The organism is Amycolatopsis sp. (assembly GCF_025464955.1).
GTDB lineage: Bacteria > Actinomycetota > Actinomycetes > Mycobacteriales > Pseudonocardiaceae > Amycolatopsis.
On record NZ_JAODNM010000168.1, the window covers coordinates 1 to 55,863 of the forward strand.

A 55,863-nucleotide genomic window follows, 5' to 3' on the forward strand; every position below is an offset into this window, starting at 1 on the left:
AAATCAGGTTCGACTTCGTCACCAACCCAGCCTCACGAGCCGCCGTGATCACCGACAACGACCGCGCATAACGGAAACCAGGACGAATCCGCTTAAAAATCCGCGGCACCGTCTCCACATTATGCGCAAGCACCTCGGGCCGGGAAGAAAATACCTCCCCGAGCTGCTCGGGGTCCGCGTTGAAGTCCGGAATCAACAGTTCGACACCAGTGCCCGGGTTGAGCCCGTGAATCTGACGCACAGTCTCCGCGTAGAGCCACGCACCACCGTCATCGAGATCATCACGCGCGACACCAGTCACCGTCGAATACCGCAGACCCATCGCCTGAACAGACTCAGCCACCTTCCGCGGCTCAGTACGGTCCAGCGCATCCGGCTTACCCGTGTCAATCTGGCAGAAATCACACCGACGCGTGCACTGGCTACCACCGATCAAGAAGGTGGCCTCGCGGTCTTCCCAACACTCGTAAATGTTCGGACAACCAGCCTCTTCACAGACCGTGTGGAGGCCTTCGCGCTTGACCAGGCTCTTCAGCTCGGTGAACTCAGGGCCCATCCGCGCTTTGGTCTTGATCCACGGCGGTTTCTTCTCAATCGGCGTCTCGGCGTTGCGGACTTCAAGTCGCAGCAACTTACGCCCATCCGGTGCGGCACTCACGTTTGAAAGCCTACGCCCGCGCGACCTGGCAGGGCCTTTCACGCGGGGTCCGGCGTGACGCCCGTCATCTGCGCGGTCATCTCCCACAACGCGCTCGCCTGACGTGCGTTCAGTGCCGCCCGCACCGGACCGACCTTCTTCGGGTGCCCGTACACGCCGGCGGGGCCGCGCGGGCCGTAGTAGTCGCCACCGGCGACGTCTGGCATGGTCGCGGCGTAGAGCGCCGGAAGCGCACCGATCCGGGGACTCTGCCCGAACGTGGGCATCCCGAAGTTGAGGAACCCGCTGAGCAGCGGGTTGGACCACGCCTTCGCCATGTTCGCGCCGAGGCTGGAGCTGACGAAGCCGGGGTGTGCCGCGACGCTGATCACAGTCTCGTCTGCCGCGCGAAGGTGCCGGTCCAGCTCGAGGGCGAAGATCTGGTTCGCCAGCTTCGACTGGGCATATCCGCTCGCGGCGTTGTACCGCCTGCGCTCGAAGTTCGGGTCGTCGAACGCGATTCGGCCGCCGTGGGCGGCGATGCTCGACATCGTGACCACCCGCCCGCGCGCCGAACCGCGCAGCGCGGGCATCAGCAGCCAGGTCAACGCGGCGTGGCCGAGGTGGTTGGTGCCGAACTGGGTCTCGAAGCCGTCCTTGGTGGTGCCCCTCGGCGGCGCCATCACGCCGGCGTTGTTGATCAGCACGTCGAGCGAGTCCTCGGTGAGCTCGCGGACCGCGTCAGCGGCCATGCGGACCGAGTCCAGGTCACCGAGGTCCAGGCTCACCAGTTCGGGCGCGGTGCCGGCCGCCACAGCGGCGACGGAACGCAGCGCTTCCTGTCCACGCTCGGGCGACCGGCAGCCGAGTAGCACCCGCGCGCCCTTCTGGGCCAGTACCTTGCTGTCCTGCAGACCGATACCGGAGTTCGCGCCGGTGATCAGCATGGTTCGTCCGGTCATGTCCGGGATCTCGTCCTCGGACCACTTACCATGCTGAATCATTGCGCAAGCTAACTACAGTCACGCACTGGGCGCGAGCATCCGCAGCAGGTGGCTTACTGGACTACGCCGACGCGCGGGCCTCGCTGGGCCGTGGCGGAGTAACGCGTCCAGCACGACGCCGATCTTGGTGATGTCGGCGGTGGGCTCGGACTGCTCGGCCATGCCGGCCGTGACGGCGAGCATGCGCAGCTCGGCTTGGTGGACCGAGTGCAGCGACGGATACCGGTCGGCGTGGGCGTCGAGCACGGCTCGCAAAGTCTCGTTCGCGGACGTCGTCTTCTGCCAGGCGCGCGACACGGCGTCAACCTGGTCGAGTTCACCGGCTTCGGCGCGGGCGTCGTCGGGGCACGCGGACTCCGCGCGCAACTGCCCGCTCAGCAGCTGGTTCCACTTGTACTGCAGCGCCAGCAGCAGGCTTTCTTCGGTGCCGAAGAGTTCCTCGGCACCCGGGATCCCGGCGAAGGGCAGTTCGCCCGCCGGGTTTCGCCGCGCGCGGTCCAGGACGGTGCCCATGACCTCGCGGCGTCGGTAGAAGTCGTTCCAGCTCATGGCCTGTCTCCCCTTCCGTGGTCCAGGTCATACCGCAGGTTTGCGGCATACTCCCGGTACGGACCTGACGCGTTGAACATACCATGAGTATGGTGAACGAAACTGGAGTAAGGTTGTGAGTGTGGCGACAATGAGGTCGAGACGACTGGACTATTCCGAATCCACCCGCTCAGCGTTGGTGTCCAGCGCGGTCGAACTGTTCACGAAGCGTGGTTACGCGGGCACTTCCCTCGATGAGGTCGCGAAGCGGGCGCGGGTGACAAAAGGCGCGCTGTACCACCACTTCAGCGGTAAACAGGCCCTCTTCGAGGCGGCTTTCGAGGCGGTGGAAAGCCTGGTGTTCGACCGCCTCGAAAAGATAATGAACGGCCCGGAAACGCCGTGGGAACGCGCGTTGAGCGGAGTGCGCGCATTCATCAAAAGCTGCCTGGATCCGGCATACCAGCGCATCGCCATTCACGAAGCCCCGGTCGTCATGGGCTGGGAGCGCTGGCGCGAGGCCGAGGACAGGTGCAGTTTCGGCCTGATCCGCGCGAGCCTCGAGGCGCTGATCGCGTCGGGCGACGTCGACGACGTGCCGGTGGAGATCACCGCCCGGCTGCTGTTCGGCGCGTTGTCCAGCGCCGCGACGGAGATCGCGAGCTCGGCCGACCCGAAGAAGGTCGGCGCGCAGATCGAAGGCGTCATCGTCCAGCTGCTGGAGCGAGTCCGCCTTCCGGTGGCCGTCGAGCAACCGGTCGTTCCCGAGCAGGCGCGCTAGCCTCGGCGCTACCATCGATCTTGTGGACTTGAGGATCTTTACCGAGCCCCAGCAAGGGGCCAGTTACGACGACCTGCTGCGAGTCGCGAAGGCGACGGAAGACGCCGGTTTCGACGCGTTCTTCCGCAGTGACCACTATCTGAAGATGGGAGACGTTTCCGGGCTCCCCGGGCCGACCGACGCTTGGATCACCCTCGCCGGTCTCGCCCGCGAGACCAGCCGCATCCGCCTCGGCACCCTCGTCACCGCCGCCACCTTCCGGCACCCGTCGGTGCTGGCGATCTCGGCGGCGCAGGTCGACCAGATGTCCGGCGGCCGGATCGAGCTCGGCCTCGGCGCCGGCTGGTTCGACGGCGAGCACGAGGCGCTGGGCCTGGACCTGCCTCCGCTCAAGGAGCGGTTCGAGCGCTACACCGAGCAACTCGAGGTCGTTACGGGCCTGTGGGAGACGCCGGACGGCGAGACGTTCTCCTACGACGGCAAGCACTACAAGCTGGTGGACTCACCCGCGCTGCCGAAGCCGGCCCAGCGGCCGAAGCCCCCGGTGATCATCGGTGGCGGCGGCAAGAAGAAGACGCCGATGCTCGCCGCGCGGTTCGCGAACGAGTTCAACCTGCCGTCAGCCAACATGCAGGGCTCGATCGAGCAGTTCGGCCGAGTCGACGCCGCGTGCAAGGAGATCGGCCGCGACCCGGCGGAGATCACCCGCTCGGTCTGGCTGACCGCCGCTGTCGGCCGCGACGACGCCGAAATCGCGAAACGCGCCGAAGCCGCGGGCCGCGATCTCGACTGGCTGCGCAACGAGGCTCTCGGCGGCACGCCCGCCCAGGTCGTCGACAAGCTCGGCCGCTGGCGTGAGGAAGCCGGGGTCACCCGGTTCTACGTGCAGATCCTCGACCTTTCGGACCTGGACCAGCTGGATCTCATCGCCAGCGAGGTAGCGCCCCAGCTTTAAAGCTCGTGAGTGTTCCGGCCGCCTACTGTGCCCCGCGGGACACCCGCACCCGGGCGGGCCGGAACACTCACGAGTCCCTACGACAGGGCGAAGGTCACACCGGGGGCCGACGGCGCCGGGCGGGGCAGCCAGTGGTCGTCGGTGACGGGAAGGTCGCCTTCGAGGGCGGCCAGGACAGCGTCGCGGGCCAGCGGCAGGGCCTCGGCGACGGTCACTTCGCGTTCCAGCTCGTACGACAGCGACGTCACGCCCGCGTCGCGGATGCCGCACGGGACGATCTTGTCGAACGCGGAGAGGTCGGCGTTGCAGTTGAGCTCGAAGCCGTGCATGGTGACGCCGCGCTGCACGCGGATGCCGATGGCGGCGATCTTGCGTTCGATTCCGCGTTCGTCGGCGGGGATCCACACGCCGCTGCGGCCTTCCACGCGTCCGGTGCGCACCCCGAGCTGCGCGCACGCCGTGATCAGCGCCTCTTCGAGCCGCCGGACGTAGTGCACGACGTCGATCGGGTCGGCGAGCTTGATGATCGGGTAGCCGACCAGCTGACCAGGCCCGTGCCAGGTGATCTTGCCGCCGCGGTCGACGTCGATGACCTGGGTGCCGTCGGACGGCCTGTCCTCGGGCTCGGTGCGCTTGCCCGCCGTGTACACCGACGGGTGTTCCAGCAGGAGCATCGTGTCCGGGCCCTCGCCGTCGGCGCGGGCGACGGCCAAGCCGCGTTGCAGCTCCCACGCCTCGAGGTAGTCGATCGTGCCGACCGGGCGGACGTCGACGGGTTCGGTGGTGGCGCGGCAGGTAACGGTGGAGGAACTCACTCCAGCGAGATTACGCCGTTTCGGTTGAGGTGGGCACGCGGTCCCGCGGCCCGGGAAGCAGCCGGAGCGCGACGGCCGCGATGAGCCCGATGCCGGTGACGGCGAGCACCGCGCCGACGGTGTCGGTCAGCCAGTGCACGCCGAGCACGATGCGGCACGCGGCGCTCAACACCGTCGCCGCGACGGCGATCGCGACCACTCGGCGCACCAGCCTTGGCGCGAGCCAGAGACACACCAGCGCCGCGGCGAGACCGGTGCTCGCGACCGACACGACGTGCCCGCTCGGGTAGCTCAGATCCGGGTACGCGCGAGGCCGCTGGCGGACGAAGACCGGCTTGAACACCGTGCTCGTCACGCGGCACAACACGAGGACGACGACGATCCGCAGCAGCACGCTCGCGTGGTCGCGCCACCGGATCGCGGCAAGCAGCAGACCCGCGCCGAGCACCACGGGCAGTACCGGCCCGAAGACGTCGGTCACGACTCCGGCGACCCGGCCCAGCGGCCGCGCGTACTGACCGCGCAGCGCGTCGGCGATCACGACGTCGATCTTCAACGGCTGCTTGCTCACCAGCAGTCCGAGGCCGACGAACGCGGCGAGCATCAAGACACCCGCTGCCGCCCAGCGTGTCCGGGTCATACGGCGTTGGACATTGCTTCGGCGATGTCGGTGTGCCGGAATTCGAAACCGGCCTTCTCGAGTTCGCGGGGGACGGCACGCTGACCGAACAGGGCCATCTCCTCGCCGGCCTGGCCGAGTAGGAGCTTCAGCGCGAAACCAGGCACCCGCAACGCGGCAGGGCGGTGAAGCGCCTGGGCGAACGCCTTGGTGAATTCGATGTTCGTCACCGGCTGCGGCGCACTGAGGTTCACCGGCCCGGACACAGCGTCGTTCTCCAGCGCGAAAACGATCGCGCGGACCTCGTCTTCGAGGGAGATCCACGGCATGTACTGCTTTCCGCTGCCAAGCCGCGAACCCAGCGCCAGCCAGAACAGCGGCTTCAACGTCGCGAGCAGGCCGCCTTCCTTGGCGAGCACGAGCCCGGTGCGGATCGACACGACCCGCGCCCCGGCGACGGTGGCGGGCGTCGTCGCCGCTTCCCACGCGACGCACAGTTCGGCGAGAAAGCCTTCGCCTGACGTCGTTTTCTCGTCCACGACGGCCGAGCCGGGATTGCCGTAGTAACCGACCGCCGACGCATTGACGAGCACCGGGATCCCGTGCTCCGCAACGGCTTCGGCCAGCACGTCGGTCGGTTCGACGCGGCTGTCGAGCAGTACCTGCTTGCGCGCGCCGCTCCAGCGGCTCGGGAACAGTGGCGCGCCACAGAGGTTGACCACCGCGTCGACGTCGTCGAGCGCGCCCGCCGCGATCTTGCCCGCCGGCGGGTCCCAGCGCTGCTCGTCCGGCGTCGCCGGGTCCCGGCGCACCAGCTTGCGCACCTCATGCCCGGTTTCCCGGAGCCGGGCGCTCAGAGCGTCACCGATGAGCCCGCTTGCGCCCGCGATCAAAACTCGCATACGCCTGATCGTTGCCTATCCAAGTGTGCGCCGCACGTTCGCCCCCGCAATCGAATCAGGGGACCCCTGGTACGAATGATTCGTACCAGGGGTCCCCTGATTCAGAAAGGCGGAGCCGCTACAGACCGAGCTCGGCTTCGAAGTTGCCCTCTTCGAGGCGCTGCTTGATCGTGGTGAGGAAGCGACCGGCGTCGGCCCCGTCCACCAGGCGGTGGTCGTAGGTCAGCGGCAGGTACACCATCGACCGGACGGCGATCGTGTCGTTGCCGTCGGCGTCGGCCACCACGACCGGGCGCTTCACGACCGCGCCGGTACCGAGCATGCCGGACTGCGGCTGCACGATGATCGGCGTGTCGAACAGGGCACCGTTGCTGCCCAGGTTCGTGATCGTGAACGTCCCGCCGGTGAGCTCGTCCGGCTTGATGTGGTTGTCACGGGCACGGGCCGCCAGGTCGGCGATCCGGTGCGCGAGACCGGCGATGCTCAGCTCACCCGCGTCGTGGATGACCACCGAGAGCAGACCGCGATCGGTGTCCACCGCGATGCCCAGGTGCACGGCGCCGTGGTAGGTGATCTCCTTGGTGGCCTCGTTGTACGACGCGTTGACGTTCGGGTGCTGCTTGAGCGCCTCGACCGTCGCCTTCGCGAAGAACGGCAGGAACGTCAGGTTGACGCCCTCGCGCTCCTTGAAGGCCGCCTTCGCCCGCTGGCGCAGCCGCGCGACCTTCGTGACGTCGACCTCGTGGACCTGTGTGAGCTGCGCGGACTCCTGCAGCGACTCGCGGGTCTTGGTGGCCGTGATCTGCCGGATCCGGCTGGCCTTCTGCACGGTGCCGCGCAGTGCCGCCAGCTCAGGCGACGGGCCGGCCTGCTTCGGCGCGGAAGGAGCTGCCGCCGGAGCCCTGGTCGGGGCGGGAGCCGCCGCGACCGGGGCAGGAGCCTGCTTCTTCTGCTTCGCTTCGGCCGCCGCGAGGACGTCCTGTTTGCGAATCCGGCCGCCGACCCCGCTGCCGGTGAGCGACGACAGGTTGATGCCGTGCTCGGTGGCGAGCTTGCGCACGAGCGGCGTCACGTACGGGCCGTCGTCGGAGCTCTCGGCCGCGGCGGGCGCGGCCGCGGCGACGGGCTGAGGTGCCGCCGGTGCCGGGGTGGGCGCCGGAGCCGGAGTCGGAGTCGGCGCGGGTGCCGCCTGCCGGACGGGTTCGGGTGTCGGCTCGGGCTTGGGTTCCGGCTTGGGTGCCACCGGAGCCTCGGCCTTGGCCGGCGCCGCGCTGGCGTCACCGATCACCGCGAGCTGACCGCCGACCTCGACGGTCTCGTCCTCGGCCACGCTGATCTTGAGGACGGTGCCGGCGACCGGGGACGGAACCTCGGTGTCGACCTTGTCCGTGGAGATCTCCAGCAGCGGCTCGTCGACCTCGACCGAATCGCCGACCTGCTTGAGCCAGCGCGTGACGGTGCCCTCGGTGACGCTCTCACCGAGTTCGGGCAGCGTGACGGACGTGCCCTCGATCGAGTTGCCCGCGGACTGCTGGGCAGCGGGGGCGGCCGCAGCCGGCTCCGGTGCCGCTTCGGGCTGGGACTCCTCGACCGCCGGAGCGGCCGCGGCGGGTGCTTCCGCCACCCCGCCGGTGCCGTCGTCGATGACGGCGAGCTCGCCGCCGACCTCGACGGTGTCGTCTTCCTTGACGCTGATCTTGAGGACGGTGCCGGCCACCGGAGAGGGCACCTCGGTGTCGACCTTGTCGGTGGAGATCTCCAGCAGGGGCTCGTCGACCTCGACGCGGTCGCCTTCCTGCTTCAACCACCGGGTGACGGTGCCCTCGGTGACGCTCTCACCGAGCTCCGGCAACGTGACGGAGTAGGCCATCGTTCGCTGACTCCCTTTGATATGTGGTGCTTGGGTCTGGTTTTTCGAAGGTGACGTCAGCTGTGCACGTGCAGCGGCTTGCCCGCGAGGGCAAGGAATGCTTCGCCGAGGGCCTCGGTCTGGGTGGGGTGGGCGTGGATGAGCGGGGCGACGTCCTCGGGGAACGCCTCCCAGCTGTAGATCAACTGCGCTTCGCCGATCAGTTCACCGACGCGGTCACCGACCATGTGTACGCCGACGACCGGCCCGTCCGGCGCCTTGACCAGCTTGACGCCGCCGGAGGTCTTGAGGATCTGGCTCTTGCCGTTGCCGCCGAGGTCGTAGGTGAACGTGGTCACGTCCGAACCGTACTTCTCCTTGGCCTGGGACTCGGTGAGCCCGACCGAGGCGACCTCGGGGTGCGAGTAGGTCACCCGCGGGATGCCCTTTTCGTCGATCACGCGCGGGGCGAGCCCGGCGATCTCCTCGGCGACGAAGATGCCCTGCTGGAACCCGCGGTGCGCGAGCTGCAGGCCGGGCACGATGTCGCCGACGGCGTAGACGTTGGGGAGGTTGGTCTGCAGACGGTCGTTCGTCAGCACGAAGCCGCGGTCGATCCGGACGCCCGCTTCCTCGTACCCGTGGCCTGCCGAGTTCGGGCCGCGGCCGACGGCGACGAGCAGCAGGTCGGCTTCGAGGGTCTCGCCGGACTCCAGCGACACGCTCACGCCGGTGTCGTTCTGCTTGGCGCCGGTGAACCGCACGCCGGTCTTGAAGGCGATCTTGCGCTTGCGGAACGCGCGCTCGAGCTGCTTGGAGGCGAACTCGTCCTCGTTCGGGACCAGCCGGGGCAGTGCCTCGACGATGGTCACGTCGGTGCCGAAGGAGGCCCAGACGCTGGCGAACTCGACGCCGATCACGCCGCCGCCGAGGACGACGACCTTCTCGGGCACGTAGTCCAGCGACAGCGCCTGCTCGCTGGCGATGATGCGGCCGCCGAGCTCGAGGCCGGGCAGCGACCGGGAGTACGAACCGGTCGCGAGGATCACGTTCTTGCCGGTGTAGCGGGTGACGTCGACCTCGACGGTGGTGCCGCCGGCGAAGGTGCCGGTGCCTTCCACCAGGGTCACCTTGTGGGCCTTGGCCAAGCCCTGGAGCCCCTTGTAGAGGCGGGCGACGATGCCGTCCTTGTACTTGTTGACCCCGGCCATGTCGATGCCCTCGAACACGGCTTTGACACCGACGGACTCGGCTCCGCGGGTTTCGTCGGCCACCTCGGCCGCGTGCAGGAGCGCTTTCGTCGGGATGCAGCCTCGGTGGAGGCAGGTCCCGCCCAGCTTGTCCTTCTCGATCAGGATGACGGAAAGGCCCAGCTCGGCCGCGCGGAACGCCGCGGCATAGCCGCCCGATCCGCCACCAAGGATCACAAGGTCGGCGGAGGTGTCGGTCACTTCAAAAACTCCTCGGCAAGCATCGGTGATGAAGCTCTTCGCGCCTCGCGGCGCGATCTCCACGCGCGCGGCATACGCCATCTTGTCACTACGTCGTGTTGGGTTGCGACCTAGCCGGGTGTCCCGCTCCGAGCATGGCGGTTTGCCGGGATAATGGAAGGCGAACGCGAGTGAGAGGTGAGGTGGTCGAGGTGGGTCTCTTCGACTCGCTGCGCAGGCGCGGCAAGGGCGGCCAAAAGGCCGGTACGCTGCGCAAAGCCAGCTCCGGCGACACTCGGCATCTTGAGGAGTGGGCCGCCGTGCGGCACGGCGTCGAGGCTTTCGTGGAGCCCAAGACGACAGTGACCCAGACGACCGTGGTGTTGATCGCACACGATGGTGAATGGACCCGCCGGCGCATCGACAGCCTCGAAGCGGCCCAGCAGTTCGGCAAGAAGCGGTCGATCCCCGTCTACGAAGTCGCCCGGATCGGGTACCCCAAGCGGATGCGGGAGTACACCGAACGCCAGAAGCGCCGCCCCGGGCAGGCCTGAGCATGAGGACTCGTGAGTGTTCCGGCCCGCCCGGGTGCGGGTGTCCCGCAGAGGACAGTAGGCGGCTGGAACACTCACGAGGCTTTAAAGCTGCACCAGCAGGCGGAGGTGTTCGTCGAGCAGGTGCCGGAAGGTGCGGTGGGTGGTGGTGCCCAGGTCGGGGTCCCACTCCACGGTCCGCCACCCCAGGCCGACCGGCGTCAGCAGGATGACGCCGTGCGCCGTCCGCTCACTGATCACGACGACTCCCTTCTCCGCGGGCGAGAGTTCGCCGCAGCTCAGCAGCCGAGGGAAGACGTCGTCGGCAAGTAGGCCGTCGCAGGTGAGCAGGAACTCGCGATAGTCGTCGGGCAGGGCCGCGCCGAGGCGTTGTTCGGCCTCAGCCAGCGCAGTCGCCGAGGCCGGCGCTGGCTTCGAGCAGCCGCGACGCTGGATGATCGCGTCAACGAGCTGTGACATTCCGCTCAGCTTCGCGGTGACCGGGTAGCGGGTTCGCAATGCCGCGAGCAGGTCTCCGACGCAGCGTCGGAGCCACTCCTCGCCGAGGTCGAGCGGATCGGCTCCGGCGACCAGGAGCGGCGCGACGCTCCGGCAAGCGGTGAGCGAGGCGACGTCCGGCCGGAAGGAGTTGCGCGCCAGTTCGGCCCAAGCGGGCAGCGCGGGCGCTCCGAGCACTTCGACGTCGGCGGCGGCCAACCTGATCCGGTCGGTGCGGGACATGCCGTCGAGGTTCTCGGCCAGCGCGGACACGATTTTCGCCGTCGCCGAGTCGCCGAGTAGCCCAGGTGGGACCACCGAGTCACGAGTGCGCAGGTAGCGGGCGTGCGCGCGTTCCTCGGCGTCGAGGTCGAGGGGGATGAGCGGAGCGGCCCAAGACGGCACGGCGCCGCGTGCATCGAACAGCATCGCGAACGCCCGAGCCCGTACGCCGTCGGCTGCGAGCAGGCCGACGGGGCGCTCGGTGAGGCTATGCCAGGTCGACACCAGCCCGTCCGATTCCTTGACGGCGCCGGCCGACGCGAGCAGCAGAGCCGCGTAGCCGACGACGTCGTCGACATGGGTGTCGGCGGCGGTGAGCACGTCACGCACCGCCGACTCCAGGTACTCCTGGGGTACCCAGCCCACGATCGGCTCAGCCGTTGTCGGCGATGTCCGCGAGGACCGCGGCGATGGTGCGCACCGGGATCCCGGTGCCGCCCTTGCCGGTGTAGCCCCACGGGCCGCCGGTGTTGAACGACGGGCCGGCGATGTCGATGTGCACCCAGGTCAGGCCCTCGGCGACGAACTCGCGCAGGAAGACGCCCGCGGCGAGCATGCCGCCCCAGCGGTTCCCCGTGACGTTCGCGAGGTCGGCCAGGCGCGAGTCGAGCTCGGCCCGCAGCTCGTCGGGCAGCGGCATCGCCCAGCCGCCTTCGCCGGTAGCCCGGGCGATCCCGGCGACGCGGTCGCGGAACTCGTCGGTGCCCATGATCCCGGCCGTCCGGTTGCCCAGCGCCACGACCTGCGCGCCGGTCAGCGTCGAGGTCTCGATCAGGTAGTCCGGGTTCTCCTCGCCGGCCCGCACGATCGCGTCGGCCAGCACCAGGCGGCCCTCGGCGTCGGTGTTGAGCACCTCGACGGTCTTGCCGCCGTACATGCTGAGCACGTCACCCGGGCGGTACGAAGTCCCGGACGGCAGGTTCTCCGCGAGCGGGATGTGGGCGACGACCTCGAGCGGGTACTTGAGCTTCGCGGCCAGCACGACCGACGCGAGCACGCCGGCGGCGCCGGACATGTCGGAGGTCATGTGGTCCATGCCGGCGGCGGGCTTGATCGAGATGCCGCCCGAGTCGAACGTGATGCCCTTGCCGACCAGCGCGATCTTCTTGCTCGCCTTCGCGGGCTTGTAGCCGATGCGCAGGAGGCGCGGCTGCCGCGCAGAGCCGACACCGACTCCCAGGATGCCGCCGAAACCCTTGCGCTTCAACGCCTTCTCGTCGAGCACCTCGAACTCGAGGCCGTTCTCCTCGGCCAGCTTCTTCGCGCGCTCGGCGAAGGAGGCGGGGTACAGGTCGTTCGGCGGGGTGTTGATCAGGTCGCGCGCGATGATGACCGACTCGGCGATCGCGGTCGCGGCCTTCAGCGTCGCGCGGTGGTCCTTGACCGTGCCCTCGGCGGGAGAAGCCAGGTCCACCTTGGCCACCGGCGCGGCACCCGGCTCCGAGCGGTACTCGGTGAAGACGTACGCGCCGAGCGCGGTGCCTTCGACAGCGGCCTGCAGGTCGATCGCCGACAGCGTGGTGAACACGCGGTCGGTGCCGGCGAGCGCGCGGGCGGCGGCACCGGAAGCGCGGCGAACCTGCTCGGCAGTGACCTTGCCGTCGGCGTCGGCCTTGCCCAGCCCGACCGCGAGGACGACGCCTGCGCCGATCTTGCCCAGCGTCGGCAGCTTCACGATCTCTTCGGCCTTGCCGCCGGCGCCGACCGTGGTGAGCACCTCAGCGAGCTTGCCGTCGAACGCAGCGTCGGCCACCTCGGAGCCAGGGGCCAGCTCGGGGCCGTCGGTGCCCTCGATGGTGCCGACTACCAGGACTTCGGCGCGGGTTTTGCTCAGCGCCGATTCCGAGTTCTCGGAAAGGGCAAGCTTCGGCACGGTCACTTCTGGCTCCTCGCGCGGTCACGTCGGTGGGGACCGGGCGGGTGCACCCGGTTGATCGTGAGCCATGCTAATGACAACGGCGGACCAGTGGGCTCGGCGGGTCGGAGAGGCAGGTGGCGGGCGTGCGGCTCGGTGCTGGTTTCCTGATCGCCCTCGCGGTGGGCGCCGCGGCGGCGGGGACCTGGGTTCTTGTCGCGATCGCCGTCGCCGGAGCGCTCGCCGCCGTCGCCCGGTGGGCTGTCCCCGCCGGGCAAACCAGGGAGGTCCGCGCGCTCGCGACCGCGGCCGGCCTGGCGCGGGTGGCGGTCTTCGGCGAGGTGTTCGGGGTCTACCTCTTCCCGCTCCACCGCGGGATCGCGGCGGCCGTGCTCGTGCTGGCCGTCGCCGCGGCCGACCTCGCCGGGCTGCGGCTGCCCGAGTGGCCGCGAAAATGGATCACCGGGGCGTTGGCGCTGGCCGCGTTGGTGCTGGTCGCGCTGTGTGTCGCGATCCCGCCGGTCTCGTCGTCGAGTGGCATGTCGTCGAGCGGCCTGTCGGCGGGCGGTGTACTGCTGGCCGTCGTGGTGATGTTCCCGTGGTTGCTCCCTGACCGGCCGGAGCACAGCCTCCGGCGGGTCGCGGGGGCGACCGCCATAGCGCTGGTCGTCGCCGGCGCGGCGCTCTACCAGCTGGGGCCGATACGGCTCGGGCTGTCGACGGATTCGATGCGCGACCTCCTGGCTGCCGCGGATGCCGAGTCGCTCGCGCCGGTCCTGGCCGTCGTGGTTGTCCTAGCGACCGTCTCCGCGGCTCTCGGTACTTTCGGCGACGCCCGAACGGAGTCCGGCGGTGACACCGTGACGCTCGTGGTGTGTGCCGTCGTGACCGCGGCGGTCGCCGGTTTCGCCACTCCTGTCGCCGCGCTCGTCCTGGCCGCCGGACTGGCCGTCGCGCGGGTTCTGGTGGAGCTGCCGGCTCGGTACCGTGTCGGGCGTGACTGAGCAGCGGTGGACGCCGGGGCAGGACGTGGTCGAGCGGTTCCTCCGGCCCGACGGCACGATCGGCCAGCACTATCCACTGCGGGTGGTTTCCGACGACGGCCGGTCCCTGCTCGGCTGGCTTCCGGCGGGCACCCCGATCGTGGGGAGCCGGCTCGTCGACGGGCGGTCGATGCGGGAGCTGCCGCTCGATCAGCGGTTCCGCCTGCCGCGTGCGCAGTTTCGCGACCGCTGGCGGGACACCTCGACACTGCGGCTCATCACCGATGGGCAGTGGTCGTCGGTGTGGTGGTTCTTCGGCCCGGCGGGGGAGTTCACGGGCTGGTACGCCAACCTCGAGATCCCGCTCGGCCGGACCGAAACAGGCCCGGACCGCATCGACGGCATCCTCGACCTGGTGGTCGGTCGTGACGGGGAGTGGAGCTGGAAGGACGAAGACGAGGCGGACGCGGCCGTCGACGCGGGACGGCTGACCGTCGAGCACCTCGACACCCTGCGCGCCGAAGGTGAGCGGCTGATCGGGCTGGCCGAAGCCGGCGCCTTCCCCTTCGACGGGACATGGACGGACTTCCGCCCCGATCCGGCGTGGCCCGCGCCGAGCCTGCCGCCCGCGTTGCTGGACGGGCTTTAGCGGGACAGGCCTTTAGCGGGCCAGGAAGAACAGGATGACGCCGAGTACGACGTCGGCGACCAGCAGGACGGCCAGCGACTTGCCCGGGATCACGGTCGGGAAGGCCTTGCCGTTCACCTTGGACCACCAGACGACGCCGAAAACCCCGGCGACGAGGCCGAGGAAACCGCCGAAGACCCCGTTCAGCAGCGCGTAGCCGATGAACGCGAGCAAGCCGACCCCGAAGGTCAGCAGCACCGCGGTGGCGAACGTCTTGACGTCGGCGCCGACTCCGGCACCGTCCGTCCGGGCGGGCTCAGCTGCGTTATAGGTCACCTACCCATACTAGGCGAGACCGCCCACCAGGCGAAAACGGTGGACGTCCGACTAACGCCCGTCCGAGTAAGAGTTATCGTTTAAGCATGACGACCTCGACGCAGTTCCACCACATCCCGAACTCGAACCCCGCGAGCCCGGAGCGCGTCGCGGAAGTACTGGTAAAGCCCGGTTTCGGTACCTATTTCACCGACCACATGGTGACCGTGAAATGGACCAACGGAACCGGTTGGCACGACCCGCAGGTCGGCCCGTACGCCCCGTTCATCCTCGACCCCGCGACCTCGGTGCTCCACTACGGACAGGCGATTTTCGAAGGGCTGAAAGCCTACCGGCAGCCGGACGGTTCGATCGCGTCGTTCCGCCCGACGGCCAACGCCGAGCGGTTCCAGACCTCGGCCGAGCGCCTCGCGATGCCGAAACTGCCCGTGGAGACCTTCGTCGATTCGCTGCGCGAGCTGATCGCCGTCGACGAGCGCTGGGTGCCGACGAAGCAGGGCGAGTCGCTTTACCTGCGCCCCTTCATGATCTCGACTTCGGCCGGGCTCGGCGTCAACAGCCCCGCGAGCGAGTACGTGTACTCGGTCATCGCGTCCCCGGCCGGGCCGTACTTCTCCGGTGGGGTGAAGCCGGTCAGCGTGTGGCTGTCCACTGAGTACGTTCGCGCCGCACCGGGCGGCACCGGTTTCGCCAAGTGCGCCGGCAACTACGCGGCCTCGTTCGTCGCGCAGGCGCAGGCCGTGGAAAAGGGTTGCGACCAGGTCGTCTGGCTCGACGCGGTGGAGCGGCGGTGGGTCGAGGAGATGGGCGGGATGAACCTGTTCTTCGTCTTCGGTTCCGGCGCGGACGCCCGCGTCGTCACCCCGGAGCTGACCGGCTCGCTGCTGCCCGGTGTGACGCGGAAGTCGTTGCTGCAGCTGGCTTCCGACTTCGGACACACCGTCGAAGAGCGTCGCATCTCCACCGAGGAGTGGGAAAAGTCCGCCGCTTCGGGTGAACTCACCGAGGTGTTCGCCTGCGGCACGGCCGCGGTCATCACTCCGGTCGGCCACGTCAAGCACGCCGAAGGCGAGTTCTCCGTGGCCGGCGGTCAGCCTGGCGAGCTCACCATGAAGCTGCGCGAAGCCCTCACCGGTATCCAGGAAGGCACCCGCCCCGACCCCCACAACTGGATGACGCCCCTGCGCTAAGGCCTAGGACTCGTGAGTGTTCCGGCTTCGCCCGGGTGCGGGTGTCCCGCAGGACACAGAACCGGCCGGAGCACTCACGAGTCCTTCGGCCCTGTCACGCCGGCTTGGTCGTGGGTGGACATCTCCGCCAGGATTCGCGTGGCCATGAACAGCAGCGGCAGGGCGGCGACGGCGCCGGTGCCCTCGCCGAGGCGGATGTCGAGGTCGAGGATCGGCTCCAGGTCGAGCTGGTCCAGCAGCAGCGCGTGTGCGGGTTCGCCGGTGCGCTGACCCGCCACCCACCACGACCGCGCACCCGGCGCCAGCTCCTCGGCCACCAGTGCGGCGGCGCCGGCCACAAGTCCGTCGAGGACGACCGGCGTGCGGCGCACGGCGGCTTGGGCGAGGAAACCGGTGATCGCGGCCAGGTCGGCGCCACCCGCCGTCCGCAGGACCGCGATCGGGTCGGCGAGCACCTTGCGTGCGCGGCGCAGGGCGTCACGCACGGCGGTGGCCTTGCGCATCCACGCGTTGTCGTCGATGCCGGAGCCGCGGCCGACGACGGCCACCGGCTCGCTCCCGGTCATCGCGGCAACCAGTACCGAGGCCGGGGTGGTGTTCCCGATGCCGAGGTCGCCCGCGATGAGCAGGTCGGCGCCACCGTCCACCTCGGCGTCGGCGATCGTCATCCCGGCCCGGATGGCGGCCCGCACCTCGTCGTCGGTCAGGGCGTCCTCGACGTCGATCGAGCCCGAACCGCGGCGCACCTTGAACTCGCCGATGGACGGGGTCGCGGGGGCGGGGGAGTCGACCCCCATGTCGACCACGCGCACGCTCGCGCCGGCCGACGCGGCCAGCACGTTGATCGCGGCACCGCCGGTGAGCAGGCTGCCGACCAGCTGGGCGGTCACCTCAGCCGGGTACGCGGACACGCCCTTCGCGGCGATGCCGTGGTCGGCGGCGAACACCACCACCCGCGGTCGCGTGAACGGCCGCGGGGGCGACTGGCCCTGGCAGGCGGCGATCCACACGCCGAGCTCTTCGAGCCTGCCGAGCGAGCCGTCGGGCTTGATCAGCTTGCCGTGCAGTTCGATCGCCGCGGAGCGGGCGTGCTCGTCCGGTTGCCCGATTTCGGCAAACTCGATGACGGTTTCCGAGTCCACGCCTGGCCTTTCGTCGTCGCGTTTCCGCACCGCTCAGCGGCGCCCCACTCAACTTACTCGGCTGGTGATCACCGCCTGCCCCGGCGGCGATGGTTAGGGTTCCCTCGTGGCGGAACGAGCAGGTGCGGCCGGAGTGGTGCTGGCGAGCGGAGCCGGGACCAGGGTCGGTGCCGGGGTCAACAAGGTCTACCTGCCGCTGTCCGGGCGACGGCTGCTGTGCTGGTCGCTCGACGCGTTCGGGCGAACGCCGGGCATCGGCACGCTGGTGCTGGTAATCCGGCCGCAGGACGCCGCCCTGGCCGCCGAGGTGCTCGAGACGTACTCCAGGGAGGTGCCGGTCGAGGTCGTCCACGGCGGCGGGACACGGCAGGCGTCGGAGCTCAACGCGTTGCGGCACCTCGCGCCGAGGATTTCGGACGGACAGGTCGACACTGTCCTGCTGCACGACGCGGCCAGGCCGCTGGTCGGCCCGGACCTGATCGCGGCCGTGCTCACGTCGGCGCGGGAGTTCGGGGGAGCGGTGCCGGGGCTGGCCGCGGACGACGTCGTCGCAGTCGGCGAGGGCGGGACGCACTTGAGCGGACACGCGGTGGTCGGCGCGGTGCGGGTGCAGACTCCGCAGGGCTTTCGCGCGGAGCCGCTGCTCGCGGCCTACGAACAGGCTGATCAGGAGGGTTTTCTCGGGACGGACACGGCGTCGGTCATGGAGCGGTTCTCCTCGCTGCCGGTGCACTGGGTGCCCGGCAGCGAGGAGAACTTCAAGATCACCTACCCCCACGACCTGGTGGTCGCGGAGCAGGTTGTCAGGGGCTCCGCGTCAGCGACGCGTCACGCTCGATGACGCCGTCCAGCGCGTCGTCGATGGCGGACAGCACCTCGGCGTCCAGCTTGACGCCGGCGGCCTTGACGTTCTCGTGCACCTGCTCCGGGCGGGACGCGCCGACGATGGCCGAGGCCACGTTCGGGTTCTGCAGGACCCACGCCACGGCCAGCTGAGCCAGCGAAAGGCCCGCTTCGGCGGCGATCGGCTCCAGCTTGGCGACCTTCTCCAGCGTCGTATCCGACAGGAAGCGCTTGACCATATTCGCGCCGCCCTTCTCGTCGGTGGCGCGGGAGCCCGCGGGCAGCGGCTGGCCGGCCTTGTACTTGCCGGTCAGCACGCCCTGCGCGATCGGGGACCAGACGATCTGGCTGATGCCTTCACGCTCGGAAGCCGGGACGACCTGGGATTCGATGACCCGCCACAGCGCGTTGTACTGCGGCTGGTTGGAGATGAGCGGCACGTTCAGCTCGCGGGCGATCGCGGCGCCGCGGGTGATCTGCTCCGCGTTCCACTCCGAGACGCCGATGTAGAGCACCTTGCCCTGGCGGATCAGGTCGGAGAAGGCGAGGAAGGTCTCCTCGAGCGGCACCGTCCGGTCGAACCGGTGCGCCTGGTAGAGGTCGATGTAGTCGGTCTTGAGCCGCTTCAGCGACCCGTTCGCCGACTCCATGATGTGCTTGCGGCCGAGTCCCTTGTCGTTGGGACCTCCGGGACCGGTCTGCCAGTAGACCTTGGTGAAGATTTCCAGGCTCTCCCGGCGCTGACCCTCCAGCGCGCGGCCCAGCACGGACTCCGCCGCGGTGTTGGCGTAGGCGTCGGCGGTGTCGAAGGTGGTGATGCCCGCTTCGAGCGCTGCCTTGACGCAGGCCTGGGCCTGGTCCTCTTCGACCTGGGAACCGTGGGTCAGCCAGTTGCCGTACGAGATCTCACTGATGTTCAGGCCGCTACGGCCGAGACGACGAAATTCCATAGTCGCCATCGTAGTCCCGAACCCTTCGCCTTGCTAACGACCTGGAGTTGCTCCACCTGGTCGTGGAGGCCAGTCCTGGGCGTCCTCGTACCAGGGCCGGAGCAGGTCGAGCAGCGGTTTCCCGCGAACGGTGACGTCGACCTCGGGAACCTGCGTCAGCAGGGCGGCGCCGTGGGCCGGTGGCCGCGCCGGCAGAACCAGCGTGCCGGCCGGTTGGAAGTAGCGGTCGAGGCATTCGGTCAGCGGTGTGACGAGCGACTCGTGCGATTCCCGGTCGGAAGCCGGGACTCCGGCGTCGCGGATGGCCTGAAGGTTGCCGAGCAGGTCGTCGCGGGAACGCCCGCGCCAGCCGAGAATCGTGAACGGGTCATCGTCGAATTGCTCCGCGAGGAGATAACACACCGCGGCGAGGTGTTTGCACGGCACTTCATAGTCCGGGCAGGAGCAGTCCATCTGCAAATCCCGGAAATCGCCGGGGAACAGTGACAGTCCGACGGCCGCGAAAACGTCCTCGATGTCCTCGGGCATTTCCCCGGCCAGCAGTTTCGCGGTGTACCAAGCCCGCTCCGCGAGGGCGTGTTCCACTTCCGCCCACTTGGTCTTTCCGAATACCTTGACCTTGATCCGCACCCCGTACGGCCGCGGACTGGTGCCCTGCACGCGCGCGGTCACCGAACCCGCCTGCACCTTCAACTCGGTCACCTGGCCTGCGCGGGCGTAGTTGCGGCCGCGCTGAAGCCGTCCGCCGACACCGATCGATTCGAGTACCCCGATGAACCTGTTCGACCACCAGGTCTGCGCGATCGCGCCCCGTTTGCTGCGAGCCTTGATCCCGTCGGCGGCCAGCCGCGGCTTTGCCGGTGGATAGAATCCCCTAGTCAACGCCGGCCTCCGACAAGGTGAACATTTCGCGCAGGGTGTCGGTCGACAGTTCGGTCAGCCAGCCTTCACCGTCGCTGATGACCAGATCCGCCAACGCCTTCTTTTCTTCGATCATCTCGTCGATCTTTTCTTCGAGCGTACCGACGCAGATGAACTTACGTACCTGGACGTTGCGCTTCTGGCCGATGCGGAACGCCCGGTCGGTCGCCTGGTTCTCCACCGCGGGGTTCCACCACCGGTCGAGATGCACCACGTGGTTCGCCGCGGTCAGGTTCAGCCCGGTCCCGCCCGCTTTGAGCGAGAGCAGGAAGATCCCCGGCCCGGATTCCGACTGGAACCGGGTCACCATGTCGTCGCGGCGCTTCTTCGTGACACCGCCGTGCAGGAACAGCACCTCCTGGTCGAATTTCGCCGACAGGTGCGGTAGCAGCATTTCGGAGAATTCGGTGTACTGCGAAAAGAGCAGCACTTTTTCGCCCTGGTCGAGGATCTCGGTGAGGATTTCTTCCAGCCGGATCACCTTGCCCGAACGCACGCCGACCGGAGACCTGTCGTGGAGCAACTGCCCGGGGTGGTTGCAGACCTGCTTGAGCTTCGTCATCGCGGCCAGTACGTTGCCGCGGCGCTGGATTCCGTCAGAATCCTCGATCTTCTCCATCATTTCGTCCGCGACCGCGCGGTACAGCGAAGCCTGCTCGGTGGTGAGCTGGCAGTACTGCTTCATTTCGATCTTCTCAGGCAGGTCGTCGATGATCTGCGGATCGGTCTTGAGCCGGCGCAGCAGGTACGGCCGGGTGATTTTGCGAAGGCGTTCGACGGGTTCGGAAAGCCCGTCGCGTTCCACCGGGATGGCATACCGCTTGCGGAAGCTTTGTGACGTCGACAGAATCCCCGGATTGATGAAGTCCATCACGGACCACAGCTCGGCAAGCCTGTTCTCCATCGGTGTGCCGGTGAGCGCGATCCGCTGCCCGGCCTGGAGCTTGCGCACCGCGACCGACGAACGAGCCAGGTTGTTCTTGACCGCCTGCGCCTCGTCCAGCACCACCCGCTGCCACTCGTACGCGGCCAGTTCGTCGATGTCCCTGGTCGCCGTCGCATAGGTGGTGACGATGACGTCGGTTTCGGCGAGCCTGTCGCGCAGCTCGTCGCCGTGCAACCGTTCGCGACCGTGATGGGCGTAGAACCGCAGCTCGGGGGTGAATTTCGCGGCCTCGCGCTGCCAGTTGCCGACGAGTGACATCGGGCAGAGCAGCAACGTCGGCAGGCTAGCTTCGTCGGCGCCGCGGTGCATGACCTCTAGTGCCAGCAGCTGAATCGTCTTTCCGAGGCCCATGTCGTCGGCGAGGCAGGCGCCCAGCCCGAGCCGGGACAGGAAGGCCAGCCAGGCGAGGCCTCGTTCCTGATAGGGCCTCAACTCGGCGTGGAGACCGGGTGGTGCGGGTTCCGGGCGCAACGACTGCTCGACCGTGCCGTCCAGGAAGTCGCCCAGCCAGCCGGTTGCCTGCAGCGCGTTCAGTTGCAGCGGCAACTCCGAGTCGTCCGGATGGGTGGCCGCCAACCGCAGCAGTTCGGCGGCCGGTTTGCGCCCAGACGGCTTGCGGCGCAGGAACTCCATGCCTTTGCGGAGCCGTTCGGCATCGACCGCGACCCACTGGCCGCGAATCTGCACGAGCGGGGCCTTGGCGGCCGCGAGCGCGGTGAGCTCCTCCTCGGTGAGTGCTTTGTCACCGATTGCCAGCTGCCACTCGAAGTTGACGAGCTGGTCCCGGCCGAACTTGCTCTTTTTGGCCACCACACCGTCTGTCGGCGTACTGCTCGCCGACAGGACCAGTCCGAGCTTGTCCCGTCGTTCCCACCAGGACGGCAGCATGACCCCGAAACCGGCCTCGTCGAGAAGCTCGGCCCCGCCCGCCAGAAACCGGTAGGCGCCGTCGGCGTCCAGCTCGAGCGAGTCCGGCCGGGCCTGGTTCAGCGCCGACGCCAGCTCGGGGAACACGCGCGCGGCGCGGACCAGTTCGCTGAGCAGCAGTTCTTCCGGTCGGTCCAGCCAACGTCGGAGGGCTCCATCCTGGGTCCACACCTGACCCGCGGGGACCTGCAGGCTCGGATCCTCCACGGACTGCACCAGGAACTCGAGTCGCCAGGCCTGCTCGGCGAGGTCGTCGGAACCGGCCGATTCGGCCAGGCGGAAGACCAGCTTGGCCGCACCGATCTCGCCGGCCCCGACCCCGGCCCACCCGGACAGTTCGCGCTCCAACACGTCCAGTTCGGCGCGGTCGGCCTCGAACCGGCCGCCGAAGACGGTGTCCGCCAGGGAGATCAGCCACGCTTCCGCTGCCGGGAGCTGCCGTGAGCTGCGTCCTTTTCGCGGCGGCAGGACGCTGATGTCGAGGCTGCCCAACCGTCGGCGCTGCGCCGCGTCGACCAGGTCGACCAGCACAGTGGTGACGATGCTGTCCGGACGTACTCCGGTGAGGTCGCCCACCTCCGCCGTCTCCGCACGGCAAACCGGCGGCATCGCGGCTACCAGCGCGTGCGCGGTCACGGCGTCCTGGCCTTGCAGTACAGGCCGCCAGCACGCGATGGGCCCGGCCTCGCCCCAGACGAGGTCCGGCAGCACCCGGCGTCGCTCGACGAGATCGTCGGCGAACTCGGCGAGGGTGGTGAGGAACCTCACCGAGGCCCCGAGGCGAAAGTCTTCCGTGACCGCGTCTTCGTGCTCCGTGAACAGGTCCGCGAGCGTGGCCGCGGCCAGTTCCGGAGCGACCCAGGTGGTCGGCACGGACCAGGGGAACAGTGTGGGTGCCGTGGTGGCGGCCGGGCGGGGGGCGACGCGGACCAGCTCAGGCGAGTCGAGGGGCGCCGACCGCAGTGACGGCAGCAGCAACGTCACCGTTCCCGTCTTGCCGACCTGCCCGACGACGGACTCGGGCACCGGCGCGGCGAACGGATGCGGCCGCGCGCTGCGCATCGCCTGGCTCGGGCTTTTGACCTTCAGCTCGGAATCCTCGGACCACAAGCCCAGACCGTGTTCGGCGGACCACAGCGCATGCACCACGAACATGCCGGTGAGGGTACTGCCTGGCGACCACGACGAGTGAGTGGCTAGACCGGTTCTAACCGGTCTAGCCACTCACTAGTCCTCTACGCGAGGGCGGACAGGAAGGCCCGCATGGTGGTCGCGGTGAGGGCGAGGACGGGGCCGTCGGCTCCGAGTTTGGAGTCGCGCACCCCGATCCAGCCGTCCACTGTGGCCAGTTCCACACACTGACCCTGGTCGGCGCTGCGGCTGCTCTTGATCCAAAGAGCGTCCGCGAAGTCCGGGTTTGGCACGTCGGCGATCCCTTCTGTGCACTACGTGTAACGCGCCGCCACCTCCCGGATGAAGTCGATGGACTCAGCCGGTCCCAACGCGGCGGCGGTCATGCGGCGCCATTGACTGGCGTAGCTCCGCACTACGTCCTTTTCGTCGATATAGCTGGCGTCGTCATATGTTTCCACATAGGCGATGTCCAGTGGCGAGGCCAATCCGGGCGCACCCAGCGTGAGTAGCGTGAAGGCGAACGGGACCCCGCGTACGTAGGTCTTCGTCTTGTAGGGCAGAACCTGAATCTGCACATGTTTGAGCTGCGCCAGCGTTGTCAGGTGGTCCAGCTGCGCGCGCATGACGTCGGCGCCGCCGATCTCCCGGTGCAGGCACGATTCCGAAAGCACGAACGACGCACCCGGGGCGCTGTCGCCGAGCAGGTGTTGCTGCCGTCCGATCCGAGTTCGGATTTGGTTCTCGACAGTCTCCGGCTCGCTCGCTGCGGCGAGGGCTTCCGCGTGGATGGCTCGGGTGTAGTCCTCGGTCTGCAGTAGCCCGGGGATCAGCTCCGCCTGGACCCAGCGGATCTCCTCGGCGCCCGATTCGAGGTCGACGTACATCCGGAACCACTCGGGGATCGACGCGCGATACCCGTCCCATCGGCCGCGCTGGTTCGCGCCCCGTGCCAGCGTGAGCAGGCCTTCGACCTGCTCGGGAGCGTATTCGTAGAACTCCAGCAGCATCTTGACTTCGGGCATCGACACGCGGGTCTGACCGAGTTCGAGGCGGCTGATCTTGCTGACCTTCGCGCCGATGTGGTCGGCGGCCTCGTCCTGGTTAAAGCCCTTCTGCTCCCGGGCGTGGCGCAGCTCGTTGCCGATGAGTTTCCGGCACACGGTCTGGTTCGTGGACATGCGCAGACAGTAGCCGTAACTCACTGGCTGTGTCGCCTCACCCGTTCGATGGGTTCCTTAAACCATGATTCTCAATCTATGGGTTCCCATGTTAGTTGATCGCAGGGGAGTGGGATGAACGCCGTCGAGTTGGCCGGACTGGTCTTCGGCAGTGTGGTGACCGGGCTGTTCGTCGTGGTGATCGGCGTCTGGGCGGTGTCGCAGCTTGTCGAGGAACACCGTCGACGGAGTTTTCGCGGCGCCGAGTTGGCTTCGCTCATCGCGGACTGCGAACGGGACTCCACGCGGCGGGACGAGGGCGCTCCGCCTCCGCGCGTGGTCGGTAGGGCGGGAGGGACGAGCGCCGATCGAACGATCCGCGATCGCCACCCGCCGGTCGGCCCGGACGATCGGCGCCCCAACGCCGCCACGATCGTCCGGGCCGGCCCTTGCCGGAGCAGGCGAGATGATGGAGTTCGGTTGGGCCAGCGGGTTCGTGAAACCCGGTGTCTGCCACATCCGGACGGTCTATCCCGGCGGCGAACGCAGCACCTGCTTCGAAGGCACTCGCGTATTCGTCGCGATCTGTGGCGCCTGGCTCGGCCCTGAGCCTGATGTCGTCACCGAGGACGACCTACCCCGGTGCGCAGCTTGCGAGCTCAGCCTCAGGCCGTTGCCGACGTTCGATTGAACAGGCCGGCGTGCGTGACTTCCTGGCAGTGCACGATGACGTCGAACCATTCGGCGAGCGAGCCGCCGGACAGGTGGTAGGCGGCATCGCCTGCCGCGGTGGTCGGCCACGTTGACGATGCGGACCGGGTCGGCCGGGTGCTGCTGGTTGTGTCGGTGCAACCAGCTGACGGCGTCGAGGAGTTCCCTGGTCCGCCAGAATGACCGGGCGTTGGCCAGCAACGTTTGTGGGTCACCGGCTCCCGTGCGTACGTACTCGTCGAGCAGGATGCTCGTCGCGTCGTCGCCTTCGACCGCCAGAGAACGGAATCCCAGTTCCTCAACGAGAAACCTCAGTATCCGGTGAGAGGCGCCCGCAAGCTCGTGCGTGTCGCGGGCTGAGACACCGAGGACCACGAGGCGTGCGTTAGGCGCCATGTCGCGCAGTGGTTCGAGGTCGGTGAGTGGCTTGTCGGGATCGAGGGTGGTGAGCGGGTGGGCGTGGCGTTTGATCCATTGCGTCGGGGTGTCAATCGTTGAAGTCGTCACGCGATCACTACCAGCAGATCCGGGACCGGCTCGTCGAGGTCATCGCCGAGGGTGTGCTGACCGAGGGCAGCCCGTTGCCGCCCGCCCGGGCACTCGCCGCGGAGTTCGGGATCAACCTCCACACCGTGAACAAGGCCTACGACCTGCTGCGCAGGCAGGGCTTGATCCGGCTCAACCGCAAGACCGGCGCCGTGGTGACCCTGACAGTCGCGGGTCCGCCGTTCCACGCGGAATGGACCGCGAGAGCACGGACCCTGCTCGCCGAGGCTGTCGCCAGAGGATTACCGGCCGACGAAGCTCTCACGATCTGTCGGTCTGTGCTCGATTCATTCGCCGCCACGCAGTCAGAGGACACGCCATGACCGTTGCCATCTCCGTGAGTTCGGGGTTGTCAGCATTGGTGCTCGTACTCGCCCTGGTGCTCCCCTCGATCTCCAGCCCGACTGTGCCCTTCGGGGTTCGCATACCGGCCCAGCGTGCCTGTAACGCTGCGATGAGTCACTCGGCATATCCCCAACGCGTCCGGACACCGATTCAAGTCCAAGTGCCGGGCGCACGGCACTGAGCCGACCGCGTGATGTTGGTCAACGTCGGTGCTCGCGCGACGTTGACGGGGTCATGCTGTTGCCGTGAACCGTTACCTGCTCGACAACCGCCGTCCGGAAGCGGGCGAAAGGTTCGCAGCGCTCGCCGAACTGTTCGATCCATGGACGTTTCGCCACCTCGACGACTTAGGGCTTGGCGAAGGATGGCGGTGTTGGGAGGTCGGTGCCGGCGGCGTCTCGGTACCGCACGGCCTGGCAGAGCGCGTGGGACCCAGCGGCCGGGTGCTGGCCACCGACATCGACGTGTCGTGGACCGAGCCCGCAGCAGGCGGTGTACTGGAAGTACGTCGGCACGACGTGATAGGCGACCCGCCGCCGGCGGAGAAGTTCGACCTGGTCCACGCCCGACTGGTGCTGGTCCACCTGAAGGATCGCGCGGCCGCACTGCGGATCCTGATCGATGCGCTCCGGCCTGGCGGATGGCTGGTGATCGAGGATGCGGACCCTTCGCTGCAGCCGCTTGCCTGTCCGGACGAGCGCGGCCCCGCCGAGGAGTTGGCGAACCGCCTGCGCGCCCGAATCCGCACGCTGATGGCCGAGCGCGGCGCAGACCTCGCGTATGGTCGCAAGCTGCCCAGGCTGCTGCGTGAGTCAGACCTGGAGGACGTCAGTGCGGAGGCCTACTTCCCGATCGGATCACGCGCCTGCGTCATCCTGGAAGCGGCCACGATCCAGCACGTTCGCGACCAGTTGCTGGCCGCGGAACTGGCGACCCCCGAGGAGATCGAAACACACCTCGCGAACCTCTCCGGCGGCGACCTACACCTCATGCTCGCACCGATGATCACCGCATGGGGCCGCAAGCCGGCCTAACTCTCCGATCCATCAAGGAAGACCGTTTTCCGTGATGTGCACGCTCGTCGCCCACCGGCCTTCACCGAATGCCCGTATCCCCATACCGCGGTCCAGGTGAGAACACGCCTGTCGCGGAGATCGCGGCAATCGCACGACGTTCAGCGGGTTCTGGGCTCGCACTCCGACTGCGATGCAGCGGCCGGCGACATCCCGGAGATCCCGCAACTGCCTAATCTCCTCGACGGCGTCACCAGCGCAGTACACGGCACCGACTGTCCGCTCGACACTGTCGCGTGGACAGTCAGGTGGTCCATTCAGGTCTCGGGGGCAAGGTAGGCGTGCTGCTCGCCCGCGCCCGCTGTGGCGTGAGCCCATTGCTGGTCGAAGATGCCGAGGCTGAGCAGCCAGAGGGCCATTCGGGTCAGGGAGACGTGTACGCGGTAGCTGCCGCCTTCCTCAGCCCGCCGGATCAGTGCGCGGGTGATGCCCATCGTGGTCAGCCAGGGGACGATGTAGTCGTTGACGACCATGATGGGAGGCAGGCGGCGGTTGTGGTAAAAGACGTCCGCATCTCGCAGCAGTTCGGAGAGCCGCTCTCGGCCGTCGTCGCTGTGCGGGTCCAGCAGCGCCGATCGAACCCCCACATTCGCGCTGTAGTAGACCGTCTCGTGTTCGAGCTCGGTGGGGCGCCACAGGTTGAGCACGTCGGCACCGTGCAGCGCCAGCGCGCGACCGATCCCCGCTCCCGCGATGACCTTGCCCATGCCGAGCGCGCGGATTCCGTCGAACGGCTGTGTCGCGTTGGCGGGGAACGGCTCGGGGGCACTGTCGCCGATCTTCTCGATTTCGACGAGTGGCAGGTCCGCGAGGACAGTGCGGTACTGGGATGGCGGCGCCGACCGCGGATTTGGTGTCGTGGGTGGCGAGCAGCTCGAGGGCCGTGGTGCGCATGGCCGGGTACATGTTCTGCGGCAGCACCCACCGTTCGTCGGCGGTGCGGTAAAAGGTGAACGACATCGGGCTCCGCGGGTCCGCGGTGGAGAACGGCGGAAACCCGCTGAGCAGTTCCCAACGCTTGTCGTAGAACGGGCACAACCGGTGCGGCGCGGTACGCAGGTCCATCGTGATGTCCTGGCCGGGGCCGCCGCGATGGCGCCACAGCGCGGCGACCGCCACGGACTTCGCCACCAGCCCGAATCCCGCAGCGCTGGCGAGCCGCAGGGTGCTGGGCACGATCGGGTCGGCTCCCGTGAAGGTGATGGTGCCGCTGCTATCCCAGGGGTCGAAACCGGCCTGAGCGAGTACGTCCGCCAAGGCTCCATATACATCGAAGTCACGCTGGTCACCCACTCTGTCCGGAATCTCTTGCCGATCCGGTCCTCGGCCGGCATCAACGTGCCCGTGCTCGCGATCAACGGGGCCGACGACCCGTTCTTCTGCGGCCTGCTGGCTGCGGACTGCCGAACCGGGACCACGCTCGCGAACTTCGAACTCCCCTTCTTCGGTCCACGCGCCACCGTCGAAGGCTATGTCGTCCCAAACACCGGCCACGGCCTCAACATCGAACGCACAGCGCCGCGGACGTACACCGCGATGATCGACTTCCTCGATCGGCACGTCGGACACTGAAGACGGCCCCCGGCTCAGCCTTGGACACCCGCTGGGAAAGCTGATGCCCACTCGTCCGCTTCTCAGCGCGCCCTCAGCGGCATGAGCGGATGTTCGACGCCGACATGTGCGGGGGCACGCGGCTGGGTCAAAGCGTCATTCCTGGTCGACTTCTGCGTAGAAGGAGTGGAGCGCGGCCGCAAGTTGTTCGGGGGCTTCCATCGCGACGTAGTGCCCGATGCCCTCGATTCGCAGGGCGGTCACGTCGGTGGCGACCTGGCGCAAGGTCGCTGGCGTGAAGTCCCCCGAGCGGCCCGCCACCGCGAGCACGGGCATGCCCAGCTTCCGGGTCGCCAGCTGGCGAAGTTCTTTCCCCTCCGAGACTAGAGATCGGTACAGGCCGGCGGCGCCGGCGAACGCGTCGGGTCGCGCGTAGGAGCGGACGAGCTCGTCGACGTCGGTGTCGGTGAACGCGTCGCGGATAACGGTGAGCGAGGGGATCGCGTAGTCGGCGAGGAATGCTCGCTCGCGCCCGGCGAGGAGCATCTCCGGGATGTCAGGGGCGGCCAGGACTCCGATGTGCCAGGCGCCGCCGTGGGTGACGTCGGCGAGCATCTCGGCGCCAAATCCCGGGAGGCCGGTCTCGATCCCGGTGTAGCTCTTGACGAGTTCGGGGTGGGTGGCGGCAACGCGGAACGTCGACGAGCCGCTGATGTCCTGGCCCGTGAGGTGGACAGGGCCGACATCCAGCCATGCGATCAGCTCGCTGAGGTCTTTCGCCGAGGTCGTGCTGTCGTGCTCCGGCATGGCGGTGGCGGAGTCGCCGAATCCGCGCAGGTCGACTGCGAACACCCGGTGGTGCTCGCTCAGCAGGGGGATCAGCTTGTGGAAGACCCACCAGGTCTCCGGGAAGCCGTGGACCAGCAGCACAGGGGACCCGGAGGTTCCAGCGGTCACGTAATGCAGTTCGGTGCCGTTGAGGCCGGCCCGGTGGTGGTCGACAGCGGGGATGGTGGCACCGCCGAAAGCGGACCTGTCCATGACACTCCTTCGACCAGGTAGACAAGTTACTTGTCTAAGTCTAGGTATAGACAAGCGCCTTGTCTATACCTGGCGGCCTCGTATGATCGACCTCATGACGCAGTCCAGTGGCGCCGAGCTCGCGTTGCTCTTGCTCGGCGGGTTTCACTCGATGGTCGATGAGGTGACCGTGGAGCTGACGAAGCGCGGACACGAAGCTGTCCGCCCTGTTCACGAGTTCGCGCTGCGTGCCGTGGACGCGGGGGCGGACACTGCCTCCGAGCTTGGTCGCCGGCTCTCGGTCTCCAAGCAGGCCGCCGCGCAGACCATCGCCGTCCTCGAGCAATTCGGCTACGTCGACCGTGAGGCCGACCCGAGCGACGCTCGCCGCAAGCGAGTGCGCGTGACACCCCGAGGCCGCGAGCTGATGACCATCGGCGAGGCACTGTTCGACGACGTACGCAGCCGCTGGGCAGTCCAAATAGGACCCGAGCAGCTCGAAGCCCTGGAAACACATCTGGCTCAGCTCACCGTGCGCCGCTCGTTCAGCGCCGAGGACCTACAAGACTGAACCGTCTGGCCTGCCGCTCATCGGCATGAGCGAGCGACCAGCGGCACGTCAGTACGTCAGTTGTCCGGTGTCGATGTGCGGTTCGCCGGCGTGGTGTCAGCGCCCGTCGGTGTCGCGTGCGCGACGGACCGCGTCTTCGTGAGCCGGCTGGGCCTGGTGAATACCGGCTTGCCGCAACCGTGTGGCGACCAGTTTCTGTAGGAGTGCACGGGGTAGCGGCTGGTCGGGTGGAAAGTGCAGCGAGCCTTTTGTCATCTCGTAGTCGGCGAGATCCTCGGCGAGCGCCGACAACACCGAACCGCTGTGGGGAAGGTAGCTGAGGTGGTTCTTGAACGCGGCGAACCCCGCGACGACCTCGCCGTGAACCCTGAAGGCGGGCATGCCGTAGGAGATGCATTCCTGGGCTTCGGGCAACACGGCGTGGATGTCCGACCGCAGCTGGTTCAGCGCCCGCCGTTCGGGCTCGGTGAGGTGCGCGAGGTAGGCATCGATATCGGTGGCCGCCATCGGGTCGGCATCTCCTCTCCGAGAGTCCAGCCGGTACCTGTCACGCGTCCGAGGAGGAGAGCGCGACGTGTTCGAGCACATCGTAGGGCGTGTGTCCCTTGCTCGCCCCATCATGCGAACCCTTTCCTGGCTGATGGCCGCCGCAGCAACTGCACGCCGGTACTCTCCGAACATGAATGATCACGATGTGCTCATCATCGGTGCCGGGGCCTCCGGGCTCGGCGCAGCCATCCAGCTGACCCAGACCGGCGTGCGGGACCTGGTCGTTCTCGAGAAAGCACCCGACCTCGGCGGAACGTGGCGGGACAACACCTATCCCGGATGCGCCTGCGACGTCCCCTCGGCCATCTACTCCTACTCGTTCGCACCCAACCCCAGCTGGACCCGGACCTTTGCCCCACAGCCGGAGATCCACAAGTACCTGCACGACACCGCAGCCTCGTTCGGGATTGCCGGGAAGATCCGGTACGGCGTCGAGGTCGTCCGAGCCCAATGGACCGGCACCCGGTGGGAACTCGAGACCACAGCCGGTCCGTACACCGCGAGGATCCTTCTCTCGGCGACCGGGCCGTGGCATCAGCCGAAGATCCCGGACGTGCCCGGTCTCGACGGGTTCCCCGGCGAGACCTTCCACTCCGCGCGCTGGAACCACGACTACGACCTATCCGGCAAACGGATCGCCGTGATCGGCAGCGGAGCGTCGGCAGTGCAGTTCGTGCCTGAGATCGCACCGAAGGTGACGCGGCTGCACCTGTTCCAGCGCACCGCGCAGTGGGTGCTGCCCAAACCTGATCTCCCAGTATCCACGGTGGAACGCCAGCTCCTGCACCATCTACCCGCACTCGGGCAAGCATGGCGAGCAGTGGTCTACGGGGCGACGGAAGCATTCGGCTACGGATTCCGCCACCCCTGGCTGATGCGACAGGTACAGCTGGCCGGGCAAGCGCACCTGCGGCTCACCGTGCGCAACCCCACCCTGCGCCGGGCACTGACCCCTGACCACACACTGGGCTGCAAGCGCTTGCTGATCTCCAACACGTACTACCGCGCGCTCACCGGGCCCACGGTGCAGGTCCACCCCACGGCGGTGCGCGCGGTGGACGGGCAGCGCCTGCTCGGTGCCGACGGTTCGACCGCCGAGGTGGACGCGATCATCTTCGCCACCGGGTTCCACATCCTCGACATGCCAGTGGCGTCGCGGCTCCACGACACCGACGGGCGCAGTCTCGCCCACCACTGGCGCGGCAGCCCGCAGGCCTACCTCGGCACGACCGTCGCCGGCTTCCCCAACCTCTACCTGCTGCTCGGGCCGAACGTCGCCACCGGACACACCTCGGTGCTGATGGTCCTGGAAGCCCAACTACGACATGTCGTCGCCGCGGTCACCCGCACGCTGAGGGAAGGCTGGACGTCCCTGGAAGTACGGCACACCGCGCAGAAGAGGTTCAACGCCCAGGTACAGGCCGCCTTGCCGGGCACGGTGTATCAGGCCGGCGGATGTTCGAGCTACTACCACGACAGCAACGGCCGCAACAGCTTCATCTGGCCGTTCTCCACTGGCCAGCTGCGCAAACAGGTTGGCAGGTTGGACATCGCCGACTACCTCGTGACGAAACCAAGCTGACAGCCGTGCCCAACGTCCGGTGATTGCGACCAAGCTGTCCTTCCCGAAGCCGCGGCCTGGTCTGGTAACGCGTCCTCGGCTCCGTAAGCGCCGCCGGGGGCTGAAAGGCGACTCGTACGATAACGCGTTGGCGGAATCCGTCAACGCGCTCTACAAGAAGGAGGCGGATCGCGCGTCCACTCATTCGGCAGCCCTACTCTGGGTTGATGGCGTCTGTTCAGGTCCGGCGTGCCGGTGTGTGGGAGTCTGAGCTCCTGACGGAGTTGGTCTGCGATTCTGATGCTTATCGTGGCCGGTATGCCTCGGCGCTGATTGGCTATGAGGTCACGGCCGAGTACATCGAGCGGCATCACGATTGCGGTGGCGCGACGTACGACCTCACTTCGGGTCACCAGGCCATCGAGTTCATAGTTGGTCCAGTCGACACGCAGTCCGCGCTCCCGCAACGCGTCAGCGGGCGTCCACCGCCGCCGACCGATCCCGCGGGTGAGACGCTCGTGTTGGGTCGCGAAGCAATGACCGTTCCATCGTCAAGTTCCACCCGCCCCAGTGACCCCAGGTCGGCCGCCCGGCAAAGCCCGGTGCCGGGTCAGTACTCGTTCTTGATGACGAAGTAGGAGCCGCGGATGGTTCCGGCCAGCTTCGACTTCTGCCGAGCGAACTTGAACGAAGCGAGTTCCGCGGGGATTTCCATCCCGTCGGAGAGCTTGAACCCGACCGCCCGTTTCCCGAGTTCGTCGACGGTGTACATCACGTTGATCGACAGACCGTCCTCGTAGAAGACGTAGGCGATCCGAATGTTCTCGACTTGGAATGCGGTCGCCTCGAGCGGGCGAGCGGAGATGACGATGCCGCGTTCTTCCTTGAGGATCCGGTGGACCCAGTCAATGGTCGACATGGCGTTGCTCGCTGGCTCGACCGTGAAAACGTGGTCGTACTTGTTCTTGAAGTACCGGGCCTCGTTCGCCCGCAGACCAGCTAGCGCGGCCGCGGCCGGCGACGACTCCAGGCCGACGGTCGATACGGTGTCGAAGTCCACAGGATGGGGCATGGCGAATTCCTCCGCTTGTGTTCGGTCGGTGGAGTCGGACATCTTCCACCGAGGTCGAACTCAGCGTATGCGCTGGTAACGAAGGTAGACGACCCGGGAGTTCACTGTCCGGGACTCGGTCAGCCGCAGGCCGAGGGGCTTGGCGAGGGGCGGGAAGTACGGGGTCCCGTTGCCGAGGATGATCGCGCAGACGAACTGGCGGTACTCGTCGATCAGGTCCTCGGCGATGGCGTCCGCGGCCAGGGCCGCCCCGTCGATGGACACCACACCCGCACTGCGGTGAAGCCGTCCAGGGACACGCCCATCGAGTAGTTCACCGACAGCATCAGGTGCTTCTCCGCGACTGGGTCGTGCGTTCGAGCAGGTCGAGCGTCGTCGTGGCACGCGCTATTCGGCAGATGCGGGTACCTGCATCGCAGCAATAGAGTGCGCTTATGGGTTTGTACGCGGTACTCGACCATGCGCGCGACATGGAGAAGATGTGAGTGGTGAAGCTCCCTTCCGGGTGGGGTTGCGGGTCGGCGACGTGGTCGCGGCGGCAGCCTTCTACGCAGGTCTCGGCTTCGACCGGGTTGCGGAGCTGCCGGGTCCCGACGGCGGGCCGGTCATGGCAATCCTCCGGCGGGGAGACTTGCAGTTGCTGGTGGACGCGCTGGCGGGCATGCCGTTCGCGGACGACGATCGGGAGCGCCAGATCCAGGCCGGCCCGCGCGGGCTGGGCGTGATCATCGGGATCGAGGTCGACGATGTCGACGTGGCGGCGGGCTATTGCGAGGTGGCCGGGTGCAAGCTGACAGCGGGTTCGCTCGACGCGGCATGGGGAGAGCGCTATGCAGAGTGCGTCGATCCGTATGGGTATGCGTGGAAGCTCTACCGACCGCTGCCCGGCCGGTCTGACGACGGGCTTGGCGCCACGCGTGACTTGTGGTTCGGGTAGCGGTCACCGGCAGGCTCTGGCTGCTGGAACCGCGGATCAAGGCGTCGGAGATCATCGCGCGCTGAGAAAGAGGCGCAAGCCGTGTTGCTGGAACGGGCCGAGGCTGGGCTGGTCCGAGCGGACGGGTGGGGCCGACTACGTAGTCGTCCCCACCCGTCGGTGGTGTGCCTTCCTCGCGGTCAGGCTGAGGTGGCGCACCCGTTCACGGCATTGCTCCACGTCGGCTGGACCGCGAAGCTGCCGGTCGATTCGGAGAGCGCGGTGAGACCCTGCCAGGCGCACAGGTCACCATTTTCCTGACCACCCGAGTCGACCCAGCCATTGCCCGCCAGCGGATCGGTTTCGGCCTCGGCGAATTCGTGACCGCCGACGATACTGAAACCGTCCCGCTGGTCCTGCACCGAGTTGGAGCCACACCCGGAACCGGCGTCGATCACATACGGCATGTTGGTGTAGGCCACGTTGCCGTTCCAGTCATGCCACGCGCAGAAACCTGAATTCGGAAAGCCGTCGGGACTGGTACCCGACGGGCTGACCACGAAAATGTCGGTATCGGCCCCTGAAACACCGAAATGGCCGGCCCCGCGGTTGGCTTCGGCGGAAATGTCCGACTGGGTTGAACTGGACGGCGCGGCCGCGCCATTATCCACCCAACTGCCACCGAACACCGGATTCCCGCTCGAGGCATTGCCGCTGTTGTCGGTGTATTGGGTCATGACGTTGGTCCACCGCTCGGAGCCGGTGCCCAAACCTGAGAAGTAGTCGGTCAGGTACGACTGGACGCTGTTGGCGTCTGAGTCCCACTGGGAACCCCAGAACACCAAGTACACCTTGGTGTTGTGCTCGACTGGGCCACCGCCCCACTGCAGGTTGCTGTTCGGGACCCGCGGTGCGGCATGGGAGCCTGCTCGGTGCATGACGATCTTGTGGTGGGTTACCGGCTGATGGACGGTCGGCGCCGCACCGGCCGTGGCCGGTACGGCGAGCGCCAAGCCGATGACAGCGGCGCATACCGCGGCGCCGAACTGGACATGGCGAAACCTTCGATTCAAGGACATGGTGGATTTCTCCGGTTCTCGGGGGACCTGGTTATGTCAAAAATTACGAGCGGAACGTATCAATCGCTCCCGACTTCGGTTTCGTGCAGGGAGGTTCGCGAAATTTGCCTGTTTGACCATGGGCGCGTAGTTCGCATTCTGCCGCAATGCGGGCACTGGTGAACTATTGCGCTCCGTTCGGGACTAGCGGGCAATCGGATCGGAAATGATCATTGGAGTACTCGCTCACCCGAATGATCTGCACTGCGACTTTTCACAATGTCCTCCAGGTGCGCGACAACGGCCGACCTCAGAAGGATCGGTAACGCGGGCTGAAATAGAAACCTACCATCGTAGGAAATAGTCATAAATTAACCGACAGCTAGCTTGGGATATTCCGGCGAAAGCCGACAAAAGTGGCTCTTCGGTCGTATTTGCAGGTCGTTGCCCCTCCTCACAAGTCGCCGCCGAGTTGCGGTCACGGAGCGAACCACTCGACCACCCGCGGATAGTCGTCCTCGAAGAGGTCCAGACTCGGTCCCTGTTGGCCAGCGATCACTTGTGCCGCCCCAGTTGATCTTCTGAGCGGCCACCGACCGAGCCTGTCTTGTCGCCAAGGCCTAAACGCCGAACATCCGCACATCAGCAGATGCGTCCACTCAACGCGGCATGAGCGGACGTTGACGAACGACAGACATTCCGTCGGACATTGCTGGTAGGCCACCGGTCCGCCTACGCTTCTCGGCGGAACCTGATCAGGTAGCCACCACGCTCGTAGTCCGAATGTGCCTGATAGCCGGCGGACATCAGACTGAACAGCTTGTTCTGGTGCAGGACTTCTTGGACGAGCCGAGGGTCCGCGGAGCAGGCGGCGCCTGCAGCCCCGTCCTCGAACCACAGAGCCTGCACCACAGCGTCCTCGTCCAGGACGAGGTGACAGCCGGAATTCCCGATTGCTGGGCGCATGCTCGGCACCGGCGGGAGATCAACGGGTTCCCCCCGACGTTCCCGCAACGCCCGTAGGTCGGCACGAGCCCAGGCAGCCGCCTCGGGATGTTCACTGTCGGTAGCCCGCTGGTACAGCTCGACGGCGGCGTCCGGGGCGTTCGTCTCCATCAACCGGGCGAGACCGATCATGGCCTTGGGTGCCGAGTCAGGGTCGCCCGAGTCGATCGCGCGCTGGAAGAGTTCGGCCGCGAGCACCAGGTCCAACCGGTGGAGTCGAGCCAGTTCAGCCTGGCTGAGCAAGGCGCTGGGAGCCAGCGCATGACCTGAATCGATCACGTACGTATACGCGTCGGCCGCGTCGCTGTAGCGGCCGTCGGCCGACAGGACCCCAGCGAGCAGGAAGGCGGCCACCGGCGCCCGTTCGGGATGACCAGTGCCCATCGCGGCACGGAACGCAGACATCGCGCCGGCCTTGTCGCCAGCCTTATTGCGGACGATACCGAGCTTGATCCCCGCCTCGGCCACAGCAAGGTGATGGCCGGAATCAATCGCCTTCTGGTACTGGACGGCTGCGCCGTCGAGGTCGCCGCGACGGGCAAGCTCGACGCCGCGTTCGAACATCACCATCGGGTCTGACTCTCGCGTGATCCGCACAACTCATGCTCGCATACCGCCGCGGGACCGACCTGGCTGACGTTCGTGCGGATTCTGCGCAAGCGCCTCGGTTCTGGTTCACATCTTCAGATCGGCAAATGAAGATCGTCCTGAACGTGCGCTCATCGGCATGAGAGTGCGTTTTCGGCAGGAATCGATTTACCCGCGGATGCTGTTCAACGAAAGGTGTTCACACGACGCCACCGGGCCACGAGGTGGTCCCGTCGCCGGGCAACATCGTGGTTCCTGCCCATGGCAATCGACACGTACCGAGAGTGAGCTAATCTGCCTCGCGATCGCCCGGATCCTGCCGTGATGCCCCAACTGCTTGGCCGACAACGAGGACACGGTGCAGCTCGGGCACCGACGGCGCACCGGCGGTCGTGCCATCGGGTCCGGGGTACAACCGGCAGGACAGACCGTGGGGGCCATCGGCGGCGATCGTCGCGGACCAGCCGCCGATATCGATGTCGAGCAAGCCGGGTCCACATGGCGGATATCGCGATCGACCGGTTCGGCAGAGTCGACGTGGTGTTTCTCAATGCCGGCATCGTCGACGATCGGCACCAACGTCTACGGCCTGCTCAACGGCATCAAGGTCTTCCTGCCGATCCTGATGAACCAGGCCGAGGGCGGCAGCCTGCTGGCGACGAGTTCGGCGGCTGGCGTGCACGGCACGTCGTACCACACAGCCGAGTACGCGGCGACCAAGAACGCGCAGCTCACGATCATGGAGTGCCAGTACGGTCAGCTCAGGGACGCCGGGTCGGACATCCATGTCGGAATGGTGCTGCCGCCGCTGGTGAGAACGAATCTCGCAGGCGATGACCCGTCGATCTTGGCGCAGGTCGGGCCGGCGTCGATCGTGGAGCCTGCGGAGTTCGCCGAGGTGGTCGTCGAAGGTCTACTCGACCGCTCGTTCTGGATCGAGACGACGGAGGAACAGAGCCATCGCCTCTACGGCGGGCGCAGCGCCGACAACGTGAAGCGCAACGCGAAGCGCGTGCAGACCAAAGCAGACGCGATGATCAACCATGAGCCGCCCGACCAGTACCTGTGGTGAGAGCCGGGCTCCGTCCGGTCCCCCTCGCGGGCCGAGCACACCGGCGTTGAGCTGCGACAAGGACCGCGTGATGACACGGCGAGGACCACCACCGGCACGGTTGCCCTCCCATGCACAACCGACTGGAGGAGTGGGGATGCACAAACTCATCGCAAGGGTGTTGGTCATCGCGGCGGCGGCGAGCGGATTGGCGGTGACGACGGCGTTACCGGCCGGCGCGTCTCCGTGTGGCGCCGACCACCTGTACTGGTGCAGCGGGAAGCTGCCCGTCAGGCAGTTCCCGGCGGCGTGGATCTCGTTGGAGACGGTCCTCGGGTCGGACCACCACGAATCCGCGCGCGGCCGCGCGCACATCCCGGAGAACCGCTACGTGTACCTGGACGTCACCGACCCGGACGGCACCTACCACGGGTGGGTCAACAAGATAAAGGGGAACGGGACCGGCAGCTTCACCTTCGACGTGGTCACCAAGTACGTCTTCGACGGTCCCAACTACAAGGTGCGTGCGTGCACCGACACCGCCGGGGTCTTCACCTGCACCGGCTGGCACTGATCGCCGGCTGTTCCGTGGCCTCCCGGCCCCGGAACAGCCAGCCCGGCGGAAGTGACGGGCCTACGGCTGGGGCGGTTGGCCGGCGTTGGATCGCGCGCCGTCGCGTGGGCGCGTGCCGCTCGCGTCCTGCTTTGTTCCCACGATGCACCTTGCGACGCCCGGAACCCGGACCTTGCCGTTCTTCTCGAAGTTGATCACGTTCGCGATGGCGTGTGCCCGAATCCGCTGCCGCCCCGGTTCGTCGACCTGCTGAAGCGCCGCGACTGCCAGCGAGACGTGCTCGCTGATCATCTCCCAATACTGCTCGGGCGATCTCGTCATGAGTTCGACGTGGACGTCCCACTCGGCGGTGTCGTGCAGCCCCGCGTCCTCGTAGAGGGCACTGACATATCCCGGGGCAGCGCACCGAAACATGTTCGGTGTGTCCGGGGCGGGTGGCACCACCACCGCCTCGGTCGCGATTGCCTGCATAGCGATCGTCGTCCACGGGTTTTCCTCGGGCTTGACCCAGACCGACGAGCAGAGGCGTCCGCCCGGCTTGAGCACGCGTGCGAACTCGGCCGTCGCCTTGGCCACGTCGGGGAAGAACATGTACCCAAAACGCACGGAGACGCTATCGAAGGTGGCGTCGTTGAAGGGCAAATCATCGGCGCTGCACACCGTCGTCTCGATGTTGGCGACCCCATGCGCCCTGGCTCGTCGCGCGGCTATCTCCAGCATCTCCGCTACGAGGTCGGTCAGCACGACACGCCCCTTCGGCAACAGTCTCGCGATGCTCAACCCCGGCTCACCCGTGCCCGAAGCAATGTCGAGATGCTGATGATCTTCGACGATGTCGAGACCCTCGATAATCGCCGCACCGACCGGTCCCAGCTGATCCATGATCACCGAGTCCCACTTCTCCCAGCCCGCCGCGAGCCCCGCCCACGTCGCACGCTGACTGTCTCGGATCTCATCGGGGCTCGGCATCGGCTCTCCCTCTGTCGACGCGTCGGCCGAACACTGAAAGGCGCTACTCGTGGGAGCACATAATGCCCGTCCGCGAGAGGTTATGCACGGCGCTGGGCCGTTCAGTGACCGGTCACTTGATCTGCTCGGCCAGCGCGACGATGATGCCTGCGGGGCCGCGGAGATAGCAGAGCCGGTAGCTGTTCTCGTACCGCACCAGCTCGCCGAGGAGTTCGGCTCCGTGTGGCCGCAAGCGGTCGAGGATGTCGTCGATGTCTTCGACGGCGAACATGATGCGATGCATGCCCAGCGTGTTCGCCGGAGCGCTCGGGTCACCGTCTCGGCTCGACGGCGTGTGGTACTTGGTCAGCTCGAGCCGTCCGTGGCCGTCTGGGGTGCGCATCATCGCGATGTCCGATCGGACTCCCTCGAGCCCAACGAGGCGATCCACCGCGCTGCCCTCGACTGTCGCCTCGCCCTCCAGCTCCAGACCGAGTTCGACAAAAAACGTGATAGCGGCCGCGAGGTCGTCGACGACGATGGCGACGTTGTCCATCCGCTGGATCGTCCCGCGCCCAGAGTGAGGGCCCCGATGGTCGGCGTCGTCCATGATGATCTCCTTTCGGATCAGTGTTGTCCGGCGTTCGGCGGCGCGGGTTCGTGTTCGATTACCGACGGCTCGGGGTCATGTGCCCCCAGTGCTGCTGTCCGGCTATTTCTGCGGAATTGTCCGGGTGCGCAGCCGAATTCGTGTTTGAAGGCATGCGCGAAGGCGAACTCGGAGGTGTAGCCGACCTGTCGGGCGACTGTGGCCAGCGGTGTGTTGTCGTCACGCAGGTGTCGGGCGGCGAGGGTCATGCGCCACCAGGTCAGGTAGGTGACGGGTGGTTGGCCGATCAGCGTGGTGAAGCGGCGTGCGAAGGTCGCCCTCGAGAGTCCGGCCTGGTTGGCGAGTTCGGCGACTGTCCAACCGTGGCCGGGTTCGCTGTGGATGGCACGGAGGGCCACGGTGACAGCCGGGTCGTGCAGGGCAACTGCCCAACCGGCGGTGCGGTCGTCGGCCTGCTCGTCGAACCAGACTCGCAGAATATGCAGCAACAGGGCGTCCAGCAGAGCACGCAGCATGGCATCACTGCCCGGCCTGTCACGGTGGAGTTCGCCGTCGAGAAGGTCGATGACCGTTCCCAGCATCGTGTGGCGTGTGGTCGGCGCGGGGATGTGGATGACGCCGGGCAGATTCTCGAGCATGGGATGCGCGCGGGTTCGGTCCAGCAGGTACGCGCCGCACAGCATGACGATGTCGGAGGCTGGGTGGGGCGCAGGAGTCGGCGGTTTCTCGGGTTGGATCGTGCGCAGCGAGATCTGGCTGTCGACGAGCGGACCGTTCTCACTGTCGGCCAGGCCGTGGGCGCAACCGCGGGGAAGGAAGGCTATGTCTCCGGGTCGCAGCGCGATCGGCGTGCCGGTGGGCGGGAACAACCAGCACGTCCCTTGGAGCACGATGTGGAATCCGGCGGCGCCGGCAGCGGGAAACCGCCGGCCGAATGGAGCGCGGTGGCTGACCCGCGCCGAATGAGGTTTGCCGATACGCATCGCCGTGACCACGTCGGATAGTACGTCCACGTCATCAAGGATACCGCTTGACAACACCGGCGAGACGCCTGCGCATGAAATCGAGATCATGAGGTATGGAAAGTCTCGGCGTTGTGCTTTTAGATTCGTGGTGTCGCGCATCCCCCGAGGGCGCGCTGTCTCGAATCAGGAGTTGAAAGATGCTGATCACCGTCTTCGGCGCGAACGGCTACCAAGCGAAACTTGTTCTGGGCGAGTTGTCGCGTCATGACGTGGATCTGCGGCTGGTCGGCCGCAACGCGGAACGAGTGGACGCCGCGGCGGCGGCAGTGGGGATTGTGGGCGCCGATCGCCGAGTGGCCACAGCCGAGGACCACACTGCGCTGGTTGCGGCCTTGGCGGGCAGCGATGTGGTCATCAACTGCGCGGGTCCGTTCACTGGCTCTGGCGAGGCGGTAGTGCGTGCCGCGATCGATGTCGGCGCCCACTACCTCGACACCTCGGGCGAACAGCTGTATCTCAAATCGATCTTCGATACGTTTGCCGGCGCCGCCGAGCATGCGGGGGTGACAGTGCTGCCCTCGGCCAACGACGGCTGTGTGCCCACCGACTTGCTGGCCCAGCTACTTGCCGAGCAGGCAGGTCCGTTCGCGGAGATCACGATCAGCCACGTCATCACCGGTGGGGGTGGACCCTCCCGCGGGTCGCTGCGCTCTGTTCTGGCGACCATCGATGCGATGAGCATGGGAGGGCTCGCCTACGACAACGGACACTGGCGCACCGGCCTTCCGGCGCGGCGCTCAACGGTCACACTGCCCGACGGCCGGTCGGTCGACGTGGCGGGACTGCCTCTGTGCGAAGTCATCACAATCCCGCGACACGTGCAGGTCGGTTACGTGGAGGGCGTCGTCGAGGCAAGTCTGAAGGCTGCGCTCGGCAGGCCTATTCCGACGGAGTTGATCCAGAACCTCCCGGAGGGCCCCACCGAGCTGGACCGCAACCGCCAGCGGTTCACCTATGTGCTCGACGCGGTGGATCCGGAGGGCAAACCGACGCGCGGGGTGATCCAGGGAACAGATACCTACGGCACGACCGCTGTTGTCGCGGTCGAAGCGGCGCGCCGGCTCGCCGCAGGAGAGTCCAAACCCGGAGTGCTCGCCCCCGCTCAAGCCTTCGATGCCACCGGCTTCCTCGAAGCGCTGTCCCACCATGGCTTGAGCTGGACCATCGACACAGACATGGCTTGAGGCTCAGGCGTCGGAGCGCATACGCCTACCGTAAGTCGCCGCGTCGGGAGCGATCCCGAACCATCAGCCGAGCCAGGTCGTCAGGTCAAGGCCGGAGGTAGCGAACCTGGTTTGGTTTGACGCGGTCGTAGTCGGCTCGGCCGGAGGCGTAGGCGGGGACGCCGACTTCCCACCAGGCACCGGCTTCGGTCCACGAGTTCGGTTGGGTGCGGACGACGACGACCGCTGGGCGGTGTTCGGACGACGCCGCTTCGCGGGCCTTTTCATACGCGCCGCGGACGTCGTCGAGGCTCTCGGCGGTGAAGGTCGCGCAGCCCAATGCTTCTGCGTGGGCGGCGAAGTCGACGCGTGGGGGTTGGGCGTGTCCGCTGCGGCAGTCCTCGTAGAAGTTGTTGAACGGCTTGCCGCCTTGACCTTGTTGCAGTCGCGCGATCACGGCATAGCCATCGTTGTCGCACACCACGGCGACAAAGCCGTGCCCGGCGAAGGCAGCCGAGAACAGTTCCGAGTTCAGCATCAGGTACGAGCCGTCGCCGAGCATCGTCGTGACGAGTCCGGCGGTGTGTGCCATCGCGGCTCCCCAAGCGCCCGCGAGTTCGTAGCCCATACAGGAGAAGCCGTACTCGACGTCCATTGTGGAGGTTCCGGTGGCACGCCAGCCGCCGATGAGTTCGCCGGGCATTCCGCCGGACGCGGTCATCACGTAGTCGTCCGGAGTGGACAGTTCGTTGACCACGCCGACGATCTGGGCGTAGGTCGGGACTTCGCCGGTCGGGGCGCGCAGGGTGTCGATGTGCGCGTCCCACTTGCCGCGCTCGGTCGCCGCCCGCGAGGCCCATTCGAAGTCGACGGCCCAGCTTTCCAGTTGCGCGGACAGATCCGCGAGACCCGCGTCGGCGTCGCCGACAACCGCATGAGCGCCGTGCTTCACGGCGTCGAACCGGGCGGCGTTCAGGGTCACCAGGCGGACTTCGGGGGAGAAGACCGTCCAAGACGCGGTGGTGAAGTCCTGCAGCCTGGTTCCGACCGCCAGGACGACGTCCGCCTCCGCCGCGAGCACGTTCGCCGACGTCGAGCCGGTGACGCCCAGTGGACCGGCGTGTAGCGGATGGTCATGTGCGACGAGAGTGCGTCCGGCGGTCGTCTCGACGATCGGGATTCCGTGTCGTTCGGCGAAGTTCAGCGCCCGCTTTCCGGCGCCCGAATAGCGGACACCGCCGCCGAGCACCAGCAGCGGCCGCTTCGACGCGCGCAGGATGCTTGCGGCCTCGGTGAGCGACCGCTTGTCCGGTCGGGTCCGAAGTAGACGATGGGTGACCGGCGTGAAAAGCGACTCGGGGAAGTCGTACGTTTCGACCTGTACATCCTGCGGAAGCGCGAGTGTCACCGGCCCTGCTTCGGCAGGGTCGGTCAGCACCCGCGCGACCTGGGGCAGGGTCGCGAGTAGCTGTTCGGGGCGGGTGATCCGATCGAAATACCGGCTCACCGCGCGGAAGGCGTCGTTGACCGTGGCCGTCGCGTCGCCGAAACTTTCCACCTGCTGCAGCACTGGATCGGGCGCGCGGCTGGTGAACGTGTCGCCGGGCAGGAGCAGGACCGGCAGCCGGTTCGCGTGTGCGACGCCGGCCGCGGTCACCATGTTCAACGCGCCGGGGCCGATCGACGACGTGACCACGCCGACCTGGCGACGGTCCGTGGCCTTGGCATAACCCACGGCGGCGAGGGCCATGCCCTGTTCTGTGTGTCCGCGCCAGACAGGAAGCTCGTCGCGGTACTCCTCCAACGCCGTGCCAAGGCCGAGGACGTTGCCGTGCCCGAAGATCGCGAACACTCCGGGGAACAGCGGGACCTCGCGGCCGTCAAGGGTTTCCGATCGCTGCGCGAGCAGCCAGCGGACCAGTGCCTGCGCGGTGGTGAGCTTCATCGGACCCTGCCTTCGGCACTCGTCACCGGGCACCGCGGATCGGTGTCCTGGTCGTTCCAGGTGTCGCGGACCCAGCCGTGCGCGGGGTCGTCGCAGAACGCCATGGACCGCTCGTCGGCCGGCCCGGCCAGCACGTTCAGGTAGTACATCGGGTAGCCGGGCGCGGCGACACAGGGCCCGTGGTACCCCCGCGGAATCAGGAAGACGTCCCCGTCGCGGACCGCGACATCCTCGTCGAGTTCACCGTCCGATGTGTACGTCCGATGCAGACCGAAGCCTTCGCGCGACGGTGTCACGCCGTCACGGCCGGCGATCCGGAAGTAGTAGATCTCCTCGTTCACGACCTCGCACTCAGTCGCCACGTCGTGCTTGTGCGGCGGGTAAGAAGACCAGTTGCCGCCGGGCGTGATCAACTCGCAGGCGTTCAGCTTGTCCGCGTGGTCCCACACTCCGGGCGTGCCGAAATTCGTCACCTGCCGGGTCGCCTGGCCGGCCCCGCGCACCTCGACCGGGACCTTCTCAGCCGGTCCGTACCGCGGCTCGAGCCGACGTCCGCACCTCGCCATGGGCAGAGCGAGTTCGCAGCCATCCACACTGGAAAGCTCGACTTCCGCGTCACGCGGCACGTAAGCGAAGTCGGTCACCCTGGTGAATACGGACTCCCGCCCCGTGAGTTCGAACACGAGTCCGGCTACGCGGACCGTGCACCCGCCGGTCAACGGCAGGACGAACGCTTCGAACACTCCCGTGTGGACAACGCGCACCTCGCCCGGTGCAAGCGTGAGTACGCGCAACCCGGTGAGGTTCCAGCCAGCCGACTCCGGGGAAAGCAGGACCGGGTCGTTCCCGTCCGTGAGGGTCCCGAGTGGACGGTGCAACCGGCTCATTTCGCGGCCTCCAAGACCTTCGCGGCGGCATCGACAGCGGCGCTGACATCGCCGTCAGGCGGGTACAGCAGGGCGCGGCCGACCACCAGCCCGCGCACCGCGTCGTGGTGCAGGGTGCGACCCCAGGACGCGAGGTCCGCGGCCGGGTCGTCGGACGGGACACCACCGAGCACGACGACCGGCAGCGTGGTCGCGTCCAACGCGGCCGCGTCGTCCGGTGAGGGCAGCTTCAGCCAGGTGTACGCGGACGTCACGCCGATGCCCGAGGCTACGGTGACAGCGCGAGCGAGCGAAGCGGAGTCCTTGTGCAGAATCAGTTTTCCCGACGCGTCGCGAACGTAGGGCAGTGGCTCGATCATCGCGATCAGCCGGTGTGAAGCAAGTTCCGACACTGCTTCAGCGCACGCCTGCAACGTCGGCACGGTTCCGGGGTCGGCATCGACCAGCCGCAGCAGCATCTTCCCGCCGTCGAGACCGAAGTCCGCGATGGACTGCGCGTCGTAGCCGGTGAACCGGTCGTCGATCTCCCAGTCCGCCCCCGCCAGGCCGCCGCGGTTCATCGAGCCGATGACGATCTTGTCGTCGAGCGCGCCGAGCAGCAGGAGCTCCTCGACGACGTCCGGTGTCCCGAGTAGACCGTCGACTGCCGGGTTCTCCAACGCCACCAGGAGTCGCTCGAGCAGAGAACGCCGATCAGCCATGGCCATCGGGTCCCCGCCGACCCCGAGCGCGCCCCTCGCCGGGTGGTCGGCCGCGACCAGGAACAGCGTCCCGTTGCCGGAAAGCAGCCGGGGACGGCGCTTCCGCGTGTCGTATGCCCGCTTGACCGCACCGGGATCGTTCGCCCTGGTGCGCAGCAGCGCCCGCCAGCGTTCGTCGGTCAGGATCAAAGCAGCTCCTCGATCTCTTCGGGAAAGGGCATCGCGTCGGCGCAGGCGAGCCGCGACGCGACAAGTGCCCCGGCGACGTTGGCGTACCTGGCGATCCGGACCGGGTCCCAGCCGGACAGCAGCCCGTGGATCAGCGCACCGCCGAACCCGTCACCCGCACCGAGTCCACAGACGACTTCGACGGGCGTGGGTTGTACCGTCCAGGATCCCTCGGGCGTCGCGACGAGGACACCGTCGGCGCCCTTCTTGATGACCGCCAGCTTGACCCCGCGGGCGAGCATCCGCCGCGCGGCCTCGTCCGGATCGGCAGTGCCGACGGCGACCTCGACCTCGGCGCGGTTGCCGACCGCGACCGTGACGTGGTCGAGCATCCAGCCGATCTCGGCCCGTGCGGTGTCCACATCGGGCCAGAACATCGGCCGGTAGTCCAGGTCCAGCACGGTGTGCTCGCGCCCAGCCCGATGCTCCAGCATCTTGCGCTGCGTGCTCCGCGCCGGTTCCGTCGAAACGCCGGTGCCGGTGACCCACAACAGCGGGACGCTTTCGACGAGGTCCCACGGCACGTCCGACTCGGTGAGCGTGAGATCCGGCGCGATGGGCGACCGGTAGAACAGCAGCGGCGGATCGGCGGGCGGGTCGAGCGCGCAGAACACCACGGGCGTCTGGAGATCCTCGGCCGTGCCGACGTGGTCCGGCGACACTCCGAACCCGGTCAGCGCGTCCCGCACGTAGTCGCCGAAGCCGTCCGGACCGACCTTGGTCAGCACCGCGGTCCGGCGGCCGAGCCGCGCGGCGGCGACGGCGACGTTGGTCGCCGTCCCGCCGAGCGATTTGGCGAACGTTTCGACCCGGGCCAGCGGAACCCCGCTCTGCTCGGGGTACAGGTCCACGCCGACCCTGCCGACCGTCAGTGCTTCCAGACTCATGGAGCCTCCGCCGCCCGCAGTTCGTGTTCCAGCGCCTCGAGTTCGGCACCGCCGGCCATCTGCCTGGTCAGCTCGTTGATGTCGATCTCCGACTTCTCGTAGCTACCCAGTGCCGTGCCGCGCTTGAGCAGCAGGAAGCGATCGGCCACGGGAAAGGCGTGGTGCGGGTTGTGGGTGATCAGCACGACGCCGAGCCCCCGATCCCGCGCCTGCGCGACATATTTGAGCACGACGCCCGCCTGCTTGACGCCCAGTGCGGCGGTCGGCTCGTCGAGGATGAGCACCTTCGCTCCGAAGTGGACGGCGCGCGCGATGGCGACGCACTGGCGCTCGCCACCGGACAACGTGCCGACCGGCTGCTCGACGTCACGCAAGTCGATGCCCATTTCGGACAGTGCCTGCTTGGTCGTCGCGCGGCCCTTCTTCCGGTCCAGGACGCGGAATGGCCCGAAGTTCGTCGTCGGCTCGGAGCCGAGGAAGAAGTTGCGCCAGACGCTCATCAGCGGGACGACGGCCAGATCCTGGTACACCGTCGCGATGCCTCGGTCGAGCGCCTCGCGCGGGGATCCGAAGTGGACCGATTCGCCCTCGACCTTGAACTCGCCGGTGTCGTGTTGATGCACGCCGGCCAGGATCTTGATCAGCGTCGACTTGCCGGCGCCGTTGTCGCCGAGGACGCAGGTGACCTGGCCCGCGTTGACCACTGTGGACACATCACGCAGCGCGATCACGTTGCCGTAGGTCTTGCCGATCCCGGTGACCTCGATCAGGGGACTCATCGCCGCACCTTTTCCGCTCGACGCCGGAAGGCGTTGTTGACCAGCACCGCCGCGAGCAGCATCACCCCGAGGAACAGCATGAACCAGTCGCTGTCCCAGCGGGCGAAGACGATGCCTTGGCGGGCCATGCCGAAGATCAGCGCACCGATCGCGGCACCCACGGCCGAGCCGAAGCCGCCGGTCAGCAGGCAGCCGCCGATGACGGCCGCGATGATGTACTGGAACTCCAGCCCGATGCCCTGGTTGGCCTGGACGGTGGCGAACCGCAGGATGTTGATCGAGCCGACCAGCCAGGCCGCGGCGGCCGTGGTCATGAACAGCAGGATCTTCGTGCGCACCACGGGAACGCCGACCGCGCGGGAGCTGACGGCCGAGCCGCCGACCGCGAAGATCCAGTTCCCGAACTTCGTCCGCAGCAGGACCCACGCCCCGACCGCGGCCACGGCGATCCACCAGAGGATCGACACCTGGAACTGCGTGCCGCCGATGTCGATAGTGGACGCGAAGAGCGAACCCGCCGAGGCGTAACCACTTGTGCTGCGCATGCCCGAGACCTGCACGGTCCCGGTGACCAGCTTGGTCACGCCGAGGTTGATGCCTTGCAACGCAAGGAACGTGCCGAGCGTGACGATGAAGCTCGGCAGCCCGGTGCGCATCACCAGCCAGCCGTTGAACGCGCCGACGGCGAGGGCAAAGGCCAGCGACACGAGCAGCGCGAGCCAGACGTTCCAGCCCAGTTGCGTCGCCAGGATCGCGGTGACCAGCGACGTCGACGCCGTCATCACCCCGGCGGAGAGGTCGAACTCGCCGCCGATCATCAGCAGCGACACCGCGATGGCCGGGATGCCCAGCGTCGAAGCGTCGTCGAGCCAGTTCGCCGCGCCGCCGGCGCTGAAGAACTGACCGGCGACGATCGAGAAGAACACGAAGACCAGTACCGCGCCGAGGGCCGCGCCGATCTCCGGCCGCACGATCAACCGGCTCGTCAGCCCCGGTTTCGCCACCCGTTCGTCCACTGTGTCCGAAGGCGGGGACGCCGGTGTATCGACGGTCATCGAGTACCCCTTGCCACGTAGGCGCCGATCTTGTCCACGTTGGACTTGTCGACGAAGTTCGGCCCGGTGAGGATCGGCTTACCGGCGCCGATGATGTTCGCGTTGTCGTGGTAGAGCTTCAGCATCGTCACCGGCAGGTAGCCCTGCTCGTACTGCTGCTGGTCGACGGCGAACTGCACGTCGCCCGACTTGATCGCGGTGACGACGTCGGAGTTGAGGTCGAAGGTGCCGACCTGGGCCTTCGAGCCCGCGGACTTGACCGCGCTGACGGCCAGCGCCGCGACCTGGGAGTTCAGCGTCAGCACCGCGTCGATCGACGGGTCGGCCTGGACCGCGCCCTTGATGCGGGACTCGGTGTCGGTCGGGTTGGTGATGTCGACCTGCAGTGTCTGCACGTTGCCGGCGAAGCCCTGCTTGGCACCGTCACAGCGCTGGGCCTGGCCGACGTTGCCGGCCTCGTGGATGACACACAGGAGCTTGGTCTTGCCGAGCGCCTTGAACTTCGCGCCCGCCTGCTGGCCGGCGATGCTCTCGTTCTGGCCGACGTGCGCGAGTGCGCCGTACGCCGCGCTCTGGTCTTCACCGGAGTTGATGGTGATCACCGGAATGCCGGCCGCGACGGCCTTCTGGATCGACGGCTTGAGCGCCTCCGGGTTGGCCATGGAGATGACCAGGCCCCCGACCTTCTGAGCGACGGCGTTGTCGATCAGCTTGGCCTGGTTTCCGGGGTCGCCGTCGGAGTTGTAGTCGACCTTGACGCCCAGCTGCTTCCCGGCGGCCTCGGCGCCGTTCTTGACGACGTTCCAGAAGGCGTCACCGGCGGTGCCGTGGGTGATGACCGCGAGGGTCAGCTGACCGGACGATGCGGGCTGATCCGACGGTGCGTTGGTGGGTGCTTGGGTGGCGGTGGGACCGGTGCAGGCAGTGAGCAGGAGCGCACCGGCAGCGGCCAGCAGGCCGAGTCGGAACCTGCGTTTGACCGGGGAACTGGGGGATGGGGCAGACTTCATTGTCTTCTCCTGTGTTGGGCGGGACACGGGCTACGCGATCGGCAGGCGGCTGACGATGTCGTGGAGGTAGGACAGGCTCCGGCTGGCGTCCTTCTTGGGACCGTCGTCGGGGCTCGACTCGCCGAGGGCGGTGTCCTGCTCGAGGACGTACCACCCGTCATAACCGGCCTGCCGGACCGACCTGACCAACGCTTCGATGTCCACGTCCCCGTCTCCGAGAGGGCTGTACAGCCCCTTGCCGACCGCTTCGGTGTAGGACATCGTGCCACCGCGGACGGCTTCGGCAAGCTCGCCGCGCACGTCCTTGAGGTGCAGGTGCCCGATCCGGCCGGGGTGCCGCCGCGCGAGCGCGACCGGGTCGGTGCCGCCGATCAGCAGGTGGCCGGTGTCGAGGCACAGGTCGACGTCGGAACCGGCGAGGAAGCGCTCGACCTCGGCTTCGGTTTCGACATGCGTGCCGACATGGGGATGGACGACGGCGCGCAGCCCGTGGGTCGCCGCGATGTCGCGGATCTTGCCCGCGGTGTCGAACAGCGTCCGCCATTCGTCTTCGGTCAGCGCGGGCCGTTCGTCGTAACCGTCGAGCCCGGTCGCGGCCGCGACCACCAGTACCTCGGCCCCGCAGGCGGCGAACAGCGCGGCGGAGTCCTCGGCCGCGGCCAGCGCCGCGTCCTGCGCGGTGTGCAGTTCGATCGCGAGGAACCCGCCGATCAGGCGCAGGTCGTGCGTGCCGAGCAGGGCGCGCAGCTCGGCCGGCTCGCGGGGGAGGTACCCGGGCGGGCCGAGTTCGGTGGCGTGGATACCGAGCTCCGCCATTTCCCCGAGCACGGTCCCCGCTTGTAGTTCACGGCCCCAGCCCGGGACTTCGCACACCCCCCACGAGATGGGGGCCGCGGCTACCCGAAGGTCGGACTGCGTGGTCATCGGCGTCACTCCTGTGCGTCGGCGCTGGTGGTGGGGCTTGAGAGCGCTCTATTGATTAGAGCGCTCTAATCTTGTAGCGTCCGTCACAGCAAAGTCAAGCTTCGAGTGAAGAAACGGGGGCCGGTCTTGGTGCGACCGACCATGGAGGACGTCGCCGCGCGAGCGGGCGTTTCGCGTGCCCTGGTTTCCCTGGTCATGCGCAACTCGCCCAAGGTGAGCGACCAGCGACGCTCCGCCGTGCTCAGCGCGGCGAAGGAACTCGGCTACGAGCCGCACGTGATGGCCCGGGCGTTGGCCAGCCGGACTTCGACCGTACTCGGTGTGATGGTTTCCGACCTGCGTAACGCTTTCTTCGCCGAAGTTGTCGAAGGCTTGGACGCGGCGGCGAAGGCGGCCGGGTTCAACATCATCCTCAACACCGGCGGCCGGAGTCCGAGCGGTGAGCGCGACGCGTTGCGCAGTCTGCTTTCCTTCCGGCCGGCCGGAGTCATCCTCCTGTCGCCCGTGCTGTCCGCGTCCGCGATCGAGGACGCCGCCGAGCAGTGCCCGGTCGTCCTGGTGTCGCGGACGTCTCGTGCTTCCACAGTGGACACCGTGAACGACGACGGCGAGGCCGGGGCGGCACTCGCCGTCCAACACCTCGTCGGGCTTGGTCACCGGCGGATCGCGCATCTCGACGGCGGGGGCGCGGCGACCGCGGCGGCGCGGCGCAAGGGGTACCAGCAGGCGATGCGCCGCAACGGCCTCGAGCCGCTGGTCGTCCGAAGTGAACACACCGACCATGCCGGTGAAAAGGCCGTCCAGGAACTGCTGAGCACCTACAACCGTTCCGACCTGCCGACGGCTTTGCTCTCCGGTAACGACTTCAACGCCGTCGGTGCCATTTCCGCGCTCGAAGACGCCGGACTACGCGTCCCGGAAGACGTGTCCGTCGTTGGTTACGACAACACGTCGCTCGCGGCGTTGCGGCATCTATCACTGACCACTGTGGACCAGCCGCGGATCGAAATGGGCAGGCTGGCCACGGAGGCACTCTTGGAACGCGTCCGCGGTGAACGGACCGAGCCGGTCCGGCACCTGCTGCATCCCTCGCTGGTCGTCCGCTCGACGACCACCGCGCCCTTCGTGAAGCCCTGAAAATCAGCCCTGAACTCAAAGGAGAGAAAGTGCCCGAACTCGTCCAGCACTGGATAGACGGCGCTTACACGCCGGGGGTGTCGACCCGCCGCGGCGACGTCTTCCAGCCCGCCACCGGCGTCCTCGCCCGGCAGGTCGTCCTCGCCGAGCAGTCCGATGTGGACCTGGCGGTCGCTTCCTCGCTCAAGGCGTCGGCCGACTGGGCCGAAAGCTCTTTGTCGACACGGGTGCGGATCCTGTTCGCCTTCCGTCAGCTCGTCGACGCCCACCGCGACGAGCTGGCCGCGCTGATCACGGCCGAGCACGGCAAGGTGCTCTCCGACGCCGCCGGCGAAGTGCAGCGCGGGCTCGAGGTTGTCGAGTTCGCCTGCGGTATTCCCCAGCTGCTCAAGGGCGAGCACTCCGATCAGGTGTCACGCGGGATCGACGCCTACTCGATCCGGCAACCGCTGGGGGTCGTCGCCGGGATCACGCCGTTCAACTTCCCGGTCATGGTCCCGATGTGGATGTTCCCGCTGGCGATCGCCTGCGGCAACACGTTCGTGCTCAAGCCGTCCGACCGCGATCCCTCGGCTTCGCTGAGGCTCGCCGAGCTGTTCTCGGAGGCGGGTCTGCCGCCAGGCGTGCTGAACGTCCTCCACGGCGACGCCGTCGCGGTCAACGTGCTGCTCGACCATCCGGACGTGGCCGGAGCGTCCTTTGTGGGCTCGACGCCGATCGCCAAGCACGTCTACGCAAGGGGAACCGCTGCCGGCAAGCGCGTGCAGGCTCTCGGTGGCGCGAAGAACCACATGGTCGTGCTACCCGACGCGGACATCGCCGGTGCCGCGGACGCCGCTGTTTCCGCCGGCTACGGCAGCGCGGGCGAGCGTTGTATGGCGATCTCGGTGGTTGTCGCGGTCGGTGACACCGCCGACCGGCTGGTACCGGCCATCGCCGAGCGCACCCGCGTGCTGATCACCGGACCCGGTACCACCGAGTCCTCGCAGATGGGCCCGGTCGTGACCGCGACCGCGCGAGATCGGATCGTGTCCGCTGTGGACGCCGGGGAAGCGGCGGGCGCGACGCTGGTCGTCGACGGACGAGGCTTCTCCCCGGAGAATCACTCCGACGGCTTCTGGGTCGGCCCGACGCTGTTCGACCACGTCACGCCGGACATGTCGGTGTACACCGAAGAAATCTTCGGGCCCGTGCTCGTCGTCGTCCGGGTGCCGACGTTCGACGCGGCGCTGGAACTGGTCAACAGCAACCCCTACGGCAACGGCACCGCGATCTTCACCGGCGACGGCCTCGCCGCGCGCGAGTACCAGCGGCGGGTGACCGTCGGGATGGTCGGCATCAACGTGCCCATTCCGGTGCCGATGGCCTACTACTCCTTCGGTGGCTGGAAGGACTCACTGTTCGGCGATACGCACGTCCACGGCGCCGAGGGCGTCCATTTCTATACCCGGGGAAAGGCCGTCACGGCGCGGTGGCCGCGCCAGGCGCACGGCGTCGACCTCGGTTTCCCCACGGCCTGACGTCAGCAGAACTCTTCGGGAGGACAACACCATGAGGCTCGGACTTGCCGGTACCGGCCGGATCGGGGTTTCGCACGCCGAGATCCTGCGGCAGATCGACGGCGTCGACTCGGTCGTCGTCGCCGATGTGGACGCCGAGCGCGCCCGCGCGACGGCCGCGAAACTCGGCGTCGACTTCGCGGAGAGCATCGACGCGCTCTTCGCGTCCGATGTGGACGGAATGGTGGTCACCGCGGCCACCGACGCGCACCCGGCGTTGATCATGAGGAGCGTCGACGCCGGTATCCCGGTGTTCTGTGAAAAGCCGGTCGCGACCGACATCACCGGCACCCTCGCCGTGATCGACCACATCAAGGGGTCGGAAGTACCGGTGCAGATCGGTTTCCAGCGCCGGTTCGACGCGGGGTACACCGCGGCGAGGGCCGCCGTCGCCGCCGGAGAGCTCGGCTGGATCCACACGCTGCGGGCGACCACTTTGGACCCCGCGCCGCCACCGGCGGAGTACGTCCCGCATTCCGGCGGGTTGTTCCGCGACTGCGGGGTGCACGATTTCGACATCATCCGCTGGGTCAGCGGCCATGAAGTCGTCGACGTGTACGCGCTGGGCGCCAACCGCGGGGAGCAGTTCTTCGTCGACGCCGGTGACGTCGACACGGCGGCCGCGACGCTGACGTTGGACGATGGCACGTTCGCGCTCGTGTCTCTGACGCGCTACAACGCCGCCGGGTACGACGTGCGGCTCGAAGTACTCGGCTCGAAGGCCGACGTGGTGGTCGGGCTGGACGGCCGGGTGCCGCTGCGGTCCGTCGAGCCCGGTGTGCCGCCGCTGCCCGGCCCGGCGTACCCGGGGTTCATGGAGCGGTTCCGGCCGGCTTACGTCAGCGAGCTCGAGACGTTCGTTTCGGTCGTGGCGGGCAAGGTGGAAAGCCCGTGCGGGGTCACCGACGCGCTGGAAGCCTTCTATATTGCCGAAGCCTGCGAGATCTCCCGCCGAGAAGGCAGGTCCGTCTCCGTGGCCGAGGTTCGCCGCTAGGACTGGTGAGCGTTCCGGCAGGTTCTCAGCGGCCGGAACGCTCACTGGCCCCCTCAGCCGCCCGCTTGGTTCACCGCGGCTTGCGCGCGAGACATGAACTGCTGGTAGGCGCCGTTGAGATAGGTCGTCCACGGCTGCCAGTTCGAACCGCCCGACGAGATCGTGAAGGCGGCCTGGGCACAGCCGGCCGGGTCGAAGGCCTGGCCGTCGGAGACCTCGGGCTGCCACTCGTTGCTGATCTGCCAGAGCCCGCGATCATGGCTGCAGTCGGCGTTGATCAGCACCGCCCTCGTCCAGCCCTGGCTCTCGGCGAGCGACACGGCCACCGAGATGACCCAGCCGTTTCCACTGAACCCGGCCTGCCTGGCGGTTTGCGCGAGCTGAAGATCGCTGTAGTGGTCTCCCTCCAATATGCTCTGCTGCTGACACGAGTCCTGCGTGCCGATGGTGCCCGCGGCGTCGGCCGGGCGCGTACCCGCTGACGCCAACGGCGCCGTGAACAGGGTCAACGCCGTGAGGATCGCCGCGGCGGATCAGGGTTCAGCCCCACGAAGTTCCCGAACACTCTCCGCGCGCATCGAATCACCGGGCGTCGTCTCGATCACTGCATACCCCTTCCGGCTGGGTGGCGGGGGTCACCGGGCGTCAATAACGCGTAAATGGACCCCTTCGGGGCGTCAAGGACCCGTCATTCCTCGTCGATTACAGAGGGCAACCGGCGCAAAGTTGCCTGGTCCTGGTCACCGGTGGGGTGACCTTTCTTGAAGGGTGCACTGTGGCCGACTTGCTCTATGCCGTGCTCTTGATCGGCATATTCGGGGTCCTCGCGCTCGCGCTGCGCGGATTGGAAAAGCTGTGAACGGGGCGGGCGCGGTCGCCAATATCGTCGGCGGCGTGCTGGCTCTCGGACTGATCATCTACCTGTTCATCGCACTCATCAGGCCGGAGAAATTCTAGAATGTCTGACACAGCTGCCGGCTTCGTGCAGGTCGGCCTCCTCCTGGTAGCGCTCGCGGTGGTGTACCGGCCATTCGGCGACTACATGGCCAGGGTCTTCTCCTCCGAGAAGCACTTGAAAGCGGAGCGCGGCCTGTACCGCCTCTTCCGGGTGAATCCCGATTCCGAACAGCGGTGGCCGACTTACGCCGCCGGTGTCCTCGGCTTGTCCTTCGTCTCCATTGTGCTGCTTTACCTCTTGCAGCGGTTCCAATCGGTCCTGCCGTGGAACTTCGGTCGCGGGACGATTTCACCCGCGGTCGCGTTCAACACCGCGGTCAGCTTCGTGACGAACACCAACTGGCAGTCCTACGTGCCCGAGACGACCATGGGGCACTTCGTCCAGATGACCGGGCTGACCGTCCAGAACTTCCTCTCCGCGGCCGTCGGGCTCGCTGTCGCGATCGCGTTGATCCGGGGGTTCATCCGCTCGAAGAGCGACCGCCTCGGCAACTTCTGGGTCGACCTGACCCGGGGGATCGTGCGGATCCTGCTGCCGATGGCGTTCGTCTTCGCCATCGTGATGATCGCGCTCGGGGTGATCGAGAGCCTCAAGTCCGGGGTCGCGGTGACCAACCCCGACGGCAGCAAGTCCACGATCGCGCTCGCGCCGGTCGCCAGCCAGGAGTCGATCAAGGAACTCGGCACCAACGGCGGCGGCATCCTCAACGCCAACTCCGCGCACCCCTTCGAGAACCCCACTGCCTGGACGAACCTGATCCAGCTGTTCCTGATTCTCGTCATCCCGGTGTCGCTGACCAGGACGTTCGGCAAGCTCGTCGGCAACACCAAGCAGGGCTACGTCCTGCTGTCCGTGATGGGCGCGCTGTGGACGGCCATGCTGGCCGTCACCTGGCTCTCCGAAACCCACTCGAACGGTCCGGCCGCACTGGCCGCCGGCGCGAACATGGAGGGCAAGGAGCAGCGGTTCGGTCAGAGTCTCACCTCGATCTTCGCCAACACCACGACCGGCACGTCC

Annotated in this window: 58 protein-coding genes and 1 pseudogene (1 of these 59 only partly in view); 22 read left to right on the forward strand and 37 right to left on the reverse strand. The window is 67.5% G+C overall.

Going from position 1 to position 55,863, the window contains the following annotated elements:
• From JWQ81_RS42410 to JWQ81_RS42420, 3 genes are all read right to left on the reverse strand, one after another.
• Positions 1-658 (reverse strand): lipoyl synthase (locus tag JWQ81_RS42410; RefSeq protein ID WP_297551092.1); only part of this gene is annotated, 658 nt, incomplete at its 3' end.
• A 38-nt stretch (positions 659-696) separates the two neighbouring features.
• Positions 697-1,641 (reverse strand): oxidoreductase, encoded by a 945-nt coding sequence (locus JWQ81_RS42415; protein ID WP_297551094.1) that lies wholly within the window; start codon positions 1,639-1,641, stop codon positions 697-699.
• 18 nt (positions 1,642-1,659) lie between these two features.
• A complete protein-coding gene (locus tag JWQ81_RS42420; RefSeq protein WP_297551096.1) occupies positions 1,660-2,190 on the reverse strand; it encodes a hypothetical protein in 531 nt (176 codons plus the stop codon).
• A gap of 130 nt (positions 2,191-2,320) precedes the next feature.
• On the opposite strand from JWQ81_RS42420, the gene JWQ81_RS42425 reads away from it, so the two are divergent.
• Together JWQ81_RS42425 and JWQ81_RS42430 are read left to right on the forward strand one after the other, a co-directional pair.
• Entirely contained in the window at positions 2,321-2,950 is a 630-nt protein-coding gene (locus JWQ81_RS42425; protein WP_297551098.1) for a TetR/AcrR family transcriptional regulator, read from the forward strand.
• 22 nt (positions 2,951-2,972) lie between these two features.
• A complete protein-coding gene (locus JWQ81_RS42430; protein WP_297551100.1) occupies positions 2,973-3,905 on the forward strand; it encodes an LLM class F420-dependent oxidoreductase in 933 nt (310 codons plus the stop codon).
• 77 nt (positions 3,906-3,982) lie between these two features.
• On the opposite strand, the gene lipB is transcribed toward JWQ81_RS42430, so the two are convergent.
• The 5 genes from lipB to lpdA form a co-directional block, all read right to left on the reverse strand.
• Entirely contained in the window at positions 3,983-4,720 is a 738-nt protein-coding gene (lipB, locus tag JWQ81_RS42435) for a lipoyl(octanoyl) transferase LipB (protein ID WP_297551102.1), read from the reverse strand.
• A gap of 10 nt (positions 4,721-4,730) precedes the next feature.
• Positions 4,731-5,360 carry a phosphatase PAP2 family protein gene (locus tag JWQ81_RS42440; protein ID WP_297551104.1) on the reverse strand — a complete coding sequence of 210 codons (630 nt, stop codon included), beginning with the start codon at positions 5,358-5,360 and terminating at the stop codon, positions 4,731-4,733.
• Positions 5,357-6,241: a TIGR01777 family oxidoreductase gene (locus JWQ81_RS42445; RefSeq protein WP_297551106.1), complete on the reverse strand. Its 885-nt coding sequence runs from the start codon at positions 6,239-6,241 to the stop codon at positions 5,357-5,359. Before JWQ81_RS42445 ends, JWQ81_RS42440 begins: the two co-directional genes overlap by 4 nt.
• 118 nt (positions 6,242-6,359) lie before the next feature.
• Entirely contained in the window at positions 6,360-8,111 is a 1,752-nt protein-coding gene (sucB, locus tag JWQ81_RS42450) for a 2-oxoglutarate dehydrogenase, E2 component, dihydrolipoamide succinyltransferase (RefSeq protein WP_297551108.1), read from the reverse strand.
• 56 nt (positions 8,112-8,167) lie between these two features.
• Complete coding sequence (gene lpdA, locus JWQ81_RS42455) at positions 8,168-9,541, reverse strand: dihydrolipoyl dehydrogenase (RefSeq protein ID WP_297551110.1); 1,374 nt, start codon at positions 9,539-9,541, stop codon at positions 8,168-8,170.
• Between the two features lie 182 nt (positions 9,542-9,723).
• Between lpdA and JWQ81_RS42460 the strand changes: the two genes are divergently transcribed.
• Positions 9,724-10,074: an oxidoreductase gene (locus JWQ81_RS42460; protein WP_297551249.1), complete on the forward strand. Its 351-nt coding sequence runs from the start codon at positions 9,724-9,726 to the stop codon at positions 10,072-10,074.
• 84 nt (positions 10,075-10,158) lie between these two features.
• Here JWQ81_RS42460 and JWQ81_RS42465 read toward each other — a convergent pair whose 3' ends face one another.
• A complete protein-coding gene (locus tag JWQ81_RS42465; RefSeq protein WP_297551112.1) occupies positions 10,159-11,199 on the reverse strand; it encodes an SMI1/KNR4 family protein in 1,041 nt (346 codons plus the stop codon).
• Between the two features lie 7 nt (positions 11,200-11,206).
• Positions 11,207-12,712 (reverse strand): leucyl aminopeptidase, encoded by a 1,506-nt coding sequence (locus JWQ81_RS42470; RefSeq protein ID WP_297551114.1) that lies wholly within the window; start codon positions 12,710-12,712, stop codon positions 11,207-11,209.
• Positions 12,713-12,834: 122 nt separating this feature from the next.
• Between JWQ81_RS42470 and JWQ81_RS42475 the strand changes: the two genes are divergently transcribed.
• Positions 12,835-13,692: a hypothetical protein gene (locus tag JWQ81_RS42475; protein ID WP_297551116.1), complete on the forward strand. Its 858-nt coding sequence runs from the start codon at positions 12,835-12,837 to the stop codon at positions 13,690-13,692.
• Positions 13,685-14,320 (forward strand): DUF402 domain-containing protein, encoded by a 636-nt coding sequence (locus JWQ81_RS42480; RefSeq protein WP_297551117.1) that lies wholly within the window; start codon positions 13,685-13,687, stop codon positions 14,318-14,320. The genes JWQ81_RS42475 and JWQ81_RS42480 overlap by 8 nt, the downstream gene beginning before the upstream one ends.
• A 12-nt stretch (positions 14,321-14,332) precedes the next feature.
• On the opposite strand, the gene JWQ81_RS42485 is transcribed toward JWQ81_RS42480, so the two are convergent.
• Positions 14,333-14,635 carry a hypothetical protein gene (locus JWQ81_RS42485; RefSeq protein WP_297551119.1) on the reverse strand — a complete coding sequence of 101 codons (303 nt, stop codon included), beginning with the start codon at positions 14,633-14,635 and terminating at the stop codon, positions 14,333-14,335.
• Positions 14,636-14,721: 86 nt separating this feature from the next.
• Here JWQ81_RS42485 and JWQ81_RS42490 point away from each other — a divergent pair, with 86 nt between their 5' ends.
• Positions 14,722-15,825 carry a branched-chain amino acid aminotransferase gene (locus tag JWQ81_RS42490; RefSeq protein WP_297551121.1) on the forward strand — a complete coding sequence of 368 codons (1,104 nt, stop codon included), beginning with the start codon at positions 14,722-14,724 and terminating at the stop codon, positions 15,823-15,825.
• Between the two features lie 74 nt (positions 15,826-15,899).
• Here the strand turns inward: JWQ81_RS42490 and cobT are convergent, their stop codons facing one another.
• Entirely contained in the window at positions 15,900-16,967 is a 1,068-nt protein-coding gene (gene cobT / locus JWQ81_RS42495; RefSeq protein WP_297551123.1) for a nicotinate-nucleotide--dimethylbenzimidazole phosphoribosyltransferase, read from the reverse strand.
• Between the two features lie 133 nt (positions 16,968-17,100).
• Between cobT and JWQ81_RS42500 the strand changes: the two genes are divergently transcribed.
• Positions 17,101-17,808, forward strand: a complete 708-nt coding sequence (locus JWQ81_RS42500) for an IspD/TarI family cytidylyltransferase (protein WP_297551251.1) — start codon at positions 17,101-17,103, stop codon at positions 17,806-17,808.
• Here JWQ81_RS42500 and JWQ81_RS42505 read toward each other — a convergent pair.
• From JWQ81_RS42505 to JWQ81_RS42525, 5 genes are all read right to left on the reverse strand, one after another.
• On the reverse strand, positions 17,771-18,760 hold the full coding sequence (locus tag JWQ81_RS42505; protein ID WP_297551125.1) for an aldo/keto reductase family protein: 990 nt from the start codon (positions 18,758-18,760) through the stop codon (positions 17,771-17,773). The genes JWQ81_RS42500 and JWQ81_RS42505 overlap by 38 nt on opposite strands.
• A 33-nt stretch (positions 18,761-18,793) precedes the next feature.
• Complete coding sequence (locus JWQ81_RS42510; protein WP_297551127.1) at positions 18,794-19,642, reverse strand: SWIM zinc finger family protein; 849 nt, start codon at positions 19,640-19,642, stop codon at positions 18,794-18,796.
• The gene (locus JWQ81_RS42515) at positions 19,635-22,709 is read right to left on the reverse strand and encodes a DEAD/DEAH box helicase (protein WP_297551130.1); all 3,075 of its coding nucleotides are present in this window, start codon (positions 22,707-22,709) and stop codon (positions 19,635-19,637) included. Before JWQ81_RS42515 ends, JWQ81_RS42510 begins: the two co-directional genes overlap by 8 nt.
• Positions 22,710-22,789: 80 nt before the next feature.
• Entirely contained in the window at positions 22,790-22,978 is a 189-nt protein-coding gene (locus tag JWQ81_RS42520; RefSeq protein WP_297551131.1) for a DUF397 domain-containing protein, read from the reverse strand.
• A 21-nt stretch (positions 22,979-22,999) separates the two neighbouring features.
• Positions 23,000-23,866 (reverse strand): helix-turn-helix transcriptional regulator, encoded by an 867-nt coding sequence (locus JWQ81_RS42525; RefSeq protein ID WP_297551133.1) that lies wholly within the window; start codon positions 23,864-23,866, stop codon positions 23,000-23,002.
• A gap of 445 nt (positions 23,867-24,311) precedes the next feature.
• Here JWQ81_RS42525 and JWQ81_RS42530 point away from each other — a divergent pair, with 445 nt between their 5' ends.
• Positions 24,312-24,536 carry a hypothetical protein gene (locus tag JWQ81_RS42530; protein ID WP_297551135.1) on the forward strand — a complete coding sequence of 75 codons (225 nt, stop codon included), beginning with the start codon at positions 24,312-24,314 and terminating at the stop codon, positions 24,534-24,536.
• Positions 24,537-24,664: 128 nt separating this feature from the next.
• Here JWQ81_RS42530 and JWQ81_RS45225 read toward each other — a convergent pair.
• Positions 24,665-24,952, reverse strand: a pseudogene (locus JWQ81_RS45225) (erythromycin esterase family protein); the annotation flags it as partial.
• Positions 24,953-25,050: 98 nt separating this feature from the next.
• On the opposite strand from JWQ81_RS45225, the gene JWQ81_RS42535 reads away from it, so the two are divergent.
• Together JWQ81_RS42535 and JWQ81_RS42540 are read left to right on the forward strand one after the other, a co-directional pair.
• Positions 25,051-25,425, forward strand: a complete 375-nt coding sequence (locus JWQ81_RS42535; protein WP_297551137.1) for a GntR family transcriptional regulator — start codon at positions 25,051-25,053, stop codon at positions 25,423-25,425.
• A gap of 267 nt (positions 25,426-25,692) precedes the next feature.
• Positions 25,693-26,481, forward strand: coding sequence for a methyltransferase domain-containing protein (locus JWQ81_RS42540; RefSeq protein ID WP_297551139.1), 789 nt, complete (start codon positions 25,693-25,695; stop codon positions 26,479-26,481).
• A gap of 296 nt (positions 26,482-26,777) precedes the next feature.
• Here the strand turns inward: JWQ81_RS42540 and JWQ81_RS42545 are convergent, their stop codons facing one another.
• Entirely contained in the window at positions 26,778-27,227 is a 450-nt protein-coding gene (locus JWQ81_RS42545) for a CoA transferase (protein WP_297551140.1), read from the reverse strand.
• Here JWQ81_RS42545 and JWQ81_RS42550 point away from each other — a divergent pair.
• On the forward strand, positions 27,214-28,092 hold the full coding sequence (locus JWQ81_RS42550; RefSeq protein ID WP_297551143.1) for a hypothetical protein: 879 nt from the start codon (positions 27,214-27,216) through the stop codon (positions 28,090-28,092). The two genes, JWQ81_RS42545 and JWQ81_RS42550, sit on opposite strands and share 14 nt — an antisense overlap.
• A gap of 135 nt (positions 28,093-28,227) precedes the next feature.
• On the opposite strand, the gene JWQ81_RS42555 is transcribed toward JWQ81_RS42550, so the two are convergent.
• Positions 28,228-29,112, reverse strand: a complete 885-nt coding sequence (locus tag JWQ81_RS42555) for an alpha/beta hydrolase (protein ID WP_297551145.1) — start codon at positions 29,110-29,112, stop codon at positions 28,228-28,230.
• A gap of 94 nt (positions 29,113-29,206) precedes the next feature.
• Between JWQ81_RS42555 and JWQ81_RS42560 the strand changes: the two genes are divergently transcribed.
• Positions 29,207-29,662 (forward strand): MarR family transcriptional regulator, encoded by a 456-nt coding sequence (locus tag JWQ81_RS42560; protein ID WP_297551147.1) that lies wholly within the window; start codon positions 29,207-29,209, stop codon positions 29,660-29,662.
• 96 nt (positions 29,663-29,758) lie between these two features.
• On the opposite strand, the gene JWQ81_RS42565 is transcribed toward JWQ81_RS42560, so the two are convergent.
• The gene (locus JWQ81_RS42565; protein ID WP_297551149.1) at positions 29,759-30,169 is read right to left on the reverse strand and encodes an iron chaperone; all 411 of its coding nucleotides are present in this window, start codon (positions 30,167-30,169) and stop codon (positions 29,759-29,761) included.
• Positions 30,170-30,341: 172 nt separating this feature from the next.
• On the opposite strand from JWQ81_RS42565, the gene JWQ81_RS42570 reads away from it, so the two are divergent.
• Positions 30,342-31,793, forward strand: coding sequence for an NAD(P)/FAD-dependent oxidoreductase (locus tag JWQ81_RS42570; RefSeq protein WP_297551151.1), 1,452 nt, complete (start codon positions 30,342-30,344; stop codon positions 31,791-31,793).
• Positions 31,794-32,382: 589 nt separating this feature from the next.
• Here JWQ81_RS42570 and JWQ81_RS42575 read toward each other — a convergent pair.
• On the reverse strand, positions 32,383-32,844 hold the full coding sequence (locus JWQ81_RS42575; RefSeq protein ID WP_297551153.1) for a phage tail protein: 462 nt from the start codon (positions 32,842-32,844) through the stop codon (positions 32,383-32,385).
• 60 nt (positions 32,845-32,904) lie between these two features.
• Positions 32,905-33,111 (reverse strand): dihydrofolate reductase family protein, encoded by a 207-nt coding sequence (locus JWQ81_RS42580; protein WP_297551155.1) that lies wholly within the window; start codon positions 33,109-33,111, stop codon positions 32,905-32,907.
• Positions 33,112-33,325: 214 nt separating this feature from the next.
• Between JWQ81_RS42580 and JWQ81_RS42585 the strand changes: the two genes are divergently transcribed.
• On the forward strand, positions 33,326-33,781 hold the full coding sequence (locus JWQ81_RS42585) for a VOC family protein (protein ID WP_297551157.1): 456 nt from the start codon (positions 33,326-33,328) through the stop codon (positions 33,779-33,781).
• A 179-nt stretch (positions 33,782-33,960) separates the two neighbouring features.
• Here JWQ81_RS42585 and JWQ81_RS42590 read toward each other — a convergent pair whose 3' ends face one another.
• Positions 33,961-34,773: a hypothetical protein gene (locus JWQ81_RS42590; RefSeq protein WP_297551159.1), complete on the reverse strand. Its 813-nt coding sequence runs from the start codon at positions 34,771-34,773 to the stop codon at positions 33,961-33,963.
• Between the two features lie 777 nt (positions 34,774-35,550).
• Positions 35,551-36,393, reverse strand: coding sequence for a hypothetical protein (locus tag JWQ81_RS42595; RefSeq protein ID WP_297551161.1), 843 nt, complete (start codon positions 36,391-36,393; stop codon positions 35,551-35,553).
• Between the two features lie 355 nt (positions 36,394-36,748).
• Between JWQ81_RS42595 and JWQ81_RS42600 the strand changes: the two genes are divergently transcribed.
• Together JWQ81_RS42600 and JWQ81_RS42605 are read left to right on the forward strand one after the other, a co-directional pair.
• Positions 36,749-37,483: an SDR family oxidoreductase gene (locus JWQ81_RS42600; RefSeq protein WP_297551163.1), complete on the forward strand. Its 735-nt coding sequence runs from the start codon at positions 36,749-36,751 to the stop codon at positions 37,481-37,483.
• A gap of 136 nt (positions 37,484-37,619) precedes the next feature.
• Complete coding sequence (locus tag JWQ81_RS42605; protein WP_297551165.1) at positions 37,620-38,036, forward strand: hypothetical protein; 417 nt, start codon at positions 37,620-37,622, stop codon at positions 38,034-38,036.
• A 60-nt stretch (positions 38,037-38,096) separates the two neighbouring features.
• On the opposite strand, the gene JWQ81_RS42610 is transcribed toward JWQ81_RS42605, so the two are convergent.
• The 3 genes from JWQ81_RS42610 to JWQ81_RS42620 all read right to left on the reverse strand — a co-directional run bounded on the left by JWQ81_RS42610 (position 38,097) and on the right by JWQ81_RS42620 (position 40,607).
• Positions 38,097-39,005: a class I SAM-dependent methyltransferase gene (locus JWQ81_RS42610; protein WP_297551167.1), complete on the reverse strand. Its 909-nt coding sequence runs from the start codon at positions 39,003-39,005 to the stop codon at positions 38,097-38,099.
• 112 nt (positions 39,006-39,117) lie between these two features.
• Positions 39,118-39,594 carry a VOC family protein gene (locus tag JWQ81_RS42615; RefSeq protein ID WP_297551169.1) on the reverse strand — a complete coding sequence of 159 codons (477 nt, stop codon included), beginning with the start codon at positions 39,592-39,594 and terminating at the stop codon, positions 39,118-39,120.
• 17 nt (positions 39,595-39,611) lie between these two features.
• Positions 39,612-40,607, reverse strand: a complete 996-nt coding sequence (locus JWQ81_RS42620) for an AraC family transcriptional regulator (RefSeq protein ID WP_297551171.1) — start codon at positions 40,605-40,607, stop codon at positions 39,612-39,614.
• Positions 40,608-40,756: 149 nt separating this feature from the next.
• On the opposite strand from JWQ81_RS42620, the gene JWQ81_RS42625 reads away from it, so the two are divergent.
• Positions 40,757-41,803, forward strand: a complete 1,047-nt coding sequence (locus JWQ81_RS42625) for a saccharopine dehydrogenase NADP-binding domain-containing protein (RefSeq protein ID WP_297551173.1) — start codon at positions 40,757-40,759, stop codon at positions 41,801-41,803.
• Between the two features lie 85 nt (positions 41,804-41,888).
• Here the strand turns inward: JWQ81_RS42625 and iolD are convergent, their stop codons facing one another.
• Genes iolD through JWQ81_RS42665 form a run of 8 tightly spaced genes read right to left on the reverse strand, consistent with a single transcriptional unit; the run spans position 41,889 to position 50,198 of the window.
• Positions 41,889-43,727, reverse strand: a complete 1,839-nt coding sequence (gene iolD / locus JWQ81_RS42630; RefSeq protein ID WP_297551175.1) for a 3D-(3,5/4)-trihydroxycyclohexane-1,2-dione acylhydrolase (decyclizing) — start codon at positions 43,725-43,727, stop codon at positions 41,889-41,891.
• Positions 43,724-44,614, reverse strand: coding sequence for a 5-deoxy-glucuronate isomerase (gene iolB, locus JWQ81_RS42635; RefSeq protein ID WP_297551177.1), 891 nt, complete (start codon positions 44,612-44,614; stop codon positions 43,724-43,726). Before iolB ends, iolD begins: the two co-directional genes overlap by 4 nt.
• Positions 44,611-45,504: an aldolase gene (locus JWQ81_RS42640; protein WP_297551179.1), complete on the reverse strand. Its 894-nt coding sequence runs from the start codon at positions 45,502-45,504 to the stop codon at positions 44,611-44,613. Before JWQ81_RS42640 ends, iolB begins: the two co-directional genes overlap by 4 nt.
• Entirely contained in the window at positions 45,501-46,430 is a 930-nt protein-coding gene (gene iolC / locus JWQ81_RS42645) for a 5-dehydro-2-deoxygluconokinase (RefSeq protein WP_297551181.1), read from the reverse strand. Before iolC ends, JWQ81_RS42640 begins: the two co-directional genes overlap by 4 nt.
• Positions 46,427-47,209 (reverse strand): ATP-binding cassette domain-containing protein, encoded by a 783-nt coding sequence (locus tag JWQ81_RS42650; protein WP_297551183.1) that lies wholly within the window; start codon positions 47,207-47,209, stop codon positions 46,427-46,429. The genes iolC and JWQ81_RS42650 overlap by 4 nt, the downstream gene beginning before the upstream one ends.
• Entirely contained in the window at positions 47,206-48,264 is a 1,059-nt protein-coding gene (locus tag JWQ81_RS42655) for an ABC transporter permease (protein WP_297551185.1), read from the reverse strand. The genes JWQ81_RS42650 and JWQ81_RS42655 overlap by 4 nt, the downstream gene beginning before the upstream one ends.
• Positions 48,261-49,274: a sugar ABC transporter substrate-binding protein gene (locus JWQ81_RS42660; protein WP_297551187.1), complete on the reverse strand. Its 1,014-nt coding sequence runs from the start codon at positions 49,272-49,274 to the stop codon at positions 48,261-48,263. Before JWQ81_RS42660 ends, JWQ81_RS42655 begins: the two co-directional genes overlap by 4 nt.
• A gap of 30 nt (positions 49,275-49,304) precedes the next feature.
• Positions 49,305-50,198: a sugar phosphate isomerase/epimerase gene (locus tag JWQ81_RS42665; RefSeq protein ID WP_297551189.1), complete on the reverse strand. Its 894-nt coding sequence runs from the start codon at positions 50,196-50,198 to the stop codon at positions 49,305-49,307.
• A gap of 126 nt (positions 50,199-50,324) precedes the next feature.
• On the opposite strand from JWQ81_RS42665, the gene JWQ81_RS42670 reads away from it, so the two are divergent.
• The 3 genes from JWQ81_RS42670 to JWQ81_RS42680 are packed head-to-tail and all read left to right on the forward strand — an operon-like array spanning position 50,325 to position 53,888.
• The gene (locus JWQ81_RS42670; RefSeq protein ID WP_297551191.1) at positions 50,325-51,335 is read left to right on the forward strand and encodes a LacI family DNA-binding transcriptional regulator; all 1,011 of its coding nucleotides are present in this window, start codon (positions 50,325-50,327) and stop codon (positions 51,333-51,335) included.
• Between the two features lie 29 nt (positions 51,336-51,364).
• Positions 51,365-52,855, forward strand: coding sequence for a CoA-acylating methylmalonate-semialdehyde dehydrogenase (locus JWQ81_RS42675; RefSeq protein WP_297551193.1), 1,491 nt, complete (start codon positions 51,365-51,367; stop codon positions 52,853-52,855).
• 31 nt (positions 52,856-52,886) lie between these two features.
• Positions 52,887-53,888 (forward strand): Gfo/Idh/MocA family oxidoreductase, encoded by a 1,002-nt coding sequence (locus JWQ81_RS42680; RefSeq protein WP_297551195.1) that lies wholly within the window; start codon positions 52,887-52,889, stop codon positions 53,886-53,888.
• A gap of 53 nt (positions 53,889-53,941) precedes the next feature.
• On the opposite strand, the gene JWQ81_RS42685 is transcribed toward JWQ81_RS42680, so the two are convergent.
• On the reverse strand, positions 53,942-54,397 hold the full coding sequence (locus JWQ81_RS42685; RefSeq protein WP_297551197.1) for a hypothetical protein: 456 nt from the start codon (positions 54,395-54,397) through the stop codon (positions 53,942-53,944).
• Positions 54,398-54,743: 346 nt separating this feature from the next.
• Between JWQ81_RS42685 and kdpF the strand changes: the two genes are divergently transcribed.
• Both kdpF and kdpA read left to right on the forward strand, forming a co-directional pair.
• On the forward strand, positions 54,744-54,845 hold the full coding sequence (gene kdpF / locus JWQ81_RS42690) for a K(+)-transporting ATPase subunit F (protein ID WP_297551199.1): 102 nt from the start codon (positions 54,744-54,746) through the stop codon (positions 54,843-54,845).
• A 1-nt stretch (position 54,846) separates the two neighbouring features.
• Positions 54,847-55,863: the 5' portion of a potassium-transporting ATPase subunit KdpA gene (gene kdpA, locus JWQ81_RS42695; RefSeq protein ID WP_297551201.1), read on the forward strand. Its footprint extends 645 nt past the window's final position; only the first 1,017 of its 1,662 coding nucleotides appear in the window; the start codon lies at positions 54,847-54,849; its stop codon lies beyond the right edge, outside the window.

Coding starts and splice junctions, on each gene's coding strand:
- JWQ81_RS42530 (WP_297551135.1), top strand. CDS start 24,312: ATGATGGAGTTCGGTTGGGCCAGCGGGTTCGTGAAACCCGGTGTCTGC.
- iolD (WP_297551175.1), bottom strand. CDS start 43,727: ATGAAGCTCACCACCGCGCAGGCACTGGTCCGCTGGCTGCTCGCGCAG.
- JWQ81_RS42680 (WP_297551195.1), top strand. CDS start 52,887: ATGAGGCTCGGACTTGCCGGTACCGGCCGGATCGGGGTTTCGCACGCC.
- JWQ81_RS42660 (WP_297551187.1), bottom strand. CDS start 49,274: ATGAAGTCTGCCCCATCCCCCAGTTCCCCGGTCAAACGCAGGTTCCGA.
- JWQ81_RS42610 (WP_297551167.1), bottom strand. CDS start 39,005: ATGCCGAGCCCCGATGAGATCCGAGACAGTCAGCGTGCGACGTGGGCG.
- sucB (WP_297551108.1), bottom strand. CDS start 8,111: ATGGCCTACTCCGTCACGTTGCCGGAGCTCGGTGAGAGCGTCACCGAG.
- JWQ81_RS42550 (WP_297551143.1), top strand. CDS start 27,214: ATGACCTTGCCCATGCCGAGCGCGCGGATTCCGTCGAACGGCTGTGTC.
- JWQ81_RS42555 (WP_297551145.1), bottom strand. CDS start 29,112: ATGGACAGGTCCGCTTTCGGCGGTGCCACCATCCCCGCTGTCGACCAC.
- JWQ81_RS42560 (WP_297551147.1), top strand. CDS start 29,207: ATGACGCAGTCCAGTGGCGCCGAGCTCGCGTTGCTCTTGCTCGGCGGG.
- JWQ81_RS42525 (WP_297551133.1), bottom strand. CDS start 23,866: ATGTCCACGAACCAGACCGTGTGCCGGAAACTCATCGGCAACGAGCTG.
- JWQ81_RS42490 (WP_297551121.1), top strand. CDS start 14,722: ATGACGACCTCGACGCAGTTCCACCACATCCCGAACTCGAACCCCGCG.
- JWQ81_RS42605 (WP_297551165.1), top strand. CDS start 37,620: ATGCACAAACTCATCGCAAGGGTGTTGGTCATCGCGGCGGCGGCGAGC.
- JWQ81_RS42445 (WP_297551106.1), bottom strand. CDS start 6,241: ATGCGAGTTTTGATCGCGGGCGCAAGCGGGCTCATCGGTGACGCTCTG.
- JWQ81_RS42655 (WP_297551185.1), bottom strand. CDS start 48,264: ATGACCGTCGATACACCGGCGTCCCCGCCTTCGGACACAGTGGACGAA.
- JWQ81_RS42665 (WP_297551189.1), bottom strand. CDS start 50,198: ATGACCACGCAGTCCGACCTTCGGGTAGCCGCGGCCCCCATCTCGTGG.
- JWQ81_RS42625 (WP_297551173.1), top strand. CDS start 40,757: ATGCTGATCACCGTCTTCGGCGCGAACGGCTACCAAGCGAAACTTGTT.
- JWQ81_RS42650 (WP_297551183.1), bottom strand. CDS start 47,209: ATGAGTCCCCTGATCGAGGTCACCGGGATCGGCAAGACCTACGGCAAC.
- JWQ81_RS42575 (WP_297551153.1), bottom strand. CDS start 32,844: ATGCCCCATCCTGTGGACTTCGACACCGTATCGACCGTCGGCCTGGAG.
- iolC (WP_297551181.1), bottom strand. CDS start 46,430: ATGAGTCTGGAAGCACTGACGGTCGGCAGGGTCGGCGTGGACCTGTAC.
- JWQ81_RS42615 (WP_297551169.1), bottom strand. CDS start 39,594: ATGGACGACGCCGACCATCGGGGCCCTCACTCTGGGCGCGGGACGATC.
- JWQ81_RS42440 (WP_297551104.1), bottom strand. CDS start 5,360: ATGACCCGGACACGCTGGGCGGCAGCGGGTGTCTTGATGCTCGCCGCG.
- iolB (WP_297551177.1), bottom strand. CDS start 44,614: ATGAGCCGGTTGCACCGTCCACTCGGGACCCTCACGGACGGGAACGAC.
- JWQ81_RS42505 (WP_297551125.1), bottom strand. CDS start 18,760: ATGGAATTTCGTCGTCTCGGCCGTAGCGGCCTGAACATCAGTGAGATC.
- JWQ81_RS42515 (WP_297551130.1), bottom strand. CDS start 22,709: ATGTTCGTGGTGCATGCGCTGTGGTCCGCCGAACACGGTCTGGGCTTG.
- JWQ81_RS42565 (WP_297551149.1), bottom strand. CDS start 30,169: ATGGCGGCCACCGATATCGATGCCTACCTCGCGCACCTCACCGAGCCC.
- JWQ81_RS42595 (WP_297551161.1), bottom strand. CDS start 36,393: ATGGTGATGTTCGAACGCGGCGTCGAGCTTGCCCGTCGCGGCGACCTC.
- JWQ81_RS42420 (WP_297551096.1), bottom strand. CDS start 2,190: ATGAGCTGGAACGACTTCTACCGACGCCGCGAGGTCATGGGCACCGTC.
- JWQ81_RS42415 (WP_297551094.1), bottom strand. CDS start 1,641: ATGATTCAGCATGGTAAGTGGTCCGAGGACGAGATCCCGGACATGACC.
- JWQ81_RS42570 (WP_297551151.1), top strand. CDS start 30,342: ATGAATGATCACGATGTGCTCATCATCGGTGCCGGGGCCTCCGGGCTC.
- JWQ81_RS42425 (WP_297551098.1), top strand. CDS start 2,321: ATGAGGTCGAGACGACTGGACTATTCCGAATCCACCCGCTCAGCGTTG.
- JWQ81_RS42545 (WP_297551140.1), bottom strand. CDS start 27,227: ATGGGCAAGGTCATCGCGGGAGCGGGGATCGGTCGCGCGCTGGCGCTG.